Source organism: Corynebacterium sp. ACRPH (assembly GCF_022347285.1).
Lineage (GTDB): Bacteria > Actinomycetota > Actinomycetes > Mycobacteriales > Mycobacteriaceae > Corynebacterium.
Window position 1 is genome coordinate 1 of sequence record NZ_JAKRND010000015.1, and the last position, 55367, is coordinate 55367.

General features: G+C 63.0%; 53 protein-coding genes and 7 tRNA genes (1 of these 60 running past the window's edge). 36 read left to right on the forward strand and 24 right to left on the reverse strand.

From position 1 onward, the window contains the following. Window positions 1–160: 160 nt before the first annotated feature. Both MHX66_RS08265 and rlmB read left to right on the forward strand, forming a co-directional pair. Window positions 161–1066: an Abi family protein gene (locus MHX66_RS08265; protein ID WP_239202158.1), complete on the forward strand. Its 906-nt coding sequence runs from the start codon at window positions 161–163 to the stop codon at window positions 1064–1066. 145 nt (window positions 1067–1211) lie between these two features. Then, entirely contained in the window at window positions 1212–2168 is a 957-nt protein-coding gene (gene rlmB, locus MHX66_RS08270) for a 23S rRNA (guanosine(2251)-2'-O)-methyltransferase RlmB (protein WP_034971815.1), read from the forward strand. Window positions 2169–2218: 50 nt separating this feature from the next. On the opposite strand, the gene MHX66_RS08275 is transcribed toward rlmB, so the two are convergent. Continuing rightward, window positions 2219–2785 carry a TetR/AcrR family transcriptional regulator gene (locus MHX66_RS08275; protein ID WP_255717329.1) on the reverse strand — a complete coding sequence of 189 codons (567 nt, stop codon included), beginning with the start codon at window positions 2783–2785 and terminating at the stop codon, window positions 2219–2221. A 122-nt stretch (window positions 2786–2907) separates the two neighbouring features. On the opposite strand from MHX66_RS08275, the gene MHX66_RS08280 reads away from it, so the two are divergent. Then, window positions 2908–3918 carry an ABC transporter permease gene (locus MHX66_RS08280; RefSeq protein ID WP_011273036.1) on the forward strand — a complete coding sequence of 337 codons (1011 nt, stop codon included), beginning with the start codon at window positions 2908–2910 and terminating at the stop codon, window positions 3916–3918. A 52-nt stretch (window positions 3919–3970) separates the two neighbouring features. Here MHX66_RS08280 and MHX66_RS08285 read toward each other — a convergent pair whose 3' ends face one another. The 4 genes from MHX66_RS08285 to MHX66_RS08300 form a co-directional block, all read right to left on the reverse strand. Beyond that, on the reverse strand, window positions 3971–5620 hold the full coding sequence (locus MHX66_RS08285) for a carboxylesterase/lipase family protein (RefSeq protein ID WP_011273037.1): 1650 nt from the start codon (window positions 5618–5620) through the stop codon (window positions 3971–3973). Window positions 5621–5706: 86 nt separating this feature from the next. After that, entirely contained in the window at window positions 5707–6645 is a 939-nt protein-coding gene (locus tag MHX66_RS08290; RefSeq protein ID WP_035007504.1) for a metal ABC transporter permease, read from the reverse strand. Then, complete coding sequence (locus tag MHX66_RS08295; RefSeq protein WP_070487275.1) at window positions 6642–7343, reverse strand: metal ABC transporter ATP-binding protein; 702 nt, start codon at window positions 7341–7343, stop codon at window positions 6642–6644. Before MHX66_RS08295 ends, MHX66_RS08290 begins: the two co-directional genes overlap by 4 nt. Beyond that, entirely contained in the window at window positions 7343–8389 is a 1047-nt protein-coding gene (locus MHX66_RS08300; protein ID WP_239202248.1) for a metal ABC transporter solute-binding protein, Zn/Mn family, read from the reverse strand. The genes MHX66_RS08295 and MHX66_RS08300 overlap by 1 nt, the downstream gene beginning before the upstream one ends. A 139-nt stretch (window positions 8390–8528) precedes the next feature. On the opposite strand from MHX66_RS08300, the gene MHX66_RS08305 reads away from it, so the two are divergent. Beyond that, window positions 8529–9638, forward strand: a complete 1110-nt coding sequence (locus tag MHX66_RS08305; protein WP_239202160.1) for a LacI family DNA-binding transcriptional regulator — start codon at window positions 8529–8531, stop codon at window positions 9636–9638. Here MHX66_RS08305 and otsB read toward each other — a convergent pair. The 5 genes from otsB to MHX66_RS08330 all read right to left on the reverse strand — a co-directional run bounded on the left by otsB (window position 9603) and on the right by MHX66_RS08330 (window position 14520). Continuing rightward, the gene (gene otsB / locus MHX66_RS08310; RefSeq protein WP_239202161.1) at window positions 9603–10475 is read right to left on the reverse strand and encodes a trehalose-phosphatase; all 873 of its coding nucleotides are present in this window, start codon (window positions 10473–10475) and stop codon (window positions 9603–9605) included. The two genes, MHX66_RS08305 and otsB, sit on opposite strands and share 36 nt — an antisense overlap. A gap of 4 nt (window positions 10476–10479) precedes the next feature. Beyond that, the gene (locus MHX66_RS08315; protein ID WP_239202168.1) at window positions 10480–10962 is read right to left on the reverse strand and encodes an META domain-containing protein; all 483 of its coding nucleotides are present in this window, start codon (window positions 10960–10962) and stop codon (window positions 10480–10482) included. After that, the gene (locus MHX66_RS08320) at window positions 10962–12428 is read right to left on the reverse strand and encodes a trehalose-6-phosphate synthase (protein WP_239202170.1); all 1467 of its coding nucleotides are present in this window, start codon (window positions 12426–12428) and stop codon (window positions 10962–10964) included. The genes MHX66_RS08315 and MHX66_RS08320 overlap by 1 nt, the downstream gene beginning before the upstream one ends. A 45-nt stretch (window positions 12429–12473) precedes the next feature. Then, window positions 12474–12857, reverse strand: a complete 384-nt coding sequence (locus MHX66_RS08325) for a hypothetical protein (protein WP_239202172.1) — start codon at window positions 12855–12857, stop codon at window positions 12474–12476. A gap of 70 nt (window positions 12858–12927) precedes the next feature. Beyond that, window positions 12928–14520 (reverse strand): threonine/serine exporter ThrE family protein, encoded by a 1593-nt coding sequence (locus tag MHX66_RS08330; RefSeq protein ID WP_239202174.1) that lies wholly within the window; start codon window positions 14518–14520, stop codon window positions 12928–12930. Window positions 14521–14716: 196 nt separating this feature from the next. Between MHX66_RS08330 and MHX66_RS08335 the strand changes: the two genes are divergently transcribed. Continuing rightward, window positions 14717–14789: transfer RNA gene (locus tag MHX66_RS08335), tRNA-Thr, on the forward strand. A 110-nt stretch (window positions 14790–14899) separates the two neighbouring features. Continuing rightward, a tRNA-Gly gene (locus MHX66_RS08340) sits at window positions 14900–14970 on the forward strand. 39 nt (window positions 14971–15009) lie between these two features. Here the strand turns inward: MHX66_RS08340 and MHX66_RS08345 are convergent. Together MHX66_RS08345 and MHX66_RS08350 are read right to left on the reverse strand one after the other, a co-directional pair. After that, window positions 15010–15522, reverse strand: coding sequence for a GNAT family N-acetyltransferase (locus MHX66_RS08345; RefSeq protein WP_239202176.1), 513 nt, complete (start codon window positions 15520–15522; stop codon window positions 15010–15012). 106 nt (window positions 15523–15628) lie between these two features. Continuing rightward, on the reverse strand, window positions 15629–16300 hold the full coding sequence (locus MHX66_RS08350) for a L,D-transpeptidase (protein ID WP_239202178.1): 672 nt from the start codon (window positions 16298–16300) through the stop codon (window positions 15629–15631). Window positions 16301–16563: 263 nt separating this feature from the next. Here MHX66_RS08350 and MHX66_RS08355 point away from each other — a divergent pair, with 263 nt between their 5' ends. Together MHX66_RS08355 and MHX66_RS08360 are read left to right on the forward strand one after the other, a co-directional pair. Further along, window positions 16564–17271, forward strand: a complete 708-nt coding sequence (locus tag MHX66_RS08355) for a response regulator transcription factor (RefSeq protein ID WP_035004640.1) — start codon at window positions 16564–16566, stop codon at window positions 17269–17271. A gap of 12 nt (window positions 17272–17283) precedes the next feature. Further along, window positions 17284–18885, forward strand: a complete 1602-nt coding sequence (locus tag MHX66_RS08360; protein WP_239202180.1) for a cell wall metabolism sensor histidine kinase WalK — start codon at window positions 17284–17286, stop codon at window positions 18883–18885. 30 nt (window positions 18886–18915) lie between these two features. On the opposite strand, the gene MHX66_RS08365 is transcribed toward MHX66_RS08360, so the two are convergent. After that, entirely contained in the window at window positions 18916–20148 is a 1233-nt protein-coding gene (locus MHX66_RS08365) for an alpha/beta fold hydrolase (protein ID WP_239202182.1), read from the reverse strand. 67 nt (window positions 20149–20215) lie between these two features. Continuing rightward, window positions 20216–20653 (reverse strand): HIT family protein, encoded by a 438-nt coding sequence (locus tag MHX66_RS08370; RefSeq protein WP_239202184.1) that lies wholly within the window; start codon window positions 20651–20653, stop codon window positions 20216–20218. Between the two features lie 65 nt (window positions 20654–20718). On the opposite strand from MHX66_RS08370, the gene purD reads away from it, so the two are divergent. The 10 genes from purD to purL all read left to right on the forward strand — a co-directional run bounded on the left by purD (window position 20719) and on the right by purL (window position 33056). After that, window positions 20719–21975, forward strand: coding sequence for a phosphoribosylamine--glycine ligase (gene purD, locus MHX66_RS08375; RefSeq protein WP_239202186.1), 1257 nt, complete (start codon window positions 20719–20721; stop codon window positions 21973–21975). Window positions 21976–22049: 74 nt separating this feature from the next. Further along, complete coding sequence (locus MHX66_RS08380; RefSeq protein WP_239202188.1) at window positions 22050–23414, forward strand: potassium transporter TrkG; 1365 nt, start codon at window positions 22050–22052, stop codon at window positions 23412–23414. Then, on the forward strand, window positions 23407–24066 hold the full coding sequence (locus tag MHX66_RS08385; RefSeq protein WP_255717331.1) for a TrkA family potassium uptake protein: 660 nt from the start codon (window positions 23407–23409) through the stop codon (window positions 24064–24066). Before MHX66_RS08380 ends, MHX66_RS08385 begins: the two co-directional genes overlap by 8 nt. Window positions 24067–24095: 29 nt before the next feature. Beyond that, on the forward strand, window positions 24096–25526 hold the full coding sequence (purB, locus tag MHX66_RS08390) for an adenylosuccinate lyase (protein ID WP_239202190.1): 1431 nt from the start codon (window positions 24096–24098) through the stop codon (window positions 25524–25526). Window positions 25527–25603: 77 nt separating this feature from the next. Next, entirely contained in the window at window positions 25604–26497 is an 894-nt protein-coding gene (locus MHX66_RS08395) for a phosphoribosylaminoimidazolesuccinocarboxamide synthase (RefSeq protein ID WP_239202192.1), read from the forward strand. Between the two features lie 50 nt (window positions 26498–26547). Beyond that, the gene (locus MHX66_RS08400; RefSeq protein WP_239202194.1) at window positions 26548–28785 is read left to right on the forward strand and encodes a S9 family peptidase; all 2238 of its coding nucleotides are present in this window, start codon (window positions 26548–26550) and stop codon (window positions 28783–28785) included. Between the two features lie 68 nt (window positions 28786–28853). Continuing rightward, window positions 28854–29588, forward strand: coding sequence for a DUF2334 domain-containing protein (locus tag MHX66_RS08405; RefSeq protein WP_239202196.1), 735 nt, complete (start codon window positions 28854–28856; stop codon window positions 29586–29588). 80 nt (window positions 29589–29668) lie between these two features. Beyond that, window positions 29669–29923, forward strand: a complete 255-nt coding sequence (gene purS, locus MHX66_RS08410) for a phosphoribosylformylglycinamidine synthase subunit PurS (protein ID WP_034986132.1) — start codon at window positions 29669–29671, stop codon at window positions 29921–29923. After that, window positions 29924–30595, forward strand: a complete 672-nt coding sequence (purQ, locus tag MHX66_RS08415) for a phosphoribosylformylglycinamidine synthase subunit PurQ (protein ID WP_239202198.1) — start codon at window positions 29924–29926, stop codon at window positions 30593–30595. A 31-nt stretch (window positions 30596–30626) separates the two neighbouring features. Next, entirely contained in the window at window positions 30627–33056 is a 2430-nt protein-coding gene (purL, locus tag MHX66_RS08420; RefSeq protein ID WP_239202200.1) for a phosphoribosylformylglycinamidine synthase subunit PurL, read from the forward strand. A gap of 97 nt (window positions 33057–33153) precedes the next feature. Here the strand turns inward: purL and MHX66_RS08425 are convergent, their stop codons facing one another. Continuing rightward, window positions 33154–34209: an acyl-CoA thioesterase gene (locus tag MHX66_RS08425; protein ID WP_370646292.1), complete on the reverse strand. Its 1056-nt coding sequence runs from the start codon at window positions 34207–34209 to the stop codon at window positions 33154–33156. Window positions 34210–34342: 133 nt separating this feature from the next. On the opposite strand from MHX66_RS08425, the gene MHX66_RS08430 reads away from it, so the two are divergent. From MHX66_RS08430 to purM, 3 genes are all read left to right on the forward strand, one after another. Next, on the forward strand, window positions 34343–34723 hold the full coding sequence (locus MHX66_RS08430) for a sterol carrier family protein (RefSeq protein WP_239202202.1): 381 nt from the start codon (window positions 34343–34345) through the stop codon (window positions 34721–34723). A 110-nt stretch (window positions 34724–34833) separates the two neighbouring features. Further along, window positions 34834–36306: an amidophosphoribosyltransferase gene (purF, locus tag MHX66_RS08435; protein ID WP_239202251.1), complete on the forward strand. Its 1473-nt coding sequence runs from the start codon at window positions 34834–34836 to the stop codon at window positions 36304–36306. 17 nt (window positions 36307–36323) lie between these two features. After that, a complete protein-coding gene (gene purM / locus MHX66_RS08440) occupies window positions 36324–37415 on the forward strand; it encodes a phosphoribosylformylglycinamidine cyclo-ligase (protein WP_239202204.1) in 1092 nt (363 codons plus the stop codon). Between the two features lie 110 nt (window positions 37416–37525). Here the strand turns inward: purM and MHX66_RS08445 are convergent, their stop codons facing one another. Next, on the reverse strand, window positions 37526–37780 hold the full coding sequence (locus MHX66_RS08445) for a DUF3073 domain-containing protein (protein ID WP_239202206.1): 255 nt from the start codon (window positions 37778–37780) through the stop codon (window positions 37526–37528). A 225-nt stretch (window positions 37781–38005) separates the two neighbouring features. Further along, the gene (locus MHX66_RS08450) at window positions 38006–39256 is read right to left on the reverse strand and encodes a folate-binding protein YgfZ (RefSeq protein WP_239202253.1); all 1251 of its coding nucleotides are present in this window, start codon (window positions 39254–39256) and stop codon (window positions 38006–38008) included. A gap of 81 nt (window positions 39257–39337) precedes the next feature. On the opposite strand from MHX66_RS08450, the gene MHX66_RS08455 reads away from it, so the two are divergent. After that, entirely contained in the window at window positions 39338–40288 is a 951-nt protein-coding gene (locus tag MHX66_RS08455; protein ID WP_239202208.1) for an aminodeoxychorismate lyase, read from the forward strand. A 27-nt stretch (window positions 40289–40315) separates the two neighbouring features. Here the strand turns inward: MHX66_RS08455 and MHX66_RS08460 are convergent, their stop codons facing one another. Then, window positions 40316–40957, reverse strand: coding sequence for an FABP family protein (locus tag MHX66_RS08460; RefSeq protein ID WP_239202211.1), 642 nt, complete (start codon window positions 40955–40957; stop codon window positions 40316–40318). 10 nt (window positions 40958–40967) lie between these two features. Next, window positions 40968–41786: a DUF2993 domain-containing protein gene (locus MHX66_RS08465; protein ID WP_239202213.1), complete on the reverse strand. Its 819-nt coding sequence runs from the start codon at window positions 41784–41786 to the stop codon at window positions 40968–40970. A 164-nt stretch (window positions 41787–41950) separates the two neighbouring features. On the opposite strand from MHX66_RS08465, the gene mshD reads away from it, so the two are divergent. From mshD to MHX66_RS08495, 6 genes are all read left to right on the forward strand, one after another. Further along, window positions 41951–42988: a mycothiol synthase gene (gene mshD, locus MHX66_RS08470; protein WP_239202215.1), complete on the forward strand. Its 1038-nt coding sequence runs from the start codon at window positions 41951–41953 to the stop codon at window positions 42986–42988. 464 nt (window positions 42989–43452) lie between these two features. Next, window positions 43453–44550 carry a phosphate ABC transporter substrate-binding protein PstS gene (pstS, locus tag MHX66_RS08475; RefSeq protein WP_370646293.1) on the forward strand — a complete coding sequence of 366 codons (1098 nt, stop codon included), beginning with the start codon at window positions 43453–43455 and terminating at the stop codon, window positions 44548–44550. Window positions 44551–44691: 141 nt separating this feature from the next. Next, on the forward strand, window positions 44692–45753 hold the full coding sequence (gene pstC, locus MHX66_RS08480; protein ID WP_035004604.1) for a phosphate ABC transporter permease subunit PstC: 1062 nt from the start codon (window positions 44692–44694) through the stop codon (window positions 45751–45753). 12 nt (window positions 45754–45765) lie between these two features. Next, the gene (gene pstA, locus MHX66_RS08485) at window positions 45766–46686 is read left to right on the forward strand and encodes a phosphate ABC transporter permease PstA (RefSeq protein WP_035004602.1); all 921 of its coding nucleotides are present in this window, start codon (window positions 45766–45768) and stop codon (window positions 46684–46686) included. Window positions 46687–46758: 72 nt separating this feature from the next. Then, window positions 46759–47535 (forward strand): phosphate ABC transporter ATP-binding protein PstB, encoded by a 777-nt coding sequence (gene pstB / locus MHX66_RS08490; protein ID WP_035004600.1) that lies wholly within the window; start codon window positions 46759–46761, stop codon window positions 47533–47535. Between the two features lie 199 nt (window positions 47536–47734). Next, window positions 47735–48286, forward strand: coding sequence for a gluconokinase (locus MHX66_RS08495; protein WP_239202217.1), 552 nt, complete (start codon window positions 47735–47737; stop codon window positions 48284–48286). A 55-nt stretch (window positions 48287–48341) separates the two neighbouring features. On the opposite strand, the gene phoU is transcribed toward MHX66_RS08495, so the two are convergent. Both phoU and dusB read right to left on the reverse strand, forming a co-directional pair. Next, complete coding sequence (phoU, locus tag MHX66_RS08500) at window positions 48342–49082, reverse strand: phosphate signaling complex protein PhoU (RefSeq protein WP_239202220.1); 741 nt, start codon at window positions 49080–49082, stop codon at window positions 48342–48344. An 85-nt stretch (window positions 49083–49167) separates the two neighbouring features. Next, window positions 49168–50292: a tRNA dihydrouridine synthase DusB gene (gene dusB, locus MHX66_RS08505; protein ID WP_035004594.1), complete on the reverse strand. Its 1125-nt coding sequence runs from the start codon at window positions 50290–50292 to the stop codon at window positions 49168–49170. A 290-nt stretch (window positions 50293–50582) separates the two neighbouring features. Between dusB and MHX66_RS08510 the strand changes: the two genes are divergently transcribed. The 4 genes from MHX66_RS08510 to MHX66_RS08525 all read left to right on the forward strand — a co-directional run bounded on the left by MHX66_RS08510 (window position 50583) and on the right by MHX66_RS08525 (window position 52591). Beyond that, on the forward strand, window positions 50583–52088 hold the full coding sequence (locus MHX66_RS08510) for an acetyl-CoA hydrolase/transferase family protein (protein WP_239202222.1): 1506 nt from the start codon (window positions 50583–50585) through the stop codon (window positions 52086–52088). 94 nt (window positions 52089–52182) lie between these two features. Then, a tRNA-Lys gene (locus MHX66_RS08515) sits at window positions 52183–52255 on the forward strand. Between the two features lie 185 nt (window positions 52256–52440). Then, a tRNA-Glu gene (locus MHX66_RS08520) sits at window positions 52441–52513 on the forward strand. Window position 52514: 1 nt separating this feature from the next. After that, a tRNA-Asp gene (locus MHX66_RS08525) sits at window positions 52515–52591 on the forward strand. On the opposite strand, the gene MHX66_RS08530 is transcribed toward MHX66_RS08525, so the two are convergent. After that, window positions 52570–52761 carry a hypothetical protein gene (locus tag MHX66_RS08530; RefSeq protein WP_210383933.1) on the reverse strand — a complete coding sequence of 64 codons (192 nt, stop codon included), beginning with the start codon at window positions 52759–52761 and terminating at the stop codon, window positions 52570–52572. The genes MHX66_RS08525 and MHX66_RS08530 overlap by 22 nt on opposite strands. Before the next feature lie 81 nt (window positions 52762–52842). Between MHX66_RS08530 and MHX66_RS08535 the strand changes: the two genes are divergently transcribed. From MHX66_RS08535 to MHX66_RS08545, 3 genes are all read left to right on the forward strand, one after another. Beyond that, window positions 52843–52916: transfer RNA gene (locus tag MHX66_RS08535), tRNA-Asp, on the forward strand. Window positions 52917–52952: 36 nt separating this feature from the next. Next, window positions 52953–53025 (forward strand) — tRNA-Phe (locus MHX66_RS08540). Between the two features lie 116 nt (window positions 53026–53141). Further along, window positions 53142–53426, forward strand: coding sequence for a GNAT family N-acetyltransferase (locus MHX66_RS08545; protein ID WP_049049879.1), 285 nt, complete (start codon window positions 53142–53144; stop codon window positions 53424–53426). 15 nt (window positions 53427–53441) lie between these two features. Here MHX66_RS08545 and epsC read toward each other — a convergent pair whose 3' ends face one another. Continuing rightward, window positions 53442–54026, reverse strand: coding sequence for a serine O-acetyltransferase EpsC (gene epsC, locus MHX66_RS08550; RefSeq protein ID WP_034986168.1), 585 nt, complete (start codon window positions 54024–54026; stop codon window positions 53442–53444). Between the two features lie 186 nt (window positions 54027–54212). After that, window positions 54213–55148, reverse strand: coding sequence for a cysteine synthase A (gene cysK, locus MHX66_RS08555; RefSeq protein ID WP_239202224.1), 936 nt, complete (start codon window positions 55146–55148; stop codon window positions 54213–54215). Window positions 55149–55341: 193 nt separating this feature from the next. Here cysK and MHX66_RS08560 point away from each other — a divergent pair, with 193 nt between their 5' ends. Further along, on the forward strand, window positions 55342–55367 hold the 5' portion of the coding sequence (locus MHX66_RS08560) for an enoyl-CoA hydratase-related protein (protein WP_370646294.1). 772 nt of this gene lie beyond the right edge of the window; the window shows 26 of its 798 coding nt (coding positions 1–26); it begins with the start codon at window positions 55342–55344; its stop codon lies off the right edge, out of view.

Below are 55367 nucleotides of genomic sequence, written 5' to 3' on the forward strand. Positions count from 1 at the left end.
CGGTGGATTGAAGGAAAATCGGGCCCGAATAAGGTTTGGAACCTTATTCAAGCCCGGTTTACATAGTCTGATCAGCAGATATGCTGAAAAATCAGACACACTTTTTGTCACTTAACCCACAGATAGGGAAGAGCAGCTTGAACACCTGCGCGCTTTGGGGATGGATGTCGACGAGACTCAGTTCAATCAGTGGGTCGGCAGCGTGGGGTATCACCGTCTTAGTAGCTATTGGTATGTAGCTCGAGAGTCGGTGGAAGGGAAGGCACAAACAGGTGGAAAACCGCGTCGGTTTCGTAACAAGACGAGGTTTGAAGATGTCGTAGCACTATACGAAGCGGATCGGAAACTTCGCACGTTGATCCACGATGGAATGGAAAGGGTGGAGGTGGCGCTTCGTGCGCAGCTTATTGAGCAGCTTTGCCTGCGTGTGGAGAGAGATCCCCTAGTGTATCTAGATGCTTCGACCTTTCGGGAGAAATTTAATCATCTAGAGTGGATCGCAACTATTTTTAGGCGCTTATCTAGAGCTGAGCAAAGAAGCGAAAGTATAAGGCACTATAGCGTGGCTTATGGTGGCCGTTATCCACTGTGGGTGGTAGCCGAAGCTATGGATTTTACGGACGCTTCGACCTTGTATAGTGGTCTCAATTTGGCTGATCAGATGGCTATTGCTGGGAGAATTGGAATCTTTTTTGACTGGGCAGAGCTTAGTTCCAATCAAAAGAAAAAGATGGAGAAACGTCATCATTTAGCTGCATGGTTAGAGCAGCTAACGGTATTACGGAATACATGCGCTCATCATGGTCGTGTGTGGAACAACGCATTCCCTCCAGCGCCAACTTCTGTCTTTCGGAACTATATTCCGTTACGAAACCTTCCAGAGTGTCAGAGTGTAAAAATATTTGGTTCTTTGGTTGTAATGTCGCAGATCCTAAATACGGTTTCTCCAGGAACGTCTTGGCCACAAAAGATCTGTGGCCTTCTGCTAGATGATTTTCTCGCGAACCCGCTTGTCAAAAGATCCCAGTTAGGGATTCCTAGAACGTGGAACGGGCAGGGCCTTTAGGGGATGAGGGGGAAATGATCGGTCACGAAAGCCGATGCATTGTGGCAGCGAATAGTACATCCGCCGAACCTAGCGATAGGATGGGCGGGTAAAACGAAAGCGATACACAATCGCTCGTAATCGACCACGTAGAGGGGCAATCACAGTGGCGGGCAACACCCAGCGCAGCGGAGGCGTGCGCAAGAAGAACAAGAAGGGCGCAACCAAGGGCTCCGGTGGCCAGGGGCGCCGCAGCCTGCGGGGCAAAGGGGCCACGCCGAAGGCGGAGGATCGCGTCTACCACGCCGCTTACAAGCGCAAGCAGGCCGCCAAGCGCCGGGCATCTGGTGCGCACGACCGCTTCGCAAAGGACGAGAACCAGGTGGAGCTGGTGGTCGGCCGCAACCCGGTGATCGAGTGCCTGCACGCCAAGGTCCCCGCCACCGCGCTGTACGTCGCGGAGGGCACCAAGAACGACGAGCGCCTGGCCGAGGCCGTCCACACCTGCGCCGACCGAGGCATTTCTGTGCTGGAGGTTTCCCGCGCCGAGCTGGATCGCATGACCGGCAACGGTATGCACCAGGGGATTGGCCTGCAGATCCCGCCCTACCAGTACACGCAGGTAGAAGACCTGATTCAGCAGGCTGCCTCTGCACCCCAGCCCGGTCTGGTCATCGCGCTGGATAACATCACCGACCCGCGCAACCTCGGTGCGGTTATCCGCTCCGTAGCGGCATTCGGCGGCCACGGCGTGATCATCCCGGAGCGCCGCAGCGCCTCAGTTACCGCCGTTGCTTGGCGCACCTCCGCTGGCACGGCCGCGCGCCTGCCCGTGGCAAAGGCCACCAACATGGTGCGTTCCCTGAAGCAGCTCCAGCAGGCCGGCTACCAGGTCGTGGGCCTGGACGCCGGCGGCGACCACACCCTCGATACCTACGACGGCACTACCCCGACCGTCATCGTCGTCGGCTCGGAGGGCAAGGGGCTGTCCCGCCTGGTTTCGGAGACCTGCGACACGATCATGTCGATCCCCATGGCCAAGTGGGTGGAATCCCTCAATGCGTCGGTCGCTGCGGGCGTGGTGCTCAGCGAGTTCGCCCGCCAGCGTCGCGCTGCTAAGTGACGCCCCCTCGTCTTCGCCTCTGCGGATTCCTCAGCAGGGGCTTCTAGTTTCTAAGGCTTAAGTCCTCGAATGTATGTCTCCACGAGCCAGGGCTGGTAATCGGGTACGAACTGTTGAGCTGTGTCTGGCAGCGGGCGGGTGATTGCCGCCAGGCCGAGGTGGAAATGTAATGCGTCCACGTCCTCTCTGAGGAGGTTCCAGCGGCGTGCACGGTGAAGCACCCTTTCTAACTGTTCCATCAGTTCGTTCATTCGAGGGACGAGGTCTGCCTCAAAGTCCAAGTTTTCCACAATGGTCGGCACTACCTGCGTGGCGATGGCTCCCAGCTGGAGCTCTGCGACGCTATGGACGAAACTGCTCCACGCTTCGGTGGCTTGTTGAGCGTTCTCCCATCCCGCCGTGTGGCGGTCGATGATGTCGATGAGGCGCTCGCGCCCGTAGTCGAAAAGCCCCGTCAGCAAGTCCTGCTTGGTGGGGAAGTGGCGGTAGAGGGTGCCGATGCCCACGCCGGCTTCGCTGGCAATAGTGCGCATTGAAACGTCGATCCCGACGGTGGAAAACATCCTCCAAGCTGCAATGAGTATTGCCTGCCTGTTCTCGTGTGCGTTCGCGCGCATAGCCAACCTTTCGCAATTTGTTGCTCTATCGCTTGCATTTTATCTAAACGGAACGTTATGATCCATTTTGTTAAAACGGAACACAACGTTCCGCTTTATGGGTCTCAGAAAGGGGAAACCCAATGTCCAACGCTGTAGATGCACAGAAGAATCCACCAACCCAAGCGCCTCCGGCTTCTGAGCGCAGTGGCAACGGTCGCCTCGCCGCCATCGTCGTTGCCCTCACGGGAATTATCACTCTGATGCTGTTGGCGTTCCTCACCCCGAGCATGAACTCCGGTCCGGAAGATTTGCCTCTTGCGGTTTCTGGCCCTGCGCCTGCAGTCCAGAAGGTTGAGGGAATGCTCGAGCAGAAGCAGCCCGGCGCCTTCGACGTCACCGCCTACGACAATCCAGACGAGGTAAAAACGAAGGTCCTGGAACGCGAAGCGATCGGCGGCATCACTATCGGCAAGGATGGCACCGTCGTCACCATCGCTAGCGGCGCCGGTTCCACATTCAAACAGATCATGACCGGCCTTGCCGATGGTATGAAGCAGCAGGGACAGAAGGTCACCGTGGAGGACGTCGCCCCGCTACCCGAAGGCGACCCGAACGGAATCGGCCTGAATACCCTTGCCCTGCCGCTGGCTTTCGGAGGCATGGCCTCGGCCGCGCTGCTGACCTTCGGGCTCAAGGGGCGTCGTTGGGGCCGGGTGGTCGGCGCAGCCGTGTTCTCCATTCTGGCCGGTCTGGTGCTCGGTGCGATCATGCAGTTCGGATATGACCTGTTCGACGGAAACTATCTTGAACTGGCGGGAATCCTCGCGCTGGGTATCGCCGGTACCTCGATGTTCGTACTCGGCATGGAATCCCTGCTCGGCGGCGCAGGTCTGGGCATCGGCGCGATCATCACTCTGTTTGTTTCCAACCCGCTGTCCGGCATAGCGACAGGCTGGCAGTGGCTGCCTAGCCCCTGGGGCTGGTTCGGCCAGTACCTACCCATCGGCGCAGCAGGAACGGCCGTGCGCTCTGTCGCCTACTTCGATGGCCACGGCATTACCCACGCGGTGGTTGTTTTGTTCTGCTGGGTCGCGCTCGGCGTGGGCATGGTCGCTCTGGCTTCGTGGCGGAAGCGTCGCGCTACTAAGTGACGCCCCCTTCGTCCCAGCCGTAGCCGGCTCCAGCGCTAGCCAATAATTCGCGCTAGCCGAACATTTCCTCCTGCTTATCCCACTGAACCTGCGCCCACGCCTCCCGCAACTCGGGCTGTGGGTCGTAGATGGTTTCCTCGCCGGTGGGGAAGTGGGCGTCAAAAACCTGCGTGGCGAAGCCCAGCGAATAAGGATCAAAACCGGGGTCGTGAGAGTGCACGAACTGCCTCCACCGCGACTGCATAGCGACGGTGGTGGCGCGCATCTCGTCACGGCCACCGAGTAGCACGGCAATGCGCCCCTTGTCCTGGTCATAGCGCTGGAAGAGGATCGGCAGATCCAGGGCGTGCATCGCGCCCATGCCGGAATAGCGCAGGAACGGGGTAGTGGTATCCAGTCGGTAAACCCACGCCCGGTCGCTCGGGTGATTCTGCGCCAAGTACCAGGAGGGGCCGGTGAACAGCGCATCGCCGAAGAAACGCCCCTTGAGCTTGCGGGACTTCGGGCCACCGTAGTGCTGCTCCAGGATGTTGGCGGCCTGAGCATCGGCGCCGGAAATCGCGTGGGCGAACGTGCGCGTGCGCGTGTACTGCATGGAGCTACGCTTCGGCTCCAGGTGCATCATGTCGTACTCGTTGCGGTTCGTGCCGATCAGCATTGGCACATCCATCATCGCACCGGGGGAAAGGGGGTGCTCCGGCAGCAGGTCCTCGTCGATAACCGGAGCAAACGGGCCGGCCTTGGAGATCGGATTGTCCGCGTGGAAGCGCACGATCTCGTCCGAGAGGCGACCCAGAATTGCGTGCTCGGCGGTAAGCAGGTCTTCGGTGGCGGCTGCAAGCTCCTCGTCGCTGAGCTCCGGTGGGACCTGGCGAACCGGGGTGCGCTGGTCCATCGGCAGGGATTCTTCCGCGCGCATGCGGTGCAGCCAGCGGGCGGCGAAGTCCGTCCAATACCTCGCATTCGCGCGGGTGTGGACGATCATCGGGGCGGGGGATTGCGCGATGGTCGCGCTGAACAGACCCTTCGCGGACGGGGTGGCCATCAGTGCGGTGACCATGGAGCCACCACTGGATTCGCCCATGATGGTTACGCGGTCGGGATCGCCGCCGAAAGCGCGGGCGTTGTCGTGGATCCAGCGCAGTGCCGTCAGCAGGTCGGAGTGGCCCGCGTTGCTATCCATGCCCTCCGGTGTATGCGTGCCTTCGCCCAGAGCCAGCTGGCCAAAGATGCCCACGCGGTAGTTCACGGCCACGTACACACAATCGATGGCCTGGGCGAAGTACTCGCCGGAAAGCAGGGGCTTGTTCGCCGAGCCGTGGATGTTCGACCCGCCGTGGAAGTAGACCACCACCGGGCGGCCGGCTTCCGGGTCGATGGCTGGGGTAGGTGAGTCCGCCGGGCGGGGAACGACCACGTTCAGCCAGAGGCAATCCTCCGTGCCCTCCCAGTTGCCGGCGGACTTGCGCGCCGGGCGGTATTGCGAGCACGCATCGCCGGAGGTGGCGGCGTTGAACACGCCTTCCCACGGGGCGATGGGTTCGGCACGGCGGAAGCGGCGCTTCCCGGTGGGCTTTTCGGCGTAGGGGATTCCACGGAAGGCGGTCACGCCGGTTTCCGCGTGGCCTTTAACTAGCCCGGTGGTGGTGCGGACGATCCAAGGGTTGGTGGGTTGTGAGTTCGCAGTCGTCTCGGTAATCACAAGTGCTACCTTAACGAGCCGCGCTGCCCCTGGCCCTCTTCCGGGGGCAGTGCTTATTTTTTATGCGCTTTACGCACCCGGTTGTTCTAGGCGTGGTGCGCGTGACCTGCGGCCTCGTTGCTGGTTTGCTTCGAGATCGACTCGCCAGCAGCCGAATACTCCCGCGCTCGCACCGCATCCGCCTGCACATTCCGGGAACGCATCCACGCGATCCCGCGGCAGATCAGGTAGATCACAAAGCTCAAGGTAGTCACGAACACCGAAACCGGCAGCCCCGGCGCCAGCGATGCCACCAGCCCGCCGACCGCCGACACCACGGAGAAAACGCCCGACAGCACCACTGCCAATACCGGGTTGCTGGTCACCTTCACCGCTGCTGCGCCGGGCGTGATCAGCAGCGCGATCAACAGCAGGGCGCCGACGATCTGCACGCCCTGGCTGGCCACCACACCGATCAGCGCGGCGAACACCAGCGCCAACGTGCGCACCTTCACACCCGAGGCTGCGGCCAGCACCGGATCCACCGTGGCGAACAGCAGCGGCCGCCACAGCAACGCCATCGTCACCACCACCAGCACGGCCAGTACAGCCAGGATGCCCAGCGACGCGGAGCTCACGCCCACAATTTGGCCCGTTAGCAGGCTAAACGCGGCGGAAGACCTGCCTGGGTAGAGGTAGATAAACAGCACGGATAGACCCATGCCGAAGCTCAAGATCACCGCCACGATGGCGTCCTGCTCCCTTTGCCCCAGCGCGGTCAGCGCCACGGCGGCCAGCACCGCGCCGATCAGCGCGCCCCAGCTCACGCTAAAGCCGAACAGCAGCGCGGCGGCGGCGCCCATCAGCGCCAGCTCGCCGGTGGAGTGCGCGGCGAAGCTCATCTTCCGCATCACGATCAGCGGGGCGATCGCGCCAGAGACGATGCCCAGCAGCAGGGCCGCCAGCAGTGCGTTCTGCACGAAGTCCACCGAAAGCAGCGCGAGGGTGTCCTCCCACCAGTCGCCGGTCTGAAATTGGCTACTCATACGACCACCAGCTTTCCGTCTACGTTCACTACCTTCACGTCCGTTTGGTACAGGCGGGAGAGCGTCTCGCTGTTCATTACCTCGTCCACCGTGCCGATCGTGTGGCCGTGCGGGGCGAGGTATAGCACCCGGTCGGTCACGTTAAGAATCGGATTGATGCCGTGGGTGACGAACACGATTGCCGTGTCGTGCTCCCGCCGCCTGCGATCCAGCAGTTCCACGGTCTTCTTCTGCGCGCGCAGGTCCAGGGAAAGCAGCGGCTCGTCGCACAGCAGCAGCTCCGGATCCTGCGCCATCGCCTGCGCCTGCCGGATCAGCTGTTGCTGCCCGCCGGATAGCTCGCCGACCCGCCGATTGGCCAGGCCGGTCGCGCCTACTTCTTCCAGCGCCGCGTCGATCTGGGCTTTCTTCGGTCGCCTATTCTTTATGACGCCCGCTGCGAGCGCGAGGCCAACCAGATCTCTCGCGCGTAGCGGAATGGTCGGGTCGAACATCCTCTGCTGGGGGATGTATCCCAGCTTGTCCGTCACCTTGACGCTGCCGCGACTGAGTCTGCGGGTGCCGAGGGCGACGTTCAGCAGGGTGGATTTTCCCACTCCGTTGGGCCCCAAGATAGCCAAAAACTCCCCTGGCGCGACCTCGAGGTTGAGGTCGCGCCAGAGGGGTTCGACTGCCGCTTCGCGGAGAGCGAGAACCATTACTTGGTTGCATCCTCCAATTGCTTGATCAGGGCATCGGCGTACTCGAAGTAATCCTGACCCTCATCGGGGGTTTCGTTGACGTTTACTACCTTAATGCCAGCTTCCTTGGCTGCGTCGGTCAGCTGTTCGGCAGCCGGGGTTTCCGACTGCTCGTTGGTGATGAGGATGTCGGCCTTCTTGTCCGTGATCAGCTGGCGGGTGGCCGCCAGATCTGCGGCGGAAGGCTCGGACTCGTTATTCACCGAGTGGGCAAAGCCCTCCGGGGTGATGTCCTTCAGCTCGGAATCGTCCACCAGCTCGGCGGCGACGGACTCGGTGAGGATGACGTTCTTGCCGCTCAGCTTCTCGATGCGCTGCTTCAGCTCGTCGGTCTTCTTAGTGACGTCCTCGTTGGATTCCGGGATGTCGGAGTTGAGCTTGTGCAGCTCGGCGGAGAGTTTTTGCTCGAACTCAGAGACGACGTCCAGGTCGAACCAGACGTGGGGGTTGGCTCCACCGTGGTCGTGCCCCTCGTGACCGTGCTCGTCACCATGCTCATGGTCGTGCCCCTCGTGATCGTGCTCGTCGCCATGCTCGTGGTCGTGACCCTCGTGTTCATCGTGCCCGGCATCTTCGCCGTGCTCGTGGTCATGTCCGTGCTCGTGGTCGTGACCCTCGTCACCGTGGCCATCGCCGTGGTGGTGCGCCTCGGCCAGCGGCTGAGCCGTAACCAGCGGAGTGCCCTCCTCCACGTTGTCGGTCAGCCAGTTGTCGTAGCCCGCGCCGTTGGCGACTACGATGTCCGCGTCCTTAACCGCCGCGATGTCACGGGCAGTGGCCTCGTACTCGTGCGGGTCGTCGTCCTTGCTGCTGAGGATGGTGGTCACCTCGACGTCATCGTGACCCTCGGTGATGTCTTCCGCGATGCTTCCCCAGATGGATGTGGAGGCGACGAGCTTGATCTTGTCTCCGTCGGCGGCGGAATCCTCGGAGCCGCCGGCGCAGGCGGTTACGCCCAACGCCAACGTTGCGATGCTGAACACTGCTGCGATATTGGCAACCATTTTCTTCATTCTTCCGAGGTTAGTGGTCACGAAAACGATCGTCAATATTAAGTTTGAATCTTCTACGGAACCCCACGACAGCCCGGAGAAGGTGGCGTCAACCCCCAAGAAGGAAGGGCCGGCGACTACCCTTAAGAGAATGAACAGACCAGCACGGCGCGGCACCTTGGCCTCCATTGCGGCCGAACTGGGCGTTTCGCGCACCACGGTGTCCAATGCGTACAACCGCCCGGACCAGCTTTCGCCCGAGCTGCGCGACAAGATCCTGCACGTCGCGGCGAAGGTCGGCTACCCAGGGCCGGACCCGATGGCACGCTCGCTGCGCACGCGCCGGGCAGGGGCGATCGGCGTGCTGTTGACCGAAGAGCTGCCCTATGCGTTCGAGGATCAGGCCTCGCTGGAGTTCGTCTCCGGTGTGTCGGTGAGCTGCGGGGCGATGGACGCCTCCATGCTGCTGATCCCGGCGGGCGTGGACGATAACCCCACCGCCGACCGCCCCGCACAGCTGGTGAACCAGGCCAGCGTGGACGGATTCATCGTCTATTCCGTGGCAGTCGACGACCCGTACCTGGCCGCCGTCCGAAACCGTGGTCTGCCGACCGTGGTGTGCGACCAGCCCGCCGCAGTGGGTGACCCCTTCGTGGGCATCGACGACCGCGAGGCCATCAAGCCCGCTATTCGCGAACTCGTCGACGCAGGCCACCGCCACATCGGTGTGCTGTGTATCCGCCTGGACCGCACCCCGAACAACGGCCCGGTGAGCGACGAACGCATTCAGGCCGCTCACATGCACGTACAGCGCTCGCGAGTGCTGGGAGTCCTGGACGTGCTCGAGGAGGCCGGGATCTCGGACGCACCCATCGTCGAGCGGCACATCAACAATCCCCAGACCGCCTATGAAGCCGCCCAGGAGCTGCTGACCAACCACCCCGAGCTCACCGCCGTCGCCTGCACCACCGATTCGCAGGCTCTCGGGGTGGTGCGCTACGCAGCTGAGCAGGGGATCGACGTACCAGGCCAGCTCTCTGTTACGGGCTTCGACGGTATTCCCGAAGCTTTTGACGCCCACATCACAACCGTCCGCCAACCCAGCAAAGACAAGGGACTGGAGAGCGGCAATATGCTTTCCGAGCTCATCGAACAGCGGTTGAGCGAAAACCCGGCCAAGCCCGCCCGCCGAGCGGCGGCGCCGAGCGTGCTGCTGGAGACTGAGCTAATCCGCGGAACGTCCGTCGCGGCGCCGCAGTAGATCCTGCAGGAAGTCCCGGACGTCCTCCGGGGTGTCCAAGCGGTGCGTGGCGGAGGTCTCGCCGCCGCCGACGCGGATGCCGACGTCCGGGGCGGGCGCGGTGGCCGGCGGGGTGTCGTCAACGCCCGCGGAGTCTGCGGGGGAGTCTGCAGCAGGGGAGTAGTGCAGCGTGGAGAGCGCCGTCTCGTCCGTCGTGTCATCCCCCGCGAACAGCACCCGCAGTTCCCGGCCGTGCTGGCGGGCATAGGCGCGGCGGAAATCCTCGATGTAGGAGCCCTTGGTGGTCTTATCCACCGCGACTTCCAGGATGTCCTTACCCCATGTCACGTGGGATAATTCGCTGGTGGCGGCGAAGTCCGCCAGGCGCTGATTCAACTGTGCGGCCAGCTGCTTATCCGGCACCAGGCGGGTGTGCAGCCCCACCGCCAGGGGCTTGACCTCCACCCATGCGCCCTCGTGCTCAGTGGCGATGGACTCCGCGTGGGAGTGCAGCTCGCCCAGCCAGGCTTGCTGCTCCGGGCTTAGGTTCGCTGTGCCACCGGCGGCGGGTTCCGCGCCGTGGCTGCCGACCAGGCGCACCGGGCCGTGCACCGGCAGCATCGTCGCATGTGCAAGCTGCTCCAAGTTGCGCCCGGAAATCACCATCGCCACCGTGTTCGGCAGCTCCGCCAGCCCCTTCAGGGCCTCCATCGCACCCGGCACGGCATGCACGCCCGTGGGCTCGTCCGAGAAGTGGGCTAGGGTGCCGTCGAAATCCATCGCTACCAGTAAGTCTGGGGTGGCGGCCAGGTCGGAGAGGTCGGCGTCAGAAAGAAAGGGCAGTAACGAACCATCCATGCGCCTAATCCTCCTGCGGACCGCTAATGAACTCAACTGCCGGGACGGACTGCCAATCCTGCTTGTCCTCCGGCGCGGGCTGCTGCAGCTTCAGCGAATTATCGGAAGGGCGGGTGTAGGTGAGGTCTTGGTCGTTGAGGACGGACTTCAGGCGGTCGGCAGTGTCCTCGTCGCCCGGCAGGCATTGGGCGCCGTCGATGCGGGAGGAGGAAAAGTCGGTGATGTGTATGGACTCGTCCTTCCACTCCACGTTTCCGGTCAAGTGGATGCAGCCGCTGGCGCCGTTTAGCGATTCCATGCCGAAGATCAAGTAACTGCGGCCCTGCTGGGCTTCCGGCAACAGGCCGCCACGCACGTCCGAATCGTAGATCGCCGAAACCTGCCACTGGGAGTTGCCCAGCGGCGCCTCCGGATCAGAGCATGCCGAAAGACCGGCCACGGTTGCAGCGCTCAAACCCAGTGCGAGGAAAGTAGTGGCACGACGCATTATTCAACCTCCCGCAGCTGCTGCAAGAACGCATCGGCCCAACGGTTTACGTCGTGATCCTGCAGGTGCTCCCACATCTGGCGCATGCGGCGAATCTTATTCGCGGGCTCGTCCTCGATGGCCAGCTGCAGCGCGTCGGCAATGGAATCGACATCGTGCGGATTGCACAGGTACGCCTGCACCAGCTGTGTGGCCGCGCCTGCGAACTCCGAGAGCACCAGCGCGCCCGAACCGTCCGAGTGGCAGGCCACATACTCCTTGGCCACCAGGTTCATGCCATCCTTCAGCGGGGTGATCAGCATGACGTCTGCCGCGGTGTACAGCGCCACGATCTGCTCGAACGGCAGGCCGGAGTGCATGTAGTGGATCAGCGAGCGCCCCAGGCTGCCGTGGTTGCCGTTGATGCGGGAAACGATGGCCTCCACCTGCTGGCGGGTGCGCCGATAATCATCCAGCCGTTCGCGCGACGGGGTGGCGACCTGCACCATTGCCACGTCTTCCGGAGCCAGGCGGCCGGAGTCCAAGAGGAACTCGATGGCCTCCAGCCGGTGCTGGATGCCCTTGGTGTAGTCCAGCCGATCCACGCCCGCGATCAGCACCTTCGGGTTGCCCAGCCGGGCGCGCAGGTCGCTGGCCTGGGCCAGCACGTCCGGCTGGTTGGCCTGCGCGTTTACCTTCGCAGAGTCGATGGAAATAGGGAACACTCCCACCTTGACCTGGCGGCCGGAATCCAGCGTGACGGTGCCGACCACCTGCGCCTCTTCCGGCAGGCGGGCGCCGCGCAGGAAGTTCGCGGACTCGGAATCGTCCATGATCTGCACCGAATAGTCCATAGCCCGCAGCGCCACCATGAAGTTCCGCGCGGAATCCTGGGTGTGGAAGCCCACCACGTCCGCGCCCAGCGTGCCGTCGAGCACCTGGCGGCGCCACGGTAGCTGGCGGAATAGCTCCGGGGCGGGGAAGGGGATGTGCAGGAAGAAGCCGATGCAGACATCGTCGCGTAGTTCGCGCAGCTGCCCGGGAACCAGGTGCAGCTGATAATCCTGCACCCAGACGGTTGCGTCCTGCGCGGCCGTATCGGCAGCTGCCTGGGCAAAGCGCTGGTTAACCTGCTGGTAGCGCTCCCACCAGCGCTTATCGTAGGTGGGATGCACGATCAGGTCGTGGTACAGGGGCCACAGGGTGGCATTGGAAAACCCTTCGTAGAACTGCGCGAAATCCTGTGCGTCCAGGTTCACCGGAACCATCTGGATACCGGCTTCCTCCGGCGCGGGCATATCCTCGGCCGCGACCTTGTCCGTCGCCCCCGGCCAGCCGATCCACGCGCCGCGGTTGGATTCCAGCACCGGCTTCAGCGCAGTGACCAGCCCACCCGGAGAAGGAACCCACGTGACCTCCCCGGTGGAGCCATCCACGTTGCGGTCGACGGGAAGGCGATTGGCGACAACCAGAAAATCGGACTGCATGTGTATCACCCGTGTCGGTGCAGTTAGGCGGTAATTCGCTACGTGCTACTCGCTAGCCTTGGTAGCTTTCTTCGCCGTCTTCTTAGTGGTTTTCTTTGCGGCCTTCTTGGTGGTCTTTTTCGTAGACTTCTTTGCGGCCTTCTTAGTCGTCTTCTTCGTCGACTTCTTGGCCGTCTTCTTTGCAGCCTTCTTGGTGGTCTTGCGGGTGGACCTCTTGGCCTCCTGCTCCGCCTCCTCGAGCTCGGCAACCACGCGGCGGTGGATCAGACCCTCCGGCTCCACGCCCAGCATGCACATTAGCGTTGCAGCGTCGAGGAAGTCCTCGGAGAAGGTCGCGACGATGCGCTGCGCTGCCTGTGCGGTTTCCGCTTCTACCGCGTGCAGGGATTCATTGTTGGCGGAACGGTTGTCGGTGACCTTCGGAGGCACGAGCCTGACCCCATTTCTACAAAGTCGACGTACGGAACTTTAAGTCTCAACTTTAAATATTTTACGCGATTTAGTGTTCGCTCGTGCCCGCCGGGTGGTCTTCGGGCTGTTCTTCGCCCTCTGCCGCGCGCATCTCGCTATCCAGCTGCCACGTACTCTTCGACGCGCTCTTGCGGCGCCTACGCCAGTGCAGGGGCTGGCGCACCCGTCCGTCGGCGCCCATCCGGGGCTTGTTCTGGTTCGTCCGGCGGGGATCCACGCGGGGGCGCCGCAACTGCTGGTAGCGGTGCAGGATGCGGGGGCGACGAATGCGGCGGGCGATCCATTCGCCCAGCACCACGCCTGCGGCCAGCGCGGTGGCGGTTGTGAGGGCGAGGCCCAGATTGGACATACCGACGACGAATTGGTCGTTGAGAACGGAGCTCATGCCCCGGTACAGCGCCAGGCCGGGCAGGAACGGGGTGATGCCCGCGGCAGCGGTGATCTGCGGGGGAATCATGTAGCGACGGGAAAGCAGACCACCGGCCAGGCCGACGACCAGGGCGGCCATAGCGTTGCCGAAGGTGCCGGGCCAGTTGAGTACGTTCGTCACGCTGAACAGGGCCAGCGAGGCGATTAGAGCCGTCAGGCTGGCGACCACGGTGGCGCGCCGCTCGCAGAAGCAGGCGCTGCAGAAGAATGCCGTGGCCACAGCGCCCGAGATGATCTGAATGGTCACCGACCCCAGCACACCCGAGGTATGAGTCGTATCCAACGGCGGCAGGGTAATCCCCATAACGGCCATCGTCTGAATACCGGCAGCAATGCCGGTGATGATGCCGCCGGTCTGCAGAACTGTCTCATAGAAACGTGCCGCGGAGGTCACCGGGGCGCCCGTTATGCCGTCCTGTAGCGCCTGAACCAGCGTCAATCCTGCGAGCAGGGCGACAATAGAAGAACCAATAATCAACGAGGGCGGCAGGTAGAAATCGATCCGATCCGCAATCGAATACGTCACCGCCGCCGGGATCACCGCCGCGAATCCGCCGAGAACGTTCTGGAAGAACAGCGGCAGGGACTTCGAGGCCAACCAGGCGTTGGCGAACATGGTGAAGATCGTGGTGATGCCTGCGACAATCGCCACGGCCCAACCACCACCGAGCAGCAGCGCGACGGCAGCGGCGAACCCGCCCCAGCTGGCCAGCGCATAGCGGTTGCGGTAGGGCAGCAGGGAAGTTTCAATGTCGAAGAGGATCTTCTGCGCCATCTCCAAGGGGGTGGCGCCCGCGACGATCGAGCGGATGAGCCGGTCGACCTCTGTGATGCGGGAAAAGTCCGTCGACAGCTGCCGCACTACGCGAAACATGTTCGTCGGCGGGGTGTTTTCGTTGAAGCGCGAGTAGACGTAGATCGTGTTCAACGTGATGTCGACGTGCGTATTGTTCAGGCCGTAGGCACTCATGATGCTTCGGATCTGCGCCTTCGCATCCGAATTGCTGGTGCCCGCGGTGAGGAGTTGGTCGCCGATGCGGCTGGCCAGGTCCATCACTGCGTGGATCTTCACGGGATCGGAAAGATCCACCGGCGCCAAAGGAGATGGCGGCGGTGCTAAGCGGATAGCATCGATCGTTGCCCTGTTGCCGGAAAACAGCAGGTCAGAGCCCTTCCTCAATGCCTTCGACATGAAACTAGACACTCCCACACCGTACATCGGGGCTAGGGAGATTTCACAAGAGCCTGTTCCCCCAGGTGAGATGGGGTGCAGCAGGGAAGTTTTACTTTTCGCAGGTGTGGCTTGCTAGGCTTGGAAAGTCCATCGCCTGCGGGTGCGCCCCGGCTGTCGCCGGTTGCTAAAGCTCGCTTTTAAATGGTGGATCAGTGCTGGAGTGGCGCAATCGGTAGCGCAACGGTCTTGTAAACCGTAGGTTGCGAGTTCAAGTCTCGTCTCCAGCTCACCTCGCGCCTGGGGAGCTCGCCCGCCTTTCGTGGCGGCGGAACCCCTGGTGCTAGAGTATTCGACAGCACGCTAGGGACTGCACCTATGCAACCCGTGTGCTGGAACTGCCGGCGTAGTTTAGTGGTAGAACATCAGCTTCCCAAGCTGAGAGTGCGAGTTCGATTCTCGTCGCCGGCTCAAATTTTTCTCGCCGTGGGGTCAGCTAGTGAGGGGGAGCTAGCTGTCGAACGTGTACAGCATCACGTGCGCGTGCTCGGCCTCGTCCACGCCCTTTTCGACGTATCCGATCTTCTCGTAGACGTGCTTCGCGCGGTCGTTGCCGAAGACGACGCACAGGCTTACGCCCGGCTTGCCGTCGGCCTTCGCCTGGTCCAGCACTGCCTGCATCAGCTTCGTGCCCAGGCCCTTGCCCGTGTTGCCGGGCGCCATGGCGATCGCCACCTCCGGATATTCGGCGGAAACGTAGCCGTAGCCGTGGTTTTCTTCCGTAGAGTCGAGCAGCCATGCTGCGCCGATAGACTCGCCGTTTTCTTCGACGATGACGCCACCTTGTCCCTCGGTCCAGCCATCCACGTAGAAGATTGTGTCCTCGTCGAAGGTGTCCGAGTATTCCTTGTTCGGATCGCCCCAGGTATCCGTCTCAGCGTTCATCTTGTGGATGAATGGGCGGTCGGCTTCGACCGCGCGACGGAAGGTGAATAGTTCAGGGTTTTCTTTGTAAGAAGTCATAGGAGTAAGCGTAGCGAAAGCAACCCCCAGGGCGAAGCTGCTCCGGTGCGGCGCTTGCCCTGGGGGTTGGGGTGAAGAGGCTGGTGAACCCTAGTGCTGTTGAACCTTAGTAGATGTAGATCCGGTCGCCGACGTTCAGCGCGTTGAAGAAATTCTTGGCGTGCGGGGAAGCCAGGTGGATGCAGCCGTGGGACATCACGTTCGGATCACCCTGGTGGAAGGCGTGGCCGTTGTTGGTGAAGTACACGGAGTAGGGCATCGGGGCGTTGCCGTAGGTGCGGGAAACCTCGTTCTTCACCTTGCGGGTGATCACGTGCCAGCCCTTCGGGGTCTCGTAGCCGCGCTTGCCGCTGGAGATCTTCACCGGGCCGTAGCTGGTCTTGCCGCCGCGCTGCAGCCAAGCAGTCTGGTTGCGCAGGTTAACGCAGCCGCGGGCCTGAGCAGGGCACTGAGTGTTGCGCGGAGCGGGACGGTGCTTCGGAGCCGGGCGCGGGGCGGGCTTGTTGGCGCGCTCGCGGGCGGCCAGAGCGCCTGGGGCGAAGAAGTTAGCGGCGTCGTCGGCCGCACGGTTGATCTGGCCGCGTGCGGGCTCTGGCAGACCACGGGTGCTGTTGTGGACGTTATCGCGGGCGCCCAGAACGAAGTTGTTGATGTCCTGCTGGGAGGAGCCCAGAGGAGCGGCGGATGCGGCGCCGGTGCCCAGGGAGGCAGCCATCATGGTTGCGACACCGACACCGGCGAGGCGGCGGCGGAGGGAGTGAGAGTTGGATTTCGTCATAGGCACAGCTTAATGGGTTGCGCCGGGAGTATGTGCACTGAATCACGAGTTAATTCCTAGATTCTTTCCAGAACCACTGCAGTTTTCGAGGGCAATGAAGTTGGCGCGGTAGTTGGCGCGTGGAGGCAGGAAGACAGTTTCGAGAGTTTTCCGCGTTGGTATTCCGTGGTGGCATGCCGTGGTGGGAAACCGCTACAGGGTTCACAGGAAACATCCAGCTATCATGCAGATAGACGCTAATTCTCTGCAGCACAATGAGGTGCATGACAATGCCTAACACCCAGCCGGTGAAGGTTCTCGTCGTCGACGACGAGGCCAATATTTCTGACCTCCTTAAGGTAAGCCTGAAGTTTCAGGGGTTTGATGTGGAAACGGCCGACAACGGCCAAGACGCGCTGGCGCTGGCGGAAACCTACCAACCGGACGCTTTCATCCTGGATGTCATGATGCCCGGCATGGATGGCTTCACCCTCCTCAACAAGCTCCGCGCCGCAGGCCACGATGCCCCGGCGCTCTTCCTTACCGCAAAGGATGGTGTGGAGGACCGAATCCACGGCCTGACCATCGGCGCCGATGACTATGTGACCAAGCCGTTCAGCCTGGAAGAGGTCATTACCCGACTGCGCGTGATCCTGCGCCGTGTGTCTTCCGAGGAAGAGCAGGAATCCAGCCTTATCACCTACGAGGACATCACTCTGGATGACGACATGCACGAGGTCACGAAGGCCGGCGAGATCGTCGACCTATCGCCCACGGAGTTCAAATTGCTGCGCTACCTGCTGGTCAACGCCGAGGTTGTGCTGAGCAAGGCGAAGATCCTGGATCACGTGTGGAACTACGACTTCGGCGGCGACGGCAACGTCGTCGAGTCCTATGTTTCCTACCTGCGCCGCAAGATCGACAAGGAAGAGCCACACCTCATCCAGACCGTCCGCGGTGTGGGTTACGTGTTGCGTAAGCCCCGCAGCTAAAACCTGATTCCTATGTCCAACGCTGATAACACCGGCGCGCCTGAGTCTGCTGAGCCCGCTGTGTCTGAGGCGCCTGCTGTAGGCTCCGCCGTCCCCGTCCGCTCCGGCCATCCTGGGCATTTTCTGTCTCACTATCCGCTGCGCATCTCCCTGGTCGTGGTGATCGCGGTGCTGGTCGCCATGGGGCTAACGGTCTCCGGTGTTTCCGTGACGACCACCCTGCAGCGTTTCCTCATTCAAAGGGTTGACGAGCAGCTGGATCAGGCGACAAACGGTTGGGCCCACCGATCCGGCCTCGCCGACGGCAATTCTGAAGATCAGAGCGCGCCAAGCGGGAGCGACAGCAGCGCTTTGGGGTCGGAAGGCTTCGGTGTGCTGAACCTCCAGCAGCCGCCGAATCCCGTCACCGGTGTTACCCGCCCGCCCAGCGATTTCTACATTCTGGTGGTCGACGACCAGGTCTCCTATGAGTACTTCAACTCCCCGTTGAAGGCCCGCCCCGAGATCCGCGGTCTGGGCCAGCCGACCATGCCTGTGACCGTCGGTTCGCGCGAGGATTCCGGAACGCACATCAGCTGGCGCGCCACCAGTTTCCGCAATGATGACGGCACCATCACGATCGTCGCCCTGCCTCTGGCCGAAGAAGAGCACATTATCTCCCGCCTCGTGCTGCTGCAGGCAGTGATCGGCCTGACGGTCGTCGCGTTCGTCATCTTGGCATCGATGTATCTGGTGCGCCGCGCTTTGCGTCCACTGAACGAGGTGGAACTGACGGCGTCAAAAATTTCGAACGGCGACCTCGGGCAGCGCGTGCCGAACTGGCGGCCCAACACAGAGGTCGGGCGGCTTTCGCAGGCGCTCAACAAGATGCTCGCGCAGATCCAAACGGCGTTCGTCGCCATTGGCGCTTCGGAAAGGCAGGCACGCCGCTCCGAGGCATCGATGCGCCGCTTCATCGGGGATGCTTCGCACGAGCTGCGCACGCCGTTGACGTCGGTGCGCGGCTATGCGGAGCTGTACCAATCGGGTGCTACTGATGACGCCCCCATGGTCATCGACCGTATTTCTGAAGAGGCTGGCCGCATGAGTCTGCTGGTCGAAGACCTCCTCGCGCTGGTCCGCATGGACGAAGGGCGACCGCTGGCGAAGAACCGCGTGGACATGCTGGAACTGGTACTCGAAACCGCGGAGTCGGCGCGGGCCGGCTTCCCGAACCGCACGGTGCAGGTCGTCAACGAAACCGGGGACGTGCCGATCGTCATCGGCGACGTGAACCGCCTGCACCAGGTGCTGGGCAACCTGGTGACCAATGCGCTGCGGCACGCGGGCGAAGACGCAGAGGTGAAGCTGCGCCTGGATAAGCGCGACGGCAACGTGATCGTGGACGTGGAGGACAACGGCCAGGGCATCCCGGCTGAAGATGTGCCGCACCTGTTTGAAAGGTTCTACCGCCCGGACGTTTCGCGCTCCCGCGCTTCGGGCGGCTCGGGGCTGGGGCTGTCGATCGTCAAGGGGCTGGTGGAGGTCCACGGCGGCACGGTCTCCGTGGACAGCGAGGAAGGCAAGGGAACGCGCTTCCGGATCGAGTTGCCCGAAGCGACCGAGGTGGAATAGCGCCCCGCGGGGCATGTGAGGCCGCCCCGCCTACGCTTCTGTATCGTCTTCCTCCAAGCCGTCGAGGAGCGCCAGGTGGACGATGTCCTGCACGTCCGGGTTCGTTGGCAGCTCCTCGTGCTTGCACTTGGACACGCCCAAGTCCTGCAGGAAATAGTTCGTGATGATGGCCTCGCCCGTGTCGTTTGAATGGCCGTCCTCGAGCTGGAAGGTGGTGTGGTCGCTGGGGATGGTGGGCTGCCGGTCACCCAAGAAGGCATTTTCGTGAGGCACCACGGTGGCATCGTTGCGGGTGGCGTAGCAGGTGTAGCGAATGTGGTTGCGAGTTTCGGGGGAGGCCGCCAGGGTTTCCATCAGCGGCGAACCGATGACCTGCTGCATGCCCGCCGCGCCGAAGACCCGCCGAATGGTGGCGGCCGCCACGCGCTGGCTCATGTCCGTGGTAAACATGCCGCCCAACATGCCCATGAGCGTGGTGCCCTGGTGCGGAGCGCCAAGTGTGATGAGGTGGTGGACGTAATCCTCGCCGCCGAGCTCGTTGATCCAATAGCGGGCCAGCAGCCCACCCTGAGAATGCCCCACGATATCCACAGCCTCCGCGCCAGTGGCGGCCAGCACCTGCTCGATGTAAGCGCCGACGTCCTGGGCGGAGGTCGGAATATCCTGCGTACCGTGTACGCCGTAGTCCGGGCTGAACACCACAAAGTCGTCGTCCCGCAAGCGCAGAACCAGGTTCTGCCACACGTTCTTCGAGCTGATCGTCCCGTGGATGAGGATCACCGGATACGGGCGGTCGATGGTGGGGCGGGCCTGCCAGAGATCATCGGCGTAACCGGGGGAGACTTGGCGGGCGCCCAGTGGCGGGTCGGGGATGGCGCCTTGCAGCTGGGGCAACTGCGGGCGAGTCATGCGCCCCGGGATGTCCCAGAGGAAGCGCCCGGTGATGGAAATACTGCTGGCCATGCCGCTGCCAAGGCGGCTAAGCCAGCTGCGGATATCGGGTTCGGGGCCGATGACGTCGCCCGCGTTGGCGGGATCGTAATCATCGTCCGAAGAGTCGCTGCGATAGTTGCCGTAGCCGTCGTAGCTATCGAAGCTATCGGGGTCCTTGAAGCTCTCTGCCACGGCTGCACCCGCCGGGGGATCGACCTCGGCTAGTTCCTCTAGGTCGAGTTCTGGGTCGGGCTCTGGGGCGACCTCGGGGGCAAGCACGTCGTCAGCGTTGTGGGGGCTTTCGGTGTTGTTGTCGTTGTCGTTTTCCACTGGTTATCCACCGCAATGACAATGAAACGAAAGAAGGGGGGGGGCTGGGCTCTAAACTTTCAAGTTTTTAAGCGGAGGGGATCTTCGCCTCGTCTACACCCTGAGCCTGCAGCGCTTGGCGAATCTTAGCCGCCGACTTATCCATCTTCTCCGGATCCGTCTCGTCCATCCGCATCACGTTCTGCAGGCTGTAGCCGGACATGTCGGAAGCCGGGAAAATGTGGATGTGGGCGTGTGGCACCTCGAATCCAGCGATCAGGTAGCCGGCGCGGGGGGCGTCAAAAGCCTCGACGATGGCCTTGCCCACCAGCTGCGCGACCTCGTTGCAGTGAGCCCACGTCGCCGCATCCATATCGGTCCAGCGATCGACCTCCTCGATCGGCACGACCAGCGTGTGGCCGTATGCCGCGGGTTCGATGGTCAAAAACGCCGCCGCGGTTTCGTCGCGGTAGACGATGCGCCCGGGGATCTCGCCGTTCAGGATTTTCGTGAATACCGTAGCCATGCTGCCGATGTTAGCGCGTTAAATGTATCTGGTGGCAGGGGTTGGCTTCGCTAGACTGGGGAACCATGCGCATTCTTGTTATCGGCAGCGGTGCCCGCGAGCACGCACTGGCTTATTCTCTGTCCCTGGATCCCTCCGTCGAACAGGTCCACGTCAGCCCGGGTAACGCCGGCATGACGGCCGTGGCCACCCTGCACCCGGACGGCGATCCGGTGGCCCTGGCCCGCGAGATCGAGGCGGATCTGGTTGTTATCGGCCCCGAGATCCCGCTGGTCGCCGGGGTTGCCGACGAGCTGCGCGCGGCGGGCTTCGCCGTATTCGGCCCGTCGGCCGCCGCCGCACAGATCGAGGGCTCGAAGGCCTTTGCGAAGGACATCATGGCCAAGGCGCAGGTCCGCACCGCCGATGCCGTCGCTGTACCTGTCGGGTCTAGTGATTCTTTTATTGACGCCACCCTCGACAAATTCGGCCCAACCTACGTTGTCAAGGACGATGGACTGGCCGGCGGCAAGGGTGTGGTGGTCACAGTCGACCGAGCAGAAGCCCTGGAGCACATCCACGCCGTGCACGCAGGCGGTAACCCGGTGCTGCTGGAAAGCTTCCTGGACGGCCCCGAGGTTTCCCTGTTCTGCCTGGTGGATGGCGAGACCGTGGTGCCGCTGCTGCCCGCGCAGGATTTCAAGCGAGTAGGGGACAACGACGAGGGCCCAAACACCGGCGGCATGGGCGCCTACACCCCGCTGCCGTGGCTGCCGGAAGACGGCGTGCAGCGCATCGTGACCGAGGTCGTGGAGCCGGTGGCCAAGCAGATGGTCGCCGAGGGCGTGCCCTTCAACGGCCTGCTGTACGCAGGTCTGGCATGGGGCAGCGAAGGCCCGGCCGTAGTGGAGTTCAACTGCCGCTTCGGCGACCCGGAGACTCAGCCCGTGCTGCGCCAGCTGAAGACCCCGCTGGGTGGGGTGCTGAATGCTGTGGCGACCGGCACCCTGGACCAGCTTCCGCCGCTGGAGTGGGAGGACGGTTACGCGCTGACTGTCGTGCTAGCCGCCGAGAACTACCCGGCCAGCCCGGTTACCGGTAAGCCGGTTGTCGGCGCGGAGCCGGGCAACGAATCCCGCGGCATTTTGGCCGCGGGCGTGGCGGAACAGAATGGTCAGCTGGTGAGCTCCGGCGGCCGCGTGCTGAACGTCATCGGCACCGGCGCCACCCTGGCAGAGGCACGTAAGCAGGCCTATGAGACCCTGCAGGGCATCCAGCTGGAAGGTTCGCACTACCGCTCCGACGTCGCCCTTCCCGCAGTTGAGGGCCGCATTTCCATCTAGTGCCCGAGATGTTGTGAGAAAAACTCGCGCATAAGGGTACCGCGCGGGGTGCAATAGGTTTAAAGTATCGACTTGTGATTGCACACCCAGGCGAAAGTCGCCGGCGGGGCTGGCAAGGCTTTAGCCCCGCGCAGCTGGTTTCCGTAAGCTTCCTGCTGCTTATCCTCGCAGGTACAGCGCTGTTGCTGTTGCCCATATCCCGCAGCGGGCCGGAGAGCCCGGAGTTCACCACCGCTCTTTTCACCGCCACCTCGGCCACCTGCCTGACCGGCCTCAGTGTCGTGGACACCGCGACCTACTGGTCCCATTTCGGGCAGGTCGTCATCATGCTGCTGATCCAGGTCGGAGGCCTCGGCATCATGACACTCGCCACGGTAGTGAGTTTCGTTTTGGCCGGACAGATGGGCGTCAAAGGGCGCCTGCGCGCCGCCGCGGAGCAACGCGGAAGGAACCTCGGCGAAATCCGCACCATCATCTTCGGCACCATCGGCTTTTCCCTGGCGGTTGAGCTGGTGATAGCCATCGTGCTGACCTTCCGCTTCGCCTCTGGCTATGGCTACGGCTTCTTGCCGGCGGTGTGGGAGGGTACGTTCCACGCGATCTCCGCGTTCAACAACGCTGGCTTCGGACTGCGCTCCGATAACCTCATTCCCTACGTCAATGACGCGGGCATCATCCTGCCCATCGCCGCCGGCATCGTCATAGGCGGCCTGGGTTTCCCCGTGCTGCTGGAACTGCGGGCGCGGTGGCGTTCGAAGGTGAAGCACCCGCCATCGCTGACCTTGATCTTCACGCTCACCGGCACCGCGATCCTGCTGGTGGTGGGTACGGTCGGCTTCGCGCTGATGGAGTGGACCAACGCCCTGCGCGACCTCACACCGCTATCGGCGCTGCAGGCGGCGTTCTTCCACTCTGTTTCCTCCCGCACGGCCGGCTTCAACTCGGTGGATCTGACGGAGCTGCGCCCATCTTCGCTGATGCTGACGGACTTCCTGATGTTCATAGGCGGCGGCTCGGGCGGCACTGCGGGTGGTGTGAAGGTGACGACCGCCGCGGTGCTGGTGGCGGTGTTGATCGCGGAGGTTCGCGGCGACGATCAGCTCCTGGTCGCCGGCCGGCGCATTCCTAGCCGCATCGTCCGCCAAGCCATGGCGGTGTTCATGATGGCCTTCCTGCTGGTAGGCGGATCCATCATGGCGCTGCAGCTTTTGCTGCCGCAGTACGATTCCCACCAAATCACCTTCGAGACCATCTCCGCTTTCGCCACCGTGGGCCTGACTACCGGCATCACCCCGGAACTTCCGGACTTCGCCCGACTTTGGCTGGTCGTGTTGATGTACCTCGGGCGTATCGGACCCATCACCGTGGTGGCGGCTCTGGCCGCTCGCACTAACCAACGCCTCTATTCCTACCCAGTAGAAAGGCCGTTCATTGGCTAAGCTCTTTTCCCACCCAACCAACCCTCCCGTCGTCATCATCGGTCTGGGCCGCTTCGGCATGGCCCTCGGCGAAGAGCTCGTACAGTCCGGCGTGGAGGTGCTGGGCATCGACGTGGACGAAGTTGTGGTGACGAAAGCCGCCCCGCTACTGACGCACGCGGTCATCGCCGAAACCACCGACCAGGATGCGCTTCGCCAGCTCGGGGTGCAGGATGCCCACCGTGTTGTAATCGGCATCGGTTCAGACATGGGGGCGTCACTACTTACAGCTTCCGCCGTGATGGACCTAGGGGTGCCCAACGTCTGGGCGAAGGCCGACAACCAGCAACACGCGAAGATCCTGACACAGATCGGTGTGCACCACGTAGTGCGACCTGAAAGGGATACTGGGCGGCGCGTGGCGCACCTGATCGCTGGCCACGTGCAGGAATACATCGAGTTCGACCGCGACTTTGCGATGGCAAAGCTGGCGCCCCCGCTGCGCATGCACGGCCGCAAGGTGGAGGAGACCCCGCAGGGGATCGCCATCGTCGCGGTGCGTTCGGCCGATGGGCACTTCTCCACTCCGCCGGCGGAGTACGTGATTCGCTCCGGCGACCTCGTGATCGCCGCGGGGCGGATCAAGGACCTGGAGAAGTTCGCGGATTCCTAAAAGCCAGCGGTACGCATAAACTCGGGGACGTGCCTGCTAAGAAAAATATTTCCAACGTCCTTGCCAACCGCTACGCCTCCCCGGAGATGACCGCCATTTGGTCCCCGGAGGACAAGATCATCATGGAGCGCAAGCTGTGGATCTCCGTCATGAAGGCCCAAGCCGAACTCGGGGTGGAGGTCCCGGCCGAGGCTATCGTAGCCTACGAGAAGGTCATCGAGAACGTAGACCTTGCATCCATCGCCGAGCGCGAAAAGGTCACCCGCCACGACGTGAAGGCCCGCATCGAGGAATTCAATGCGCTGGCCGGCCAGGAGCACATCCACAAGGGCATGACCTCCCGCGACCTGACGGAGAACGTGGAGCAGCTGCAGATCTTTAGTTCCTTGCAGCTGGCCCGCGACAAGGCCGTTGCCGTACTGGCGCGCATCGGCCGTCGCGCGGCGGAGAACCAATCACTGGTGATGGCCGGGCGCTCGCACAACGTGGCCGCCCAGGCAACGACCTTGGGCAAGCGCTTCGCCTCTGCCGCCGATGAGCTGCTGGTGGGGCTCGAGCGCATCGAGGACCTGCTGAGCCGCTACCCGCTGCGTGGCATTAAGGGGCCGATGGGAACCAGCCAGGACATGCTGGACCTGGTCGGCGGCGACGAGTCCAAGCTGGCGGAATTGGAAAGCACCATCGCCGAGAACCTGGGCTTCTCCTGCGTATTCGATTCCGTCGGCCAGGTTTACCCGCGCAGCCTGGACATGGACGCGCTGAGCGCCCTGGCGCAAATCGGTGCTGCCCTGTCCTCGCTGTCGATGACGATTCGCCTGATGGCGGGCAACGAGACCGTCACGGAGGGCTTCAAGGAAGGCCAGGTCGGTTCCTCCGCCATGCCGCACAAGATGAACGCCCGCTCCTGCGAGCGCGTGGGCGGCATGCAGGTCCTGCTGCGCGGCTACCTGACCATGGCCGCCGACCTGGCCGGTGCGCAGTGGAACGAAGGCGACGTGTTCTGCTCTGTGGTTCGTCGCGTTGCTCTTCCGGACGCCTTCTTCACCTTCGACGGCATGTGTGAGACCTTCCTGACCGTCCTGGACGAGTTCGGAGTCTTCCCGGCGATGATCGACCGGGAGCTCGAGCGCTACCTGCCGTTCCTGGCCACCACGCGCATCCTGATGGCAGCCGTGCGCGCCGGGGTAGGCCGCGAGACGGCCCACGAGCTGATCAAGGAGCACGCCGTGGCGGTGGCACTGAACATGCGCGAGAACGGTGGCGACCAGGATCTGGTGCAGCGCCTCGCCGGTGACGACCGCTTCCCGCTGGACGAACCGCAGCTGGAGGAGGCTCTGGCGGATCGCCACGCATTCATCGGCGCGGCCGAGTCCCAGGTGTCCCGCGTTCTGGCGCGCATCGAGGAAGTTAAGAACCGCCACCCGGAGGCCGCTGCCTACACGCCGGGCGAGATTCTGTAGCTGCGGAAACGCCGAAGATTCGCACAGTTCCGGCCACAAATAGTCAAATGCCTGGTACAGGGCTACACTGTCTACTCATGCGTCCAGAACTGTGCGAGTACGAGCACCATTCCGCAGGTAAAGTGCGGGAGATCTACGAAGTCGACGAGGACAACCTGCTGATGGTTGTCAGTGACCGGATCAGTGCCTACGACTACGTCCTTGATACTGAGATCCCAGACAAGGGTCGGGTGCTCACTGCCGTGAGCGCTTTTTTCTTTGACGAGATCGATTTCCCCAACCACCTGGCCGGTGCGTTGGATGACGAGCGGATCCCCGAGTACGTCCTCGGCCGCGCCATGCTGTGCAAGAAGCTGGATATGATCCCCTTCGAGTGCGTGGCCCGCGGTTACCTGACCGGCTCTGGCCTGAAGGAGTACCAGGAAACCGGCAGCGTGTGCGGTGTGGAGCTGCCCGAAGGGCTCGTGGAGGCCTCCCGCCTGCCGGAGCCGATTTTCACCCCGGCCACTAAGGCCGAGCTGGGTGACCACGACGAGAATGTGAGCTTCGACGTGGTCGTTGAGGCTTTGGGGGAGGAGCGCGCTACCGAGCTGCGCGAGGCGACCCTTTCGATCTACAAGAAGGCCGCCGCCATTGCCGAGGAGCGCGGCCTGATCCTCGCCGATACCAAGTTCGAGTTCGGCTTGGATGCCGACGGCACCCTGGTGCTGGCCGATGAGGTTCTGACACCGGACTCCTCCCGCTACTGGCCCGCCGAGGGCTACGAGGAGGGCAAGGTGCAGCCCAGCTTCGATAAGCAGTACGTGCGCAACTGGCTGACCGGTCCGAAGTCCGGCTGGGACAAGTCCGAGGGCACGCCCCCGCCGCCACTGCCGGGCTCCGTGGTGGAGGCCACCCGCTCGCGCTACATCGAGGCCTACGAGAAGCTATCCGGCAAGCGCTTCTCCGACTGGATCGGCCAGTGCGTCTAGGCGACTGCAGCCCCAACCAATTCGGCTCCCAGTAGTCCTGTCTGAGTAGCATGGCGCGTATGCCTAATAACGACGCGCCCCAGAAAGCTAATAACCCGATCGCGGCCCCGCCGATCGCCAAGCAGGTGCCGCACACCCGCACCTTCCACGGCCGCGAGTTCGTCGACAACTACGAGTGGTTGCGTGACAAGGAAAATGCGGAAGTCCGCCAGCACCTAGAGGCGGAAAACGCCTGGACCCTCCAGCAGACGGAGCACCTCAAGCCCCTGCAGGATCGCCTGTTCGAGGAAGTTAAGGCGAGGGTGCAGGAGACGGACATGTCCCTGCCCGTGCGTTCCGAGGGCTGGTGGTACTTCTCCCGCACTGAGGAAGGCAAGAGCTACGGCACCATGTGCCGCGTTCCCATCGCCGACGAAAACGACTGGACCCCGCCGACGATTGAGCCCGGCATCCCCGCGCCGGGCGAGGAGACTTTCCTGAACTGCAACGCCCTAGCCGAGGGCAAGGAGTTCTTTAGCCTGGGCGCGGCCAGCGTGACCAAGGACGGCACGCGCTTGGCCTATTCGGTGGATGAGACCGGCTCCGAGCGCTTCACCCTGCGTATCCGCGACCTCACCACGGGGGAGGACCTGGAAGACGAGATCGAGGATGTCTTCTACGGCGCCACCTGGGTAGGCAGGGATACCGTGTACTACCAGCGCGTGGATGAAGCGTGGCGACCGCACGAGATCTGGCGCCACACAGTCGGTGAGGGCGTCGATAAAGACGAGCTGGTGTACCGCGAAGACGACGAACGATTCTGGACGGGCGTGGCAACCACCCGCTCCGAGCGCTACCTGCTGGTCCACACGGGCTCGAAGATGACCAGCGAGGTGTGGTACCTCGACCTGGAGGATCCGAATGCCGAGCTGACCTGCGTGATCCCGCGCGAAGCCGACGTGGAGTACGGAGTGGATCACGCAGTTGTGGGCGGCCAGGACATGTGGCTGGTGCTGCATAACAAGACCGGTGCGAACAGCGAGCTCGGCTACCACCCAACCGGCCAGATTGCCGCGTGGGACGACGTACAGGCGCTTGTGCCGCACCGCGAGGACGCGCGCCTGGAGGGCGTGGATGTCTTCAGCGACCACATTGTCCTCGAAGCTCGGGAGAATGCGCTGGAGACCAGCTACATCATGAAGCTTGGTGACGCCGACACCTCGACCGTTGACTCTTCCTCCCGGGCCTTCGGCGAGTTCGAGCGGATCGAGTTCCCCGGGGAACTCTGCGGGGTTGGCGCCGTCGGCAACAGCGAATGGGAGAGCCCGGTGCTGCGCGTGGCCTACACTGCCTTCACGACTCCGCCGCGTATCTACGACATCGACCTGGCGACGGGGGAGAAAATCCTGCGCAAGGAACAGCAGGTGCTGGCCGACCCGGACGGCCGGGAGTTCGATCCCGCGCAGTACACCTCGCAGCGGCTGTGGGTTAAGGCCGAGGACGGCGCGCGCATCCCGGTATCCCTCATCCACCGCACGGACGTGGACATCACTCAGGCCAACCCGGTGCTGCTGTACGGCTATGGTTCCTACGAGAACTGCATCGACCCGGGATTCTCCCTGTTCCGGCTGTCCATGCTGGACCGCGGTGTGGTGTACGCCATCGCGCACGTTCGCGGCGGCGGCGAGATGGGCCGACTGTGGTACGACCACGGCAAGGGGCTGGAGAAGCGCAACACGTTTACGGACTTCGTGGCCGTCGCCGACCACCTGCTGCGCGAGGGTATGACCACCCGCGAGCAGATGGTGGCCGAGGGCGGCTCCGCCGGCGGCATGCTGATGGGTGCGGTGGCCAACCTGGCGGGCGATCGCTTCGCGGGCATCGAGGCCGTGGTTCCTTTCGTGGACCCGCTGACCAGCATGCTCATGCCGGAGCTGCCGCTGACCGTAACGGAGTGGGACGAGTGGGGCGACCCCTTCCACGACCCGCAGGTCTACGACTACATGGCGGGCTACGCTCCTTATGAGAACGTCTCAGCCGACCTGGCCTATCCGCCGATCCTGGCGGTGACCAGCCTGAACGACACCCGCGTGCTGTACGTGGAACCCGCGAAGTGGGTGGCCAAGCTGCGTGAGGTGGGGGCCGAGGATACGCTGCTGCGCATCGACATGGAGGCCGGCCACGGCGGCGTATCTGGCCGCTATGCCAAGTGGCGCCAGGCGGCCTTCGAGACCGCCTGGGAGCTGGACAGGATGGGCGCCACCGAGCTGCTGGTGAAGAACACGTCCGACGAGGGGGCGAGCCTTTAACAACTCGACGCTCAGATGTAGGGCGGGTGTTACCTCCCGTTCACCTGTGTTGTGCAGGCTAAGTACCTATGAGCCCCGCACAGACCGTCCCCAACGCCCAGCGTGCCCCCCGCGTTTTGTTGACCATCACGGGTCTGCGCCAGGACACGGTGACCGCGGCCGAGAAAATGCGGGATGCAGCGCGGGCGCTGGACCTGCACGCCGGTTTGGTGCTGACAGTGCAGGGGCCGAACTGGCGGCTGAAGGATGACCAGGCGGCGCTGGAACTGTTCCACGATTCCGCTGCCCGCGGCCACGAGCTGCTGCTCGGCGGGCTCGGGCCGCTGGGTGGGGCGCACGGCAAGGGGGAGTTCCACCGGCTCGGCCGCCACGAGGCAACCCTGCGGCTCTCCGCCGCCACCCGCCAGCTGGATGCTCTCGGGTTGAGCCCGAAGGCCTTCGCCCCGACTCGTTGGCTGGCGTCGGAGGACGCTTTGCAGGCCGCCGGCGAGGTGGGTTTCGCAGTCGCGGCGGATGCGTACACCATCCGGGACCTCATCAATGAAAAGCGCCATCCGGTGCGTGTGCTCGCGTTCGGCGATGGCTTTGGGTCGGTGAAGTGGTGGCGTCGCAACGTCCTCAACAGCGCGCGCCGCAGCGCCGCAAAGGGCAAAGACATCCGCCTTTCCATCAGCGCGGCGAAGGCCGGAAAGGACGACGTGGCGGGCGATATGCTGCGCATTCTCGAGTTGCTGCGCGAGGCCGGCTACGAGTCCGCGAACTACTGCGATTACGTGGAACGCCAGCAGGCATCTGTAGCTTAAGGGTGCGGTCGCCCAGCAGTGTTACGATGGGGCGGTAACCTACCGGGAAATTACCGCAAAGCTGGGAGAATGTAGAAGCCATGGCTCGTGTTGTCGTCAACGTTATGCCCAAGAAGGAAATCCTCGATCCGCAGGGTCAGGCCGTCGTTCGTGCCCTGGGCCGCATCGGCATCAGTGGGGTAGAGGACGTGCGTCAGGGGAAGCGCTTTGAGCTGGAGGTCGGCGAGGGGGTCTCGCGCGAGGATCTGGAGAAGATCGCCTCCGACCTGCTGGCAAACACCGTGATCGAGGACTACGACGTGGTTATCGAAGGCGCAGATGTGGAGGCTAAGTAAGTGACCATCCGCATTGGAGTGATCACCTTCCCCGGCACCCTCGACGATGTCGATGCCGTGCGCGCAGTGCGCCTGGCGGGTGCGGAGCCGGTGGGGCTGTGGCACGCAGACGAGGACCTGAAGAACGTCGACGCTGTGGTTGTCCCCGGCGGCTTTTCCTACGGCGACTACCTGCGCGCCGGTGCCATCGCCGCTATCGCCCCGGCAATGAAGTCCGTGGTGGCCGCCGCGGAGCGCGGTACCCCGGTGCTGGGGATCTGCAACGGCTTCCAGATTTTGCAGGAAGCCGGCCTGCTGCCAGGTGCCCTCACCCGTAACGAGGGGCTGCACTTCGTGTGCCGCGACATCTACCTGGAGGTGGAAAACACTTCCACGGCATGGACCAACCAGTTCGCCGAGGGCAGCAAGATCCTGGTGCCGTCCAAGCACGGTGAGGGGCGCTTCCAGGCCAGCGACGAGACGCTGGAGCGCCTGGAGGGTGAAGGTCGCGTGGTGTTCCGCTACGTCGAGAACCACAATGGTTCCCGCAACTCGATCGCCGGAGTGTGCAGCGATAACGGTCGCGTGGTTGGCCTGATGCCGCACCCGGAGCACGCCGTGGAAACCCTGACCGGCCCGTCCTTGGATGGCCTGGGGCTGTTCCAGTCCGTTCTGTCCACGCTCGTTTCCTAATCTTTCTTCTTACAAGGAGCACCCGATCCTCATGATTCACAACGACACGGTCGCCGATGCTAAGGCCAACCCGGACCTGGAGCAGCCGTATCACGAGCTGGGCCTAAAGGACGACGAGTACGCGCGCATCAAGGAACTGCTGGGCCGCCGTCCGACCGATGCGGAGCTGGCCATGTACTCCGTCATGTGGTCCGAGCACTGCTCGTACAAGTCCTCGAAGACGCACCTGCGCTACTTCGGTGAGACCACGACCGAAGAGATGAAGTCCAAGATGCTCGCCGGTATCGGTGAGAACGCTGGCGTGATTGACATCGGCGATGGCCACGCGGTGACCTTCAAGGTTGAGTCCCACAACCACCCCTCTTATGTGGAGCCCTACCAGGGCGCAGCTACCGGCGTGGGCGGCATCGTCCGCGACATCATGGCAATGGGCGCGCGCCCGGTGGCTGTGATGGATCAGCTGCGTTTCGGCCCGGCCGACTTACCGGATACCCAGCGCGTGCTGCCCGGCGTGGTCGCGGGTGTGGGCGGTTATGGCAACTCTCTGGGGTTGCCGAACATTGGCGGCGAGACTGTTTTTGACGCCACCTACGCGGGTAACCCGCTAGTAAATGCACTGTGCGTGGGCACTTTGAAGACCGAAGACCTCAAGCTGGCCTTCGCCTCTGGCACGGGCAACCGAGTGATCCTTTTCGGCTCCCGCACGGGTCTGGACGGCATCGGTGGCGTGTCCGTGCTGGCCTCGGACACCTTTGAGGAAGGCGCAGAGCGCAAGCTGCCCGCCGTGCAGGTGGGCGACCCCTTCGCGGAGAAGGTACTGATTGAGTGCTGCCTGGACCTGTACCGCGCCAACGTGGTGGTGGGTATTCAGGACCTCGGCGGCGCCGGGCTTTCCTGTGCCACCGCAGAGCTGGCTTCCGCTGGCGACGGCGGCATGCACATCAACCTGGACAATGTGCACCTGCGCGCCGAGGGCATGACCGCCGCGGAGATCTTGTCCTCCGAGTCGCAGGAGCGCATGTGCGCCGTCGTGGAGCCGGAGAACGTGGATGCGTTCATGGAGATCTGCCGCAAGTGGGACGTGCTGGCCTCCGACATCGGCAGCGTGACCGACGGCGAGCACCTTGTCATCGAACACTGCGGTGAAATCGTGGTGGACGCTTCGGCGCACACCATGGCTGAGGAAGGTCCGGTCTACGAGCGCCCCTACGAGCGCCCGGCGGAGCAGGAAGAGCTGAACGAGGCCCGCGGCGTGGAGCTGCCGGAGACCTCCCAGGAGGTTCGCCAACAGATCCTGGACCTGGCGGCCTCCCCGGCGCTGTGCTCCCGCGAGTTCATTACCGAGCAGTATGACCGCTACGTGCGCGGCAACACTGTTGCGGCCAAGGACGCGGACGCGGGCGTGCTGCGCATCGACGAGGAGACCGGTCGCGGCATCGCCGTTTCTACCGACGCCTCCGGCCGTTACACCCGCCTGGATCCCCGCACTGGCGCCCAGCTGGCGTTGGCTGAGGCCTACCGCAACGTCTCCGTCACGGGCTCCACTCCGGTGGCAGTGTCCAACTGCCTGAACTTCGGTTCCCCGGAGGATCCGGGCGTGATGTGGCAGTTCCGCGAGGCCGTGCACGGCCTGGCCGATGGTTGCAAGGAGATGGGCATTCCGGTCACCGGCGGCAACGTCTCCTTCTACAACCAGACCGGCGACACCGCCATTCTGCCGACCCCGGTCATCGCGGTGCTGGGCACCATCGACGACTGCGCTCGCCGAATTCCACAGCAGCTGCCGAAGCCGGCTGCCGAGGGGGAGAAGCAGGAGGAGTACCACCTGGTCCTGGTGGGCGCGGAAACCCGCGGGGAGCTCGGCGGCTCCATCTGGCAGCAGGTCGTCCACGACGAGCTGGCCGGCATGCCGCCGCAGGTGGACCTGTCCGTGGAGCAGCGCCTGGGCGCCTTCATCACCGCGCAGCGCGACAAGATCGTCGCCGCCCACGACCTCTCCGAGGGCGGCCTGTCGCAAGCTGTCGTAGAGCTGGCAATCCAGTCCGGCCGCGGAGTGGCCGTGAACCCGATGCTCAGCCAGCACGAGTCCGCCGCCGTGGAAGGTCGCACGCTGGCTCAGCAGGCGGCAGTGGGGCTGTTCTCCGAGACTGCCTCCCGCGTGCTGCTGGCAGTGCGCAGCGAGGACTACGGCGACCTGATGCGCGAACTGGCTGAGACCGGCCTGACCGGCGGCTGGATCGGCCTGACCGGCGTGAACGACGCGGCAGACCAGCCGGTCATTCGCTTTGGCTCCGGCGTGTACCCGGTGCTGCCCTTCGGCGGGGAGGTCGAGCTTGACCCGGCCAAGGAGCACGACGAGGACTTCGACGTCGTTATCGCCCTGGAGGCGGCCGAGAATGCGTGGACGTCCACGCTGCCCGCGCTGTTTAGCCACGCGGCAGGCAACAACTCCGTCATCTAAGGTGCCGAAGAGTAAGGCGCTGAAGAGCTAGAGCCCCTTTTGCTATGCGCCGTGCGGAGCATGCAGCGGGCGGGAGTAGCGCCCGGCTCCCCGGGCGTTACTCCACGAAGCGGAAGTCGCGGTTGCTGGGGCTCACCAGCGGCCGCGGCAGGAACTCCTTGCGCAGGTTACGCAGCGTGGCGGCGTGCTCCTCCAGGCGCTTATCCTCGCTGGTCACCGGCGTGTACTTGCGTGCCTGCAGCGGGTTGCCGTCCAGGTCGATGGCGATGTACGTCATGGATGCGTGGATGGCCACCGGCAGGTTGCCCTTGCCCTCGCGCGGGTCGCCCGCGCGCAGGTGCACCATCACCGTCATCGAACGCTCGTCGGTGCGCACCAGGCGTGCATCCACCTCCACGAGGTCACCGATGTGCACCGGGCGGTAGAAGCGAATGCCACCGGCGTACACCGCGGTGGTGCGCTCACCGGTCCACTGCATGGTGCAGGCGGTGGCCGCCTCGTCGATCCATTCCATGGCGGTACCACCGTGCACGTTGCCGCCCCAGTTCACGTCCGTCGGCTTCGCCAGGAACCGGTTCACCAGCTCCGGCGCGGTGGACTTTTCGGTGTAGGTCTGGCGCAGCATCTCCTCTTCGATGGCCTTGCGCAGCTGGATGCGGGAAAGCGCGGCATCTTCCACGCGCTTTTCCTCGTCGGTCGTCGGCACGTAGGAGGGGATCTGCTTGGACTTACCGTTTTCGTCCAGGGCGACGAAGATCACCAGGCAGTCGCAGGCGCGGGTGAACACGCCCTCGCGCGGGTCGGCGGACAGCACCTCGTTGACGATGTGCATGGAGCTGCGGCCGGTGTAGGCGATGCGGCTGCGGACCTCCACCATGTGGCCCGAGGGGATCGGGCGGGTGAAGTGGATGTGGCCCACGTAGGCGGTAACGCAATAAGACTGAGCCCAGCCGACGGCGCAGGCGTAGGCGGCCTTATCGATCCACTCCAGTACGCGCCCGCCGTGTACGCCCATCGCCCCTGCCATCAGCACGTCCGTCGGAGCGGCGAGAAAGCGCAGCGTCACCTTTGGGCTGCGCTCTTGGGGAGCCTCCGCCGTGTTATCAGATGCATTGTGCTCGCTCGGGGTGGTGTTTTCTGCGCTGTCCGCCACGGGTCACTGCCTTCCTTAAAATCCCTGTACTAAATTCCCTGTACTTCTTTTGTGTTCAACTCCCCAATACTAACGCGCCCCACACTTCGGCGTTCGTTAGAGCACTACAATTTCCGCACTACAATTCCCAGGCATGAAGCATTTACATGGCCCGGAACTATCCGCCGTTGCTCGCAACGCCGTTGAAGCGGTATTGCCTTGGGTGAATAACCCCGCGGAGCAGCCGCGTCCGCCACGTGCCGACGTAGCTGCGGCGGTTCGCCTGTCCGCGGCTGTCCTGGAGGAGCTGGCCCCCGGCCATTCCGTCGAGGTGCGCATTCCTCCCTTTGCCGCCGTCCAGTGCATCGCGGGCCTGGAGCATCGCCGTGGCACTCCGCCCAATGTGGTGCAGTGCTCACCGATTACGTGGTTGCGCTTGGTGGTGGGGGTTGAGGATCTTTCTGGTTCGGACGCCGACACTTCCGGCACCCGCGCCTCCGCCATCGCCAAGCACCTTCCACTGTTGAGAATGTGAGGTCGCTCAGCCGGCGAAAGGGCATCCCTTTGGGTTAGTGCGGATGGGCTAGTAGAGTCGGCATAGTGGCAAACATTCAAGGCCAGAGAAAACAAGCAGAGGCAGAACCGTTGCTGAGCCCGTTCGACGACCGAGGCGAAACCGAGCCCCGGGAGGAATGTGGCGTATTCGGGGTATGGGCGCCGGGGGAGGACGTCTCTAAGCTGACGTACTACGGCCTGTACGCGCTGCAGCACCGAGGCCAGGAGGCCGCGGGTATCGCGGTGGGGGATGGCGACCAGATCGTCGTGTTCAAGGATCTGGGTCTGGTCAGTCAGGTGTTTGACGAGCAGTCGCTCGAGGCCCTCAAGGGCCACATCGGCATGGGGCACAACCGCTACACCACCGCTGGTGGTAATAGCTGGGAGAACGCGCAGCCCATGTTCCGCATGGCACCCGACGGAACCGACGTGGCTCTGGGCCACAACGGCAATCTGGTGAATCACCGCGAGCTCACCCAGGAGGCCGCCCGGTTGGGGCTGGTGGATCCGAAGGACAACCCCTCTGATTCGCTGGTCATGTGCGCCCTGCTAGCCGCCGACACCCGCGAGGGGCACGGCGTGGAGGAAGCAGCCATGGAGCTGTTCCCCAAGGTCAAGGGCGCCTTCTGCGTGCTGTTTACCGATGGTGACGCACTGTACGCCGTTCGAGACCCGCAGGGCGTGCGCCCTCTGTCCATCGGCCAGTTGGCCAGCGGCGGCTGGGTCGTTGCTTCCGAAACCGCGGCGCTGGACATCGTGGGCGCGCGTTTCGTCCGCGATGTCGAGCCGGGCGAGCTGGTGGCCATCGACGGCGACGGCGTGCGTTCCCGCCGCTTTGCGGAGACGAAGCACAAGGGCTGCGTGTTCGAGTACGTCTACCTGGCTCGCCCGGATTCCGTCATCCGCGGCCGGTCGGTGAACGGCACCCGCCTGGAGATCGGCCGCAAGCTGGCCGAGGAGGCTCCGGCGGAGGGCGACCTGGTGATTCCCGTGCCGGAGTCCGGTACGCCCGCGGCGGTGGGTTACGCCCAGGCCTCGCACATTCCCTTTGGCCAGGGGTTGATGAAGAACGCCTACGTGGGGCGCACCTTCATCCAGCCCTCGCAGACCATCCGCCAACTGGGTATCCGCCTGAAGCTAAACCCCCTGCGTGAGGTCATCGAGGGCAAGCGCCTGGTCGTGGTGGACGATTCCATTGTCCGCGGAAACACCCAGCGCGCGCTGATTAAGATGCTGCGTGAGGCCGGGGCGAAGGAAGTGCACGTTCGCATTGCTTCGCCGCCCGTAAAGTGGCCGTGTTTCTACGGCATCGACTTCGCCTCGCCCACCGAGTTGATTGCGAATAATGTGGATCCTTCGGATCCGGTGGAGGGAATTCGCCGGGAGATCGACGCGGACTCCCTAGCATTCGTTTCTACCGAGGCGATGATTGAGGCGTCACAACAAAGCAGCGATGAGCTGTGCGCGGCGTGCTTCGACGGCGTGTTCCCGCTGGGCATGCCGAGCGACAACCCGAACACGGCATTGGTAGAAACGATGCTGAAGCAGCAGGCGAAGAATTAGGAAAGCAAGGACAAGCCATGAGTGAGCACCCCGATAACACCCCGAAGCAGGCAGAGGGCGCATCGTACGCTGCTGCCGGTGTAGACATTGAGGCCGGCGATCGCGCAGTAGAGCTTTTCGCACCGCTGGCTAAGAAGGCCACCCGCCCCGAGGTGCGCGGCGACCTCGGTGGCTTCGCCGGCCTGTTCGCGCTGGGGGATTATGAAAAGCCGCTGTTGGCTGCGTCCTCCGACGGCGTGGGCACCAAGCTGGCCGTGGCCCAGGCTATGGACAAGCACGATACGATCGGCCGCGACCTGGTCGCCATGTGTGTGGATGACCTGGTGGTCTGCGGTGCCGAGCCGCTGTTCCTGCAGGATTACATCGCCATCGGCAAGGTCGTGCCAGAGCACGTTGCCAGCATCGTCTCCGGCATCGCCGCGGGCTGTGAGGAAGCCGGTTGTGCGTTGCTGGGCGGCGAGACCGCTGAGCACCCGGGCGTGATGGAGCCGCACGAGTACGACGTCTCCGCCACCTCTGTCGGCGTGGTCGAAGAGGCCAACCTGCTGGGTCCGGATCGCGTGCGACCGGGTGACGTGGTGATCGCCATGGCCTCCTCCGGCCTGCACTCCAACGGCTACTCCCTGGCGCGCCACGTGTTGCTGGATACCAAGCAGCTGCCGCTGGACGGGCACGTCGAATCCCTCGGCCGCACGCTGGGGGAGGAGCTGCTGGAGCCCACCCGCATCTACGCCCTCGATTGCCTGAAGCTGGCCAGCGAGTGTGACGTTCACACCTTCGCCCACATCACCGGCGGTGGTCTGGCCGCCAACCTGGGGCGCGTGATCCCGGACGGCCTGGTCGCGGAGTTGGAGCGTTCCTCCTGGACCCCTGGCCCGATCTTCCGCCTGATCCAGGAGGAAGGCCAGGTCTCACAGGAGGAGATGGAGAAGACCTTCAACATGGGCGTGGGCATGGTCGCCGTAGTGGCGGAAGATGATGCCGAGCGCGCACTGGCGATGCTGACCGCCCGCCACATCGATGCCTGGCGCCTGGGCGAGGTTCGCCCGGCACAGGACGGCCAGTCCGGCGCGATCCTGGATGGCGAGTACCGCAGCCCCGTGAACTAGATCTAAGTTGGCTGAACTGGGCCCCAACGGGGCTCAGGCCAAGAAAAACTCCCGCGCTGTGCTTTTCAAAAAGCACCAGCTGCGGGAGTTTTTAGTGAATAGGTTGGCTTTTACCGCGACCCGTTGGAGTATTTGTCCTCGTAGTCGTCGGCGTACTCGTCGCTGTAGTCGTCGTATTCTGCAGCGAAATCGCTGTAGTCATCCTCGTACTCGTCGTACTCGCTACCGCCGCGGGAACCGGAACCCCGGTTCTGCGACTGGCCAGAGAGTTCCCTCTGCAGCCTCTCCAGATCCATTTCCGGAGCATTGTACTTCAACTGACGAGCAACCTTGGCTTGCTTTGCCTTGGCACGGCCGCGACCCATGGCCTGACCCCCTTGCGGTGTCCTCGAGTGGCGCGGGAGTTCGGCCACCCTTTTCGTTTACAAGTTAAGTTTCTTCCTGCCCTACACCATAGCGGTTAGCAATCATTTTTTCCCAAAAGCCCCCTCCCACCGAAGACGTAGGCGCGGGGGTTTCCACGCCGAATGCCTCCTGTGACCTGCGCTGTTATTGCGCAGCCAAGGGGGTCAAGCCAATGTGAGGGTTTTCTAATTTTTCCCGCGCAGCCGGTTGATCGCCGCTCGCCCCGGTCGGATCGAGTTGTCTCCCGCTGCATTCGCAAGGTCGCTGGGGTCGATCGATACGTCGATCCCATCGGCGAGTAGCGGGGGTACGTCGCCGTTTTCGGACGCCACCTTCTCCACCACATTCCGCTTCACCAAAGCCAGCGCGATCGGCCCGTAGTCGCAGTCGTGCACGCTGGATCCGACCCGGCCGATTCCGCGGCCACCCGCGGTGAGTTCGGCACCCACGCCGGGCAGTCGATTGGCGGATCCGTCCAGGTGTAGCATCACCAGCACTCGCGGGGATTTGCCCAGGTTATGCACTCGGGAAACCGTCTCCTGCCCCCGGTAGCAGCCCTTGTTCAGGTGTACGGCAGCCTCGGTGGGACCGGCGGAAACGTCGTCCAGCTGGGTGGCGCCGCTGATTCCCTTGCCGATGAAGGCGGGGACCTCGTGGGGGATGGCGCGCTCGTCGGTATCCACGCCCAGGATCGGCAGGCGTGCCTGCACGCGGAATGCGTCGTAGGCCATGCGCCCGGTGGGCTGGGCGACATGAGTCAGCTCATCCCAGGCGCGGGTTATCCTCTCGCGGGGAACCCACAGGTCGAGAGCCTGGAGCTCGCCGATACTCCTGGTCCTCCACAGTTGCAGATCCACATCTTCCGGAACGTCGAAGTTCAGCTGAGTGGGCAGGGCGGCGGAGGATGTGGTGTCAACAGTAAAGAGCGAGGAATCCGCGGCGAGGTCCGTGCCGATCACCGTGAGCCGCGCCCACGGCAGGCGCTCGACGGAGACCTGCGACCAGAAGACCATCTTGCTCAGATAGTCTTCGAGTGCGTCGGCGTGGGTGGCTGGGGTGTCGAGGATCAGCGCGTCGTCGGTGGCGAGGATTCCGAAGAAGTGCTCGACGTGGCCTTTCACGTCGAGGATCAGGCCGAAGGTGGCCTGGCCGGGCTCGATGGCGTTGACCTTCTGGGAGATCAAGTTGTTGAGCCAATCGCGACGCTCCGCACCCGAGACGCGGATGGCCACGCGATCCCAAAAATCCACGAGGCCGGGCTTGCCGTCGTTTACGCGGGACTGCTCGGTGAGGGGGTTGCCGTAGTGCCAGGCAGTGGCGCTGCTCTGAGCTTCCGGTGCCTCTGAAACTTCGGCGGCCTCACTGCCAGACAGTGCGCTGGCGGCAGGTGCGTGGTCGACGATCGGGCTGTGAGTCAGATCAAACACACCACCCATCGTAGGACGGGGCGGGGCTGGCATGCCAATGGCGGCACTCTATGGGGCTTGTAAAACGTCCGAGAACAGTGCGGGAATAGAATGAGCAACATGAGCAATCAGGAAGCAAAGTTCGTGGTCGTTGACGTCCTGGGTGAGGACGGCGGCGGCACAGGCGCTGGCACGGCAGCTGCCACCCAAGACCCGCAGGTTCGGGACGCGACCGTGCCGATGATCTACGCAGACGACCTAGCCGCCGTGCGCGGCGACGGGGTTTTCGAGACTTTCATGCTGCGCGGCGGCAACGTGCGCAACCGCGAGCGCCACGCCACCCGCTTCCTCAACAGCTCCGCGATGCTGGACCTGCCGGAGCCAGACCTGGAACGCTGGTTCCGCGCCACCGACATTGCCGTGGCCGACTTCGAGGAGAAGAACGGGCCGGGGCAGGAGGCCGCGCTGCGCTGGGTCTACTCGCGCGGACGGGAATCCACGGGGCAACCGACGGGCTGGGTCACGGTGGCGCCGGTCAGCGAGCACGTGCTGCACGACCGGGAGCACGGCGTGCGGGTGATGACGGCCGAGCGGGGCTTCCGCATCGACCTATCGGAACGTTCCCCGTGGGCGCTGATCGGCGCGAAGACGCTATCCTACGCAGCCAACATGGCCGCCCTGCGCAGCGCGAAGGCCCGCGGGGTGGACGACGTGATCTTCCTGTCTGACGAGGGGCTTGTGCTGGAGGGGCCGACCTCGACCGTGGTGGCCGTGGAGGTGAACCAGACGACGGGGGAAAAGAAGCTCGTCACCCCGCCGGCGCATGTGGGCATTTTGAAGGGCACCTCGCAGGCCGCGCTCTTTAAGCTGGCCGAGCAGCGCGGATGGGTCACCGAGGAACGGGTGTTGCGGGTAGAGGACCTCACAGCTGCCGCCGGCGTGTGGCTGGTCTCCTCCGTGCGCGTGCAGGCACGGGTGACAGAGCTGGACGGCATCCAGCTGCCCCGCCCGGAAGTTGCCGACGAGGTGGAAAAGATGGCCTGGGAGGCTGTTACCGGCTAGCCGACTGGCCCCCAACCGGTCAGCGACCTAGCCGACCACGCGGGACAGCTGCGCGGACTGCCAGGGAACCATCTCGCCGTCGATGAGGCGTTCGTCGACCCAGCCAAGGTCGTTGTTCGGCATCAGGCCGTAGAGGCGCTTGCCCGGCCCCAGGTTCGTCGGGCCGGTGGCTGTAGCCATCGTCGAGGCGCTTTCCAGTTGCCAGGCGCGCTCGTTCAGCGGGCTGCCGTACAGAATCTCCACCATGCCGTCAGAGTGGGTGAGGATCATCTCGATTTCATCGTCATCGTTGATGCGCAGGAAGCCGGACTCGCGGCGGCCGGGGGTCTCGGTTGGCTGCCCGTCCTCATCCATACGCCAGGTGCGGGAATCGTAGCTGATGCGATTCTCGCCATCGTGGGCGAAGATGACCTGCTGGCCGAAGGTGAACTCCTCCTCGCCGGGAGGCGCCGCCTGGCCCTGGCCACGCCATACGCCGATCAGCGGCAGCAGTGCCAGCAGACCGTCGTGCAGGTTGGGCCCCTTGCGCAGGTTGGCTGTGTCGTCGGGGATGGGCATGTCGCCGAATTCCGGCAGGTTCTTGTCGCTAGTGGACTTGGACTGCTCGGCGGCCAGGTTGACCGCTTCGTTAGCGTCTACCTTGAACTTCTTCTTTTCTTCTTCAGCCATGCCCTTAAGACTATAGGCTGGGGAGTTCTTCTTCACTCAAGGGTCGGGATCGCGGAGCCAGATCGGACAGGCTGATCTTCGTGTACACCTGCGAGGCTTCGACGAACACCGAGCCGCCGGAGACGAAAATCCGCTCCGGGTCGCCCCGCATGGGTAGTTCCTTGCCCGGGATGCGCAAGCTAAAGGCGTCATTAACCCGCTTTTCGATGTCCGGATCGAGTGTGGCTTCGTCGGTGACGTTCTTGGCCTTAATGTCCAGCCCGTCGGGGACAGAGAGGATCTTGGTCGGGGTGATCACCATGGTGCCCGCGACGATGCGAAGCTTGACCTCGACCTTCGCGGGTTTGGCGAAGCCCTTTGGCTTGCCCTCGAAGATGGCCTCGGTCTCCCAGCCGCCGCGGGGCGAGATGTCGTCGAGGTTCTGGATCTGCAGGGCCTCGATGTCCATGCGGTTGCCCAGCAGCACGCCGTCCAGCTGCAGGCGGGTAAAGACCTTGCGCGCCGGGGCGTTTTCGATGGTGCCGTTGAAAACATCGTCCGCGGAGACAGTTATGTACTGCGCCGAGGTTTGTACGCTCATCAGGCCGAAGCCCGGCACATCCACGTCGTTGGCGACGACGGTGACCGCCTGGAGTTCGTGGCTAAGCGCGGCGCCGGTGTAGGGGAAGCCCGCCACCTGTACCTTTGGCGGGTTGGCTAGGTTCGAATCGGCATATAGCGCCTCGGAGATCTTGTGTTCGGCACGCGCGGCGATCACGTTATCGACCAGCAGCGCCACGAGCAGCACCAGCACTAGGGTGAGCGCGCCGCGGATTGCGATCTTCTTCACCTGGCCGGCCCCCTTCTCGAGTCTCTTTGTCGTTCCCTACAGGTTACTAGGTGCCATTGTTCCTTCTTTATGACGCCACGCCTCCGCCGCCGCAATCTCAGAGAAGCGTTAAGAAACCGTCGAAATCTACCCCAAAATGCCGAAAGTGAGGGACAATTGGGGGCATGGCTATTACCTACGACACATTTGAAGACCTGTGGGAGCACTCTGAGGTGTTGGAGGGGGTTCACGAGGTGCTGGGTGAAGTCGCTGAGGCAGATGGGGTGCCTGCGATCAGTGAGGCTTTCCTGCGCGGCATTGACGAGAACCACGGCCACAAGCACGTAGTGGCCAGGAATAGCAACCGCGTGGTCGGCGTGCTGGCGATCGACCCGGACCGCGTGATCGAGTTGGCTGTTGCCCCGGAGGTTCGCCACAGTGGGGTGGGGATTGCCCTGTTTGAAGCTCTGCGCGACCAGTTGGGCGTGAGCGGTGCGATTGACGTCTGGGCGCACGGGGATTCCGCCGGCGCCCAGCGCTTTGTCGAGTCGCTGGATGCCCGCCGCACCCGTGAACTGCTGAAGATGTCGCTGGACTGTGCGCCGGCGACGAAGGCGGCCAGAGCCATTGAGGCGGGCGGTGCAGAGGCCGAGAAGCGCTGTGAGGAACAGGACATTGAGGTTCTGACGTACGCCGAGTCCGTGGCGCGCTTTGATGCAGATTCCGTGGATGCCGAGTGGGTGCGCGTCAATAATGAGGCCTTCGCATGGCACCCCGAGCAAGGCGGCTGGGACGTAGACCACCTGCGTTCTGCCCGGGACACTAATTGGTTCGATCCGGATGCGGTCCTGATGCTGTGGGTGCGGGATGAAAACTCCGCTGCCGAGCGGGTGGGCATTCCCTGTGCGGCCGATGGGGGCGAGGGGAACGACGATGTGTTCCGCCTGGTGGGCTTCCACTGGACGAAGATCCCGCTGGAAGAGAAGGAAAAGGATGCCGGCGAGCGAGCAGGGGAGGTGTACGTCGTGTGCCTCGCTGACGATGCTCGCGGTAGGGGACTGGGGCAGGCGATCACGCAGCTGGGTATGAAGTTGCTCCTGGATAATGGTTGCGGTCGCATTGAGTTGTATGTGGAGGGAGACAACGCGCCTGCGGTTTCTACGTATAAACGACTCGGCTTCGAGGTTGTGCACACCGATGTGGTTTACCGCGGCCGTCTCTGAGCAGTGAGCCTAGAGAGTCCCCTGGATAATGCCGTAAAAAGTGTCGTAAATAGTTTCGTGAATAGCTTCAGGCGTGAAGACAGCGAGGTAGTCCGCGGCTGAGAACCTTAAAGGTCCACTAGCGGAGTATGAGAAAACCTATAGTCGCTAGTTGTGCGCCGCCGAGAGTGAAGTGGGTTCTGTGTCGAGGCGGGTTAACTTTGGGTTAAATCAAGGCACGTTTCGCCACATGGGGGGTAGTGCTTAGGTGTGGTCTTGGGGGTGTATTTGCAATGCTTTCTGAACCGAGAAAGATAGCTGTGCTGCATAAATGCTGTTGTTCACCTGCTGTTCACTTACAGCACTCTTTAAATCCATAAGCGCCGATTAACTTTCTTGGTGACGCAAGAGTGGCTCCTACAACTGCGGGCTTCTCCTGTAAGACACTTTTCTGTACTTCTGACAATATTTCGGAGGAAAACCTCGTGAAGTTCACCATGAAGCGCGCCAGCGCTGCAGCTGCAACCCTGTTTGCTGGTTCCCTGATCCTGACCGGCTGCTCCAACGCTGACAACAACGAAGGCGGCAGCAGCGAAGGCTCTCGCGAGATGGAGGAGGCCACCGGCGAACTGCGCGGCGAAGGCGCTTCCTCTCAGGACAACGCAATCCAGAACATCTTCGGCCCGGCCTTCTCCAGCACCGGCGCTACCCTGGCTTACAACGCTTCTGGTTCCGGTGACGGCCAGAAGAAGTTCATCGCTGGCCAGGCTGACTTCGCTGGTTCCGACTCCCCGCTGAAGGACGACCAGATCGCAGACGCTAAGAAGCGCTGCGACGGCAACGACGCATGGCACCTGCCGATGGTTATCGGCCCGGTTGCAATTGCTTACCACCTGGAGGGCGTGGACGAGCTGAACCTGTCCACCAAGACCGTTGCCAAGATCTTCAAGGGCGAGATCAAGAAGTGGGACGACGAGGCTATCAAGGATGAGAACGAGGGCGTTGATCTGCCGTCCGACCCGATCGAGGTTGTGTACCGCTCTGACGAGTCCGGTACCTCCGACAACTTCCAGAAGTTCCTGGCTGCCTCCAGCGGTGAGTGGGACTCCGAGGGCAAGAGCTTCCCGACCGAGGTCGGCACCGGTGCTCCGAAGTCCAAGGGTGTTGCTGACCAGGTTGCAGCTACCAACGGCGCAATCACCTACGTTGAGTCCGGCTTCGCTGAGGAGCTTGACGAGGTCAACATTGCCAAGATCGACTTCGGCTCCGGCCCGGTTGAGCTGAACAAGGACAACGTTAACAAGGCTCTGGCCGAGGCTGAGTTCTCCGGCGAGGGTAACGACCTGGTCGTCGACGCTGACAAGCTGTACGCCATGAACGGCGAGGACGAGTACCCGCTGGTTCTGACCACCTACGAGATCGTCTGCTCCGCTGGCTACGACGACAACACCTCGAAGCTGGTTAAGAACTTCCTGAACACCATCCTGGATAACCAGAACGATGATCTGGCTGACCAGGGTTACATCCCGGTGGACGGCGAGTTCAAGACCAAGCTGGAAGAAGCTGTCGACGCTCTGAAGTAGTATTCACAGCCGCTCAGGAAAAGAAGTAACCCCCGCTCGTTCTTCGATCGGGGGTTACGGTCTGAATGCGGTAACTACAGTGACGCGAAACACTTTTCAATTTTATTCTGGTATTGAATAACGACCTTTTAAGGATCCCTCATGGCAAACGCCAATAAGGTTGAGGTCGCCACGTCCGCAAAGGCAGAGGGCGACGCCCCTCAGCCGCAGCAGGATCACCAGTTGGCGCAAGATAGCCAGCGCTCCGGCGGTGGCAGCGTTAAGCGCCCTGGCGATGTTGTTTTCGAAACGCTGGCAAAGACCTCCTCAATCCTGATCACCGTGATCATCGGTCTGATCGGCCTGTTCCTGATTCTGCAAGCAGTCCCCGCACTGAACCGCCTGCGCGATGGCATCTTCAGCTTCTTCACCTACGGTGAGCGCTGGAATACCGACTACACCAACAACGACGGCGGATGGATGCAGTTCGGTATCCCGAACCTGTTCTTCACCACCGTCCTGGTTTCGATCGTCGCCCTCCTGCTGGCCATGCCGGTTGCACTGGGCATTGCGATCTTCCTGTCCAACTACTGCCCGAAGCGTTTCATCAAGCCCCTGGGCTTCATGATCGACTTGCTGGCCGCGGTGCCCTCCATCGTGTTCGGTATTTGGGGCGCTTACGTCCTCGGCCCGGCGCTGGGTGGCTTCTTCGAGTGGCTGTCTGGCTGGGCCGGCGGATTCTTCCTGTTCAACCACCAGCAGGGTAGCTCTCCGCCATTCTCCACTTCTCGAAACATCTTCACCGGTGGCGTCGTCTTGGCAATCATGATTCTGCCGGTCATCGCCGCCACCACCCGTGAGGTCTTCGTGCAGACCCCGAAGGGTCACGTCGAGGCCGCATTGGCTCTGGGCGCAACCCGCTGGGAAGTTGTCCGCATGACCGTGCTGCCCTTCGGCCTGTCCGGCTACATCTCCGGTGCAATGCTGGGCCTGGGCCGTGCGTTGGGTGAGACCATGGCGCTGTACATGGTCATCGCTAGTGCGCCGGGCTTCCGTGGCTCCCTGATGGATGGCGGTACGACCTTCGCAACGGCCATCGCCGCAGCCGCGCCGGAGTTCAACGACGAGCTGAAGGCGGGTGCCTACATCTCCGCCGGCCTCGTTCTGTTCCTGTTGACCTTCCTGGTTAACGCTGCCGCCCGCGCCGTTGTGGCGAAGAAGTAGGAGAAGAGAACAATGACAGATGCAGCAACTGTAGATAGGAAGAAGTCCTCTTCGTCCTCCGAGCTGTTTACCCAGATTTCCGGTAAGCGCAAGGCGGTCGACAAGTTCGCCACCGTCATCATCTACTTCGCCATGGCGCTGGCTCTGGTCCCACTGTTGTGGGTCTTGATCAAGGTTCTCAGTGAAGGCCTGCCTGCGATCCTTAACCCCGACTGGTGGGTTTACGACATGGTCGGCCAGCCGCGCAACAAGGCCGGTGGTGGTGCAGTCCACGCCATCATCGGTACCTTGATGCAGGTTCTGGTTACCTCCGCCCTCTCTATCCCGATCGGTGTGTTCACCGCTATCTACCTGGTGGAGTACTCCCGCGGCGGATTCCTCGGCCGCATCACGACCTTCATGGTCGACATTCTGACCGGTGTACCGTCCATCGTCGCCGCCCTGTTCGTCTACGCAATGTGGATCACCATGTTCGGCTTCGAACGTTCCGGCTTCGCAGTGTCGCTTGCACTGGTTCTGCTGATGGTTCCGATCATCGTGCGTAACGCGGAAGAGATGCTGCGTGTGGTTCCGATGGATCTGCGTGAGGCCTCCTACGCACTGGGTGTGCCGAAGTGGAAGACCATCGTGAAGATCGTCCTCCCCACCGCGCTGTCCGGCATCGTCACCGGCATCATGCTGGCTGTCGCCCGCGTGATGGGTGAGTCTGCGCCGGTGCTGATCCTGGTTGGCTCCACCACCAAGATCAACTGGAACCCGTTCGAAGGGGGCCAGCAGTCCCTGCCGCTGTACATGGTTGATCTGTACGGCGCGGGCAGTAACGAGTTCGTGCTGGAGCGCCTGTGGGGCTCCGCACTGACCCTGGTGCTGCTCGTGGCAATCCTGATGATTGGCGCCCGCCTGATCTCGAAGCGCTATTCGGTGAAGGTCTAAGGCTCACCCCAAGCCTTTGACCCCCACCGGGACCTAAACCCAAACAAAGCCTTTTCCTAGGAGAACAACACAATGGCTAAGCGCCTAGACCTCAACGACGTCAACATCTACTACGGCGACTTTCATGCCGTACAGGACGTCAACCTGCACATCCCACCGAAGGCAGTGACCGCCTTCATCGGCCCGTCCGGCTGTGGTAAGTCCACCGTGCTGCGCACCCTGAACCGTATGCACGAGGTTATCCCCGGTGCCTACGTCAAGGGCGAGATCCTGCTCGACGGCGAAGACATTTACGGCCCGAAGATCGACCCGGTGGCTGTCCGTAACACCATCGGTATGGTCTTCCAGAAGGCAAACCCGTTCCCGACGATGTCCATCGAAGAGAATGTGGTTGCTGGCCTGAAGCTGTCCGGCGAGAAGAACAAGAAGAAGCTCCGCGAGGTTGCAGAGCGCGCACTGCGCGGCGCCAACCTGTGGGACGAAGTTAAGGACCGTCTCGACCGACCGGGCGGCGGCCTGTCCGGTGGTCAGCAGCAGCGCCTCTGCATCGCCCGCGCCATCGCGGTCGAGCCGGAAGTTCTGCTGATGGACGAGCCCTGCTCCGCACTGGACCCGATCTCCACCCTGGCCGTGGAGGACCTGATCCACGAGCTGAAGGAAGAGTTCACCATCGTCATCGTGACGCACAACATGCAGCAGGCAGCCCGTGTGTCCGACCAGACCGCCTTCTACTCCCTGGAAGCAACCGGCAAGCCCGGCCAGCTGGTCGAGGTTGGCCCGACCAAGCAGATCTTCGAAAACCCGACGAAGAAGGAGACCGAGGACTACATCTCCGGTCGCTTCGGATAAAACGCCTACCTGCCCGTCAAGCAGGTACAGGATCTTAGAAAAAGTGTCTTCGGCAGGCTCCCGCTGAGCTTGCCACCCACTAGCGGGGTTCCGGTTAGCGCCGGAACCCCGCTTTTGGCGTCAATAATAAAAATAAACGGCATACTGGAAGGCAGTAACGGGTAACCCAGAGAACCACCGCAGAGAAGAAAGGAGCCACATGTCTAGCCAAGAGACTCCGGCAACCCTCCACGTCGTCGTGATGGGGGTCAGCGGCAGCGGCAAGACCACCCTGGCGCGCGCCTTTGCCGAGAAGACCGGCTGGCAGCTGCAGGAAGCCGACGATCTGCACCCAGAGGGGGCGCTGGAGATCCTGCAGGACGGCAAGTTCCCGCCGGAGGCCGGGCGCCGTAAGTGGCTAGGGATCGTGCGCGACTGGATTGCGGACGAGGCCGCCCAGGGCAACAACACCGTCACCGCCTGCACCGCGCTGCGCATCGACCACCGCGAGATCCTCAACGATGTGGGCGAGAACGCGACCGTGTTCTACGTGCACCTGTACGGCACCGAGGACGTGCTCGCGGAGCGCATGAAGAACCGCGTGGGAGAAGCCGACATGCCACGCGAGCTGCTGACCGCGCAGCTGGAGGATCTGCAGCGCCTCACGCCGGGGGAGAAGGGCATCCAGCTGGACGTTAGCCGCACCCCGGAGCAGCTGCTCGACGATGCGCTGAACGCCGCGATGTTCGCGAAGAAGGCGTACGCGCGCTAGACAGTCGCGGCCTGCGACCGGCTGCGGCCTGCAGGCGCCTGTGCCCTGCAGGCGGCTAGTAATCCAGGTTCGTGTCGTAGCGGTAGCGCATCTCGTCGAACTGCTCGCGGAAGTGCTGCTGCAGCTCCTCGTTTTCCTGCTTGCGGTAGTACTCATCCGGCGTGAGGCCGGTGATGATGAAGACAATGCGGTTGGCAATCTCCACCGCGTGATCCGAGTAGCGCTCGAAGTAGCGCGAGAGCAGCGTGACGTCCACGGCCTCGCGCACTGTGTGCGGCCATTCGCGCTGGGTGGTGAGCTGGAAGATGTGGCGGTGGATGTCATCGACCGCGTCGTCGTCTTCAACGAGCTCGAGGGCGGTGTTTACGTCGAGCTCGCGCAGCAGGGTCTGGATCTTCGCCGCCGAATTGTCGCACTGCCGAGCCATCTCTTCGATATAGGGGCGGACGGACTCGGGTACAGCATTTTCTGGGTGACGCCGCCGCGCCACCTTTGCCACATGCACCGCAAGCGCGCCCATGCGGGTGAAATCCTCGACAATATGCTGGCCGGCAACGACAATGCGCAAGTCCCGCGCCACGGGTGCTTCCAGCGCTAGCAGCTGGAAGGCATCCTTGACTGCGGTCTCACGCAGATCCTCGAGTGTATCTACGCTGCTTAGGACCTTCTCGGCAAGGTCCAGGTCGGTTTCTAGCAGAGAACGGGTAGCGGAATTGAGCGCAGTGCGCACGAAATCCGCCATCAGTGAAATGTCGTGCTTAAATTCCCGGAGTTGGTTTCGGTACACCCTACGCATGTGAAAAAACTATAGTCTCTGGAGCTCGGTGGCGCTGAGGTTTGGCCCCCGCGTATAGCCCCGAAACCTATAGGCCCGAAAACTATTAACCACCACTGTTTTCGATGTCGGCGCCGTCCGGGACAGTCTCGTCCTCCGGGTCGTCCAGCCAGCCCTCCGGCAGGGCCACCTTTGCGGGGGATCCCTGGCGGCCGCGGGCGCCGTCGGCGTCCTCCGCCAGGGCGGGGGAGTCCCATACGTCGGCAAGTGCAGACTTCAGCTCGTCCAGGCTGCTCACCCGGGACAGGCTGCGGCGCAGTTCCCCGCCGGCGGGGAAACCGCGTAGGTACCACGTCATGTGCTTGCGCAGGTCACGGCAGGCCTTCTGCTCGCCGTCGTGGGCGGCCAATAGTTCCGCGTGGCGCAGGATGATGCGCGCTACCTCGCCCAGGGTGGGTTCGCTGGGGATCGGCAGGCCGCGCAGCTCGGCGGAGAGCTCCGCGAAGAGCCACGGGCGGCCCAGGCAACCCCGGCCTACGACCACGCCGTCGCAGCCGGTCTGCTCCATCATGGCGCGGGCATCCGTGGCCTTAAAGATGTCGCCGTTGCCCAGCACGGGGATGCCCGTGTGGGCCAGGTGCTCCTTCAGGCGCGCGATCTCGTTCCAATCCGCGTGACCGGAGTAGCGCTGTGCTGCGGTACGGCCGTGCAAAGCCACAGCGGCCGCACCCTCTTCCACGGCGATGCGGCCGGCATCCAGGTGGGTGTGGTGCTGGTCGTCGATTCCCACGCGCATTTTCACGGTCACTGGAATGTCCGTGCCTTCCGTGGCCTTAACCGCGGCAGCCACGATGTTTCCAAAGAGCCTGCGCTTGTAGGGCAGGGCGGAGCCGCCGCCACGTCGGGTGACCTTGGGTACGGGGCAGCCGAAGTTCATGTCGATGTGATCGGCGAGGTTCTCGTCGACGATCATCTTGGCCGCCTTGTAGGTGTACTCCGGGTCGGTGGTGTACAGCTGCAGGCTGCGGGGATCCTCGTCTGGTGCGAAGGTCGTCATGTGCAGGGTTTTCGGATTGCGCTCGACCAGAGCGCGAGCCGTCACCATTTCGCAGACGTACAGCCCGGCGACGGAGCCCATGCGTTCGCGCTCCTGTTCGCGGCACAGGCTGCGGAAGGCCACGTTGGTTACGCCTGCCATCGGGGCGAGTACGACGGGGGAGTCGAGCTGCATCTTGCCGATCTGCAGCCCTTTGAACTGCTGGTTGGACTGTGGCGCTGCGTCGGGCGAACCAGCCGGGGTGGTTGAGTCCTGCGGGGTGGTGGAGGTGGGGGTTGCGGTCGATGTAGTCACGGCCACCATTGTCACACTGGGGAGGGACGAATACCAAAGGGCGTCAATAACCAAAGAGCGCCAATAAATGTTCAACAATTCGCATGAGGGGCGAGGGCGAGCCACGTCACGCTTATGTAGGCTGAGGAAAGGAGCGGAGAAACCGCTAAACAGCTATGGAGGAGGAACCGATGTCTGAGCGCATCGCCAACGAGTTCTACAGGTCCAAGGTCATGTCCGCCGACGAGGCGGCGCAGTTCATCAACCACGGCGACAAGATCGGCATGTCCGGCTTCACGGGAGCGGGCTACCCCAAGGCGCTGCCGACGGCCATTGCCGAGAAGGCTAAGGAACTGCACGGTCGCGGGGAAGACTTCCAGATCGACCTTTTCACCGGCGCCTCCACCGCACCTGACTGCGACGGCGTGCTGGCCGAGGCCGATGCTGTGCGCTACCGCACCCCCTACGCCTCCGACCCGGTGATGCGCAAGAAAATCAACGCTGGCGAAATTAAGTACCAGGACATCCACCTCTCCCACCTCGGCCAGCAGGTCGAGGAAGGCTTCTTTGGACAGCTGGACGTAGCCGTTGTAGAGGCCGTGCGTATCGACGAGGCGGGCAACATCATCCCGTCCTCGGCAGTGGGCAACAACGTGGAGTACCTCAACTCCGCCCGCAAGATCATTATCGAGGTCAACGAGTGGCAGTCCCTTGACCTGGAGGGCATGCACGACATCTACAAGATCCAGGACCTGCCGAACCGCACCCCGATCCCGATCAACCGCCCCGGCGACCGCATCGGCACGCCGTACATCCCGGTAGACCAGAACAAGGTCGTGGCCGTGGTGAAGACCAACGCCGAGGATCGCAACGCACCGTTCAAGCCGACCGACGAGATCTCCGAGAAGATCGCCGGGCACTTCCTGGACCTCCTCGAGGGAGAGGTTGAGGCCGGTCGCCTGACCTACGACGGCTACATCATGCAGTCCGGCGTGGGCAACGTGCCGAATGCCGTGATGGCGGGTCTGCTGGACTCCAAGTTCGAGAACATCCAGGCCTACACTGAGGTGATCCAGGACGGCATGCTGGACCTTATCGACAACGGCAAGATGACCGTCGCTTCCGCAACCTCCTTCGCGCTGTCCCCGGAGTACGCCAAGAAGATGAATGAAGAGGCGAAGCGCTACCGCGAGCACATCGTCCTGCGCCCGCAGCAGATCTCCAACCACCCGGAGGTCATCCGCCGCACGGGCCTCATCGCCTCCAACGGCATGATCGGCTGTGACATCTACGGCAACGTGAACTCCACGAACGTGTCTGGTTCGCGCATCATGAACGGCATCGGTGGCTCCGGCGACTTCACGCGCAATGCCTTCCTGTCCACCTTCATCTCCCCGTCCACGGCCAAGGATGGCGCCATTTCCGCCATCGTGCCCTTCGCCTCCCACGTCGACCACACGGAGCACGACGTGATGGTCATCATCACGGAGTACGGCTACGCGGATCTGCGCGGCCTGGCACCGCGCGATCGCGTGCCGAAGATCATCTCCGTTGCGCACCCGGACTACCGTCCACTGCTGGAGGAGTACTACGAGCGCGCCTGCGCCGAGGGCAACCACCTGCAGACCCCGCACGACCTGAAGACCGCCTTCAGCTTCCACCTCAACCTGGCGGAGAAGGGATCCATGAAGGGCTAGCGCTGGTGCTAGTCTCCGGCTCCGGCACAGCGCCGGCGCTGTGCTAGGGGGCAATTTTCTGCTTCAAAGAAACGTTAGATAGAATGCTCCCGTTGGGCCTTTAGCTCAGTTGGTAGAGCTACGGACTTTTAATCCGCAGGTCGCGGGTTCGAGCCCCGCAGGGCCCACGTTCGCGATTACCCCGTCGGGGCGCTTCCATGGAGATCATGGTCGCGCCGCGGCGGGGTTTTGCGTTGCCTGCGGCTGTCTATTTCTCCACTTCACCGGGCGATTTGTTCTGGCGCTCGCACCTGGTTTAAACTGTTCAAGCTGCTAAGGAAAGCTAGAGTTTCTTGCTGGCTTACTTTGTAGAGCTCCCATCGTCTAGAGGCCTAGGACCCCGCCCTTTCACGGCGGTAACACGGGTTCGAATCCCGTTGGGAGTACGGCCCTGTGGCGCAGTTGGTTAGCGCGCCGCCCTGTCACGGCGGAGGTCGCGGGTTCAAGTCCCGTCAGGGTCGCCATAAAAGACCTCATGGAGAGCCTTTCCGGTGCTTTTCGCGCCGGGGAGGTTCTTTTTCTTTTTGTCTTTCTTTGTGACGCCCCTAGCTTGCGTGTTGGACACTTCAACAGTGACGTGAAAGCCTGCCAGAAATGACGTTTGAACAGCTGATTTGCTTAAGAACTTTGACACTGTGTAGAGTCTATTCTCGTGCAACGGACGGCTTAGACAAGTTGTTGTCTGGTCGTTTTATTTAGTTGCGCAGGCAAGATTGGCCCTGTGGCGCAGTTGGTTAGCGCGCCGCCCTGTCACGGCGGAGGTCGCGGGTTCAAGTCCCGTCAGGGTCGCTTCGATGTTCGAATCGGAAGCGGTCGGGCAACGAAGGCCAGATAGCTCAGTTGGTAGAGCGTTCGCCTGAAAAGTGAAAGGTCGCCGGTTCGATCCCGGCTCTGGCCACATTCCACCCCGGTAGCGGAAAGCTACCGGGGTTTTGCCGTACGTACACTGGGGGCTAGAAGCTAGCACAGCTACTAGAGGATAAGAAGAGCAATAGGGAAGGGAGCCCCAGCAGTATGTCAGGCACCAAGAGCATCGTTCACGATCAAGAGCAGAGCCGCTTCGTCATCTACGTGGACGACCAGGAGGCAGGCTTCGCCGAGTACTCCCAGGAGGGCAACGTCCGCGACTTCAACCACACCGTGGTGGATCCAGCGTTCCGTGGCCAGGGGCTATCCAAGCCGCTGATTAGCGAGGCTCTGCTGGAGACCAAGGAGGCGGGGCTAAAGATTAAGGCCAGCTGCTCCGCTGTCGCGGCCTTCGTGGAGAAGAATCCGGACTTTAAGGAGCTGCTGGCCTAAGCTCTGGCTGCGCGCCTAGATGTTGTTCTGCATGTCGTCGACCCACTTCACGGCGTCGACGAGCGGGGTGTTCTGGTTGGGCTTGCGGGGGCGAATCTTCGCCGGGATGCCCGTCAGGATGGAGTTCGGGGGAGCGTCCTTGGTCACCACCGCGTTGGCGCCGATCGCGGAGCCCTCGCCGATGGTGATGGGGCCCAGCACCTTCGCGCCTGCGCCGATCATCACGCCGTTGCCGATGGTGGGGTGGCGCTTGCGCTGTACTAGTTCGGAGCCGCCGAGCGTCACACCGTGGTAGAGCATGACGTCATCGCCGATCTCCGCGGTCTCACCGATAACTACACCCATGCCATGGTCGATAAAGAATCGACGGCCAATGGTGGCGCCCGGGTGGATCTCAATGCCGGTGAACCCGCGGGTCGCTTGGCTAATGATGCGTGCGATGCCCCGGTGCCCGCGCTTCCACAGTGCGTGGGATACGCGGTGCGCCCAGATGGCGTGCAGGCCGGAGTACACAATGGCGTTTTCTACGTCTCCGCGCGCCGCTGGGTCGTGTTCGCGGGCATTGGCCAGGTCTTCGCGGATGCGTCCAAGAATGCTCAACGGTGTGGTCTTTCGGTTGGTTGGGTATCGGCTTTAAAGCTTTCGCAGCCACTATAACGAGAAGGCGCTGCCCCCTATTCCACCGCTGGGTGGAAAGGCGGTAGCGCCTACTTGCCTGCAGCCAGTAGCTACTGGACAGCCGCGGCCACTAGATTCACTAAATTGCGGCCGACTGCCAGAGCGGAATTAGTCGCGCAGGTCGTCGAACAGCAGGGTGGAGACGTAGCGCTCGCCGAAGTCGGGGACGATGACGACGATGGTCTTGCCCTCGTTCTCGTCCTTCTGAGCTTCCTGCACGGCTGCCCACACGGCTGCACCGGAGGAGATGCCGGAGAGGATGCCCTCAGAGACAGCCAGCTCGCGGGCGGTCTTGGTTGCGTTCTCCAGCGGAGCGTCAATTACGCGGTCCAGGATGTCCTTGTTCAGGTTCTCCGGGAAGAAGTTGGTGCCCAGGCCCTGGATCTTGTGCGGGCCGAAGCGGCCCTCGGTCAGCAGCGGGGAGTCCGCCGGCTCCACGCCGACGATCTCGATCTTGTCGTTCTTCTCCTTAAGGTACTTAGCCGCACCGGAGATGGTGCCGCCGGTGCCCACGCCGGCAACGAAGATGTCTACTTCACCGTCGGTGTCTTCCCAGATCTCCGGGCCGGTGGTGTTGTAGTGGATCTCCGGGTTTGCCGGGTTGGCGAACTGGCGGGCCAGGATGGCGTTGTCGGTGTTCTCGACGATCTCGTTGGCCTTGTCGACTGCGCCCTGCATGCCGGCGGAGCCCGGGGTAAGGACCAGCTCTGCGCCCAGAGCACGCAGCATGATGCGACGCTCGTTGGACATGGTCTCCGGCATGGTCAGGACTACCTTGTAGCCCTTAGCGGCGCCGACCATGGCCAGCGCGATACCGGTGTTTCCGGAGGTTGCCTCGACGATGGTGCCGCCCGGCTTCAGGGTGCCGTCCTTCTCGGCTGCCTCGATGATGGCCTTACCGATGCGGTCCTTCACGGAGTTGGCCGGGTTAAAGGCCTCCAGCTTCAGCAGGACGTTGGCCTTCAGGCCTTCGCCGTATGCGCCCAGCTTAACTAGCGGAGTTCCGCCGATGAGGTCGGTGATGTTGTTGTAAATCTTCGCCATTGGGGCGATCCTTTCGTTCTAGACTGATCGGTCTATACCGGGTAGTCTACACTGCTCGTTCGCTGGGCACCACTGTGATTCCTCGTTGCTTGCTTGACCACTGTGTTTAAGGGTGCCTAATGATTCTTATTGACGCCCCTACGCGCCCAAGCTTCGCCAGATTCTCAGGCACGGCAGCAGGGGATTTGGTTCAATGGCAAACATGACTACCGAAAACCA

What these genes read in the sequence shown, in the direction of transcription:
- MHX66_RS08330 (WP_239202174.1), bottom strand. Translation starts at nt 14,520, where the DNA reads ATGTCGAAGGCATTGAGGAAGGGCTCTGACCTGCTGTTTTCCGGCAAC.
- MHX66_RS08510 (WP_239202222.1), top strand. Translation starts at nt 50,583, where the DNA reads ATGTCTGAGCGCATCGCCAACGAGTTCTACAGGTCCAAGGTCATGTCC.
- purL (WP_239202200.1), top strand. Translation starts at nt 30,627, where the DNA reads ATGATTCACAACGACACGGTCGCCGATGCTAAGGCCAACCCGGACCTG.
- MHX66_RS08295 (WP_070487275.1), bottom strand. Translation starts at nt 7,343, where the DNA reads ATGGTTCTCGCTCTCCGCGAAGCGGCAGTCGAACCCCTCTGGCGCGAC.
- MHX66_RS08315 (WP_239202168.1), bottom strand. Translation starts at nt 10,962, where the DNA reads ATGCGTCGTGCCACTACTTTCCTCGCACTGGGTTTGAGCGCTGCAACC.
- purM (WP_239202204.1), top strand. Translation starts at nt 36,324, where the DNA reads ATGAGTGAGCACCCCGATAACACCCCGAAGCAGGCAGAGGGCGCATCG.
- MHX66_RS08280 (WP_011273036.1), top strand. Translation starts at nt 2,908, where the DNA reads ATGTCCAACGCTGTAGATGCACAGAAGAATCCACCAACCCAAGCGCCT.
- cysK (WP_239202224.1), bottom strand. Translation starts at nt 55,148, where the DNA reads ATGGCGAAGATTTACAACAACATCACCGACCTCATCGGCGGAACTCCG.
- MHX66_RS08395 (WP_239202192.1), top strand. Translation starts at nt 25,604, where the DNA reads ATGCGTCCAGAACTGTGCGAGTACGAGCACCATTCCGCAGGTAAAGTG.
- MHX66_RS08545 (WP_049049879.1), top strand. Translation starts at nt 53,142, where the DNA reads ATGTCAGGCACCAAGAGCATCGTTCACGATCAAGAGCAGAGCCGCTTC.
- pstA (WP_035004602.1), top strand. Translation starts at nt 45,766, where the DNA reads ATGACAGATGCAGCAACTGTAGATAGGAAGAAGTCCTCTTCGTCCTCC.
- MHX66_RS08460 (WP_239202211.1), bottom strand. Translation starts at nt 40,957, where the DNA reads ATGGCTGAAGAAGAAAAGAAGAAGTTCAAGGTAGACGCTAACGAAGCG.
- MHX66_RS08370 (WP_239202184.1), bottom strand. Translation starts at nt 20,653, where the DNA reads ATGGCTACGGTATTCACGAAAATCCTGAACGGCGAGATCCCCGGGCGC.
- mshD (WP_239202215.1), top strand. Translation starts at nt 41,951, where the DNA reads ATGGCTATTACCTACGACACATTTGAAGACCTGTGGGAGCACTCTGAG.
- pstC (WP_035004604.1), top strand. Translation starts at nt 44,692, where the DNA reads ATGGCAAACGCCAATAAGGTTGAGGTCGCCACGTCCGCAAAGGCAGAG.
- MHX66_RS08275 (WP_255717329.1), bottom strand. Translation starts at nt 2,785, where the DNA reads ATGCGCGCGAACGCACACGAGAACAGGCAGGCAATACTCATTGCAGCT.
- dusB (WP_035004594.1), bottom strand. Translation starts at nt 50,292, where the DNA reads ATGCAGCTCGACTCCCCCGTCGTACTCGCCCCGATGGCAGGCGTAACC.
- purS (WP_034986132.1), top strand. Translation starts at nt 29,669, where the DNA reads ATGGCTCGTGTTGTCGTCAACGTTATGCCCAAGAAGGAAATCCTCGAT.
- MHX66_RS08320 (WP_239202170.1), bottom strand. Translation starts at nt 12,428, where the DNA reads ATGCAGTCCGATTTTCTGGTTGTCGCCAATCGCCTTCCCGTCGACCGC.
- otsB (WP_239202161.1), bottom strand. Translation starts at nt 10,475, where the DNA reads ATGGATGGTTCGTTACTGCCCTTTCTTTCTGACGCCGACCTCTCCGAC.
- MHX66_RS08445 (WP_239202206.1), bottom strand. Translation starts at nt 37,780, where the DNA reads ATGGGTCGCGGCCGTGCCAAGGCAAAGCAAGCCAAGGTTGCTCGTCAG.
- MHX66_RS08430 (WP_239202202.1), top strand. Translation starts at nt 34,343, where the DNA reads ATGAAGCATTTACATGGCCCGGAACTATCCGCCGTTGCTCGCAACGCC.
- MHX66_RS08290 (WP_035007504.1), bottom strand. Translation starts at nt 6,645, where the DNA reads ATGAGTAGCCAATTTCAGACCGGCGACTGGTGGGAGGACACCCTCGCG.
- MHX66_RS08400 (WP_239202194.1), top strand. Translation starts at nt 26,548, where the DNA reads ATGGCGCGTATGCCTAATAACGACGCGCCCCAGAAAGCTAATAACCCG.
- MHX66_RS08350 (WP_239202178.1), bottom strand. Translation starts at nt 16,300, where the DNA reads ATGACGAAATCCAACTCTCACTCCCTCCGCCGCCGCCTCGCCGGTGTC.
- MHX66_RS08450 (WP_239202253.1), bottom strand. Translation starts at nt 39,256, where the DNA reads ATGGGTGGTGTGTTTGATCTGACTCACAGCCCGATCGTCGACCACGCA.
- MHX66_RS08360 (WP_239202180.1), top strand. Translation starts at nt 17,284, where the DNA reads ATGTCCAACGCTGATAACACCGGCGCGCCTGAGTCTGCTGAGCCCGCT.
- MHX66_RS08300 (WP_239202248.1), bottom strand. Translation starts at nt 8,389, where the DNA reads ATGGTTGCCAATATCGCAGCAGTGTTCAGCATCGCAACGTTGGCGTTG.
- MHX66_RS08405 (WP_239202196.1), top strand. Translation starts at nt 28,854, where the DNA reads ATGAGCCCCGCACAGACCGTCCCCAACGCCCAGCGTGCCCCCCGCGTT.
- MHX66_RS08345 (WP_239202176.1), bottom strand. Translation starts at nt 15,522, where the DNA reads ATGACTTCTTACAAAGAAAACCCTGAACTATTCACCTTCCGTCGCGCG.
- pstB (WP_035004600.1), top strand. Translation starts at nt 46,759, where the DNA reads ATGGCTAAGCGCCTAGACCTCAACGACGTCAACATCTACTACGGCGAC.
- MHX66_RS08495 (WP_239202217.1), top strand. Translation starts at nt 47,735, where the DNA reads ATGTCTAGCCAAGAGACTCCGGCAACCCTCCACGTCGTCGTGATGGGG.
- MHX66_RS08305 (WP_239202160.1), top strand. Translation starts at nt 8,529, where the DNA reads ATGAACAGACCAGCACGGCGCGGCACCTTGGCCTCCATTGCGGCCGAA.
- MHX66_RS08265 (WP_239202158.1), top strand. Translation starts at nt 161, where the DNA reads ATGGATGTCGACGAGACTCAGTTCAATCAGTGGGTCGGCAGCGTGGGG.
- MHX66_RS08455 (WP_239202208.1), top strand. Translation starts at nt 39,338, where the DNA reads ATGAGCAACATGAGCAATCAGGAAGCAAAGTTCGTGGTCGTTGACGTC.
- MHX66_RS08355 (WP_035004640.1), top strand. Translation starts at nt 16,564, where the DNA reads ATGACAATGCCTAACACCCAGCCGGTGAAGGTTCTCGTCGTCGACGAC.
- purD (WP_239202186.1), top strand. Translation starts at nt 20,719, where the DNA reads ATGCGCATTCTTGTTATCGGCAGCGGTGCCCGCGAGCACGCACTGGCT.
- phoU (WP_239202220.1), bottom strand. Translation starts at nt 49,082, where the DNA reads ATGCGTAGGGTGTACCGAAACCAACTCCGGGAATTTAAGCACGACATT.